Consider the following 54,482-nt stretch of genomic DNA (forward strand, 5'->3'; position numbering starts at 1 on the left):
CTGACCTCAGAGCTCGAAGGCTCCGGCGTCGAAAGTGCTCACCTACCGGCGGCTACGGAACCGAGCATTCCCCGGTTCCGTAGCTCCCATTAGGCGGCTCGGGGGTGGGCCGTCGCGGTGTGGGACCCCAGCCAGGACAGCGAGGCGCGGGCCAGGTCCGGCCAGCCGTGGTCGACGGTCAGGGAGTGGCCGCGGTCCTCGAAGCACTGGTACTCGGTGGTCGCGTGCGAGTGGCGGTACTGGTTGTAGGTCGAGCGGGTCAGCTGGTCCGGGACGGTGTGGTCGAGCCGGCCGGACAGCAGGAGCAGCGGGCCCCGGGTCTCGTTCTCCGTGTCGACCTTGGCCGGGGAGTGCGGGGTGAAATTGCCCAGCGCCAGCTGGAACAGGGGGCGGGCGGAGCTCGGGATGGTCCACTCCTCGAAGAGCTCCTCGGACTCCTCCTCGGAGACCGCGTTGGCGAAGCCGTAGCGGAACTGCTCCCGGTTCAGCGAGACGGACCGCCGGGTGTTGCCGGGGTCGCGCAGAACGGCGAACGTCGACTTGGCCTGGGCCGGAGCGATGACCTTGACGCCCTTGATCTGCCCGGGGCAGATGGCCACGGCGGCCTCGGCGAGGCCCTGGCCGAGCAGGTGCTGGGCGATGAACCCGCCCACCGAGTGCCCCACGAGGACGGGCCGGGCCGGCAGGTCGCGGATCACCTTGGCGTGTGCGTCGGAGATCTCGACGAGGCCGACCCCGGCCTGGTCGTCGGCTCTGCGGCGGGCCTCGGCGACGGTGTCGGGAACCCCGGGCCACTCCGGCATGACGGGCTCGTACCCGGCCTCGCTGAAGGTGTCGGCCCAGCCCTCCCAGCTCGTGGAATGCAGCCAGAGGCCGTGGATGAACACCACGGGCGTACGGCGCTGTGCGGTCATGGCGGGACACCTCCTGGACCCCCCTGGCGCCTCTGCCAGTCTCGCCCACACGGAGCGCCGTCGCCTGGGGAGCCCCGATTCACAGCGCATTCATATGGAATAACAAGCTCCGGGCATAGCTTCGGTGGGGAAGCTCGGGGCATGATCCAGCGCATGCTTCCCCGACCGGCCCACCGCGCCCGCACCCGGCAGGCGTCCCGGATCCTGCTCGCGCTGGCCGCGATGGCCGCCCTGGTGAGCGTGGACCTGCCCGTCGCCGCGGCCGTGCCGCCGCTCGGAGTCACCGCCGAGGCCGGGTCCGACCAGGCGGCGAACCGGGTGGGCGCCCTGTTCGCGGGCTCGCTCGACGACGGGCACTTCTGCACCGCGGCCGTGGTGCGCAGCGACGACCGCAACGTGATCGCGACCGCCGCGCACTGCCTGGACAACCCGGACACCACCGTGTTCGCGCCGGGCTACCGGGACGGCAAGGCCCCGTACGGGCTGTGGAAGCTGACCGACGTGTACGTCGCCCCGGGCTGGACGGACGGGCGGGACCCGGACGAGGACATCGCCTTCGCGACGGTCGCCCCGGCGGACGGCGGGACCAAGCGCATCCAGGACACCGTGGGCGGCTTCCCCGTGGCCACGGAGCAGCCGGACGACGTGACGGTGACGATCCTCGGCTACCCCAGCGAGGACGAGGTCCCGCTGCGCTGCGCCAACGCCACGAGCCTGTTCTCCGAGACCCAGCGCCGGATCGACTGCCCCGACCTCAGCGGCGGCACGAGCGGCAGCCCCTGGCTGGCGGACGGCGCCCTGGCCGGGGTGCTCGGCGGCTACGAGGGCGGCGGCAGCGTCCCGGAGGTCTCGTACAGCGCGGTGATGGGCGACCAGGCCCTGGAGCTCTACCGCGAGGCGGCCGTCTCCGCGGGCTGACCGCCCACCCGGCCGTCAGCCCTGTCCGGGGGCGTGCTCCTCGGTGCCGAAGCCGCGCAGGGCCGCGTCGCGCTCGGCGCGGGTCCGTTCCGGTCCGGCGCGCAGGGCGTCGAGGTCTTCGTCAGGCGTGGCGCTCCGCGCCGATCCCGGCCGCGGGCACCGGCGCGAACCAGGTCGGCTCGTCCCGTTGCGCGCGGTGGATGCGGTCCACCGCGAAGGGATCGAGCGGGGGCAGGTCGTCCACCTCGAACCAGGCCACCTCCAGCGACTCGCTGTCGTTGGCCCGGGCCTCGCCGCCGGTGGCCCGGCAGCGGAAGGTGATGTCCTGGAACTGGCATACGTCGCCGTTCGGGTACGTCATCGGTTCCAGCATCTGCACCAGCACCACCCGCTCCGGGACGCAGTGCACAGCCGTCTCCTCGTACACCTCGCGCACCGCCGTCTGCGCCGGCTGCTCCCCCGGCTCCGCGATCCCGCCGACGACGGCCCACTGACCGGTGTCGGAGCGCCGGCCGAGCAGCACCCGCCCCCGGTCGTCGAAGACGATGGCGGTCACGCCGGGCAGCAGGAGCAGCTGGTTGCCTGCGGAGGCGCGGATCGCGCGGATGAAGTCAGGTGTGGTCATCCCCCGACCCTACGAGACCGCACGCACCGGCCTGCGTCAGGATGCCCGGCGGGCCCGGATCCGGCGGACGAGGGTCCAGCCCAGGCCGCCCGCGGCGACCAGCAGCAGCGCGTACTCGGGCAGCGGGCCGAAGCGGGTCGCCGGGGTCTGCGTGGAGCGCAGCGGGATCTCGGCGACCAGCGCGTCCGCCGTGAACATCTCGGTCTGCTTGACGATCTTGCCGTCGGGGCGGATGACGGCGCTGACCCCGCTGGTGACGGGGACGAGCACGGTCCGGCTGTGCTCGACCGCGCGGACCCGGTCCATCGCGAGCTGCTGGTAGGTCATCTGCGACCGGCCGAACGTGGCGTTGTTGCTCGGTACGGCGATCACCTGCGCGCCGTCCTGGACCGTGGAGCGCACGGCGTCGTCGAAGGCGGCCTCGAAGCAGGTGACCATGCCGACCCTGCTGCCCGCCATGTCGAAGACGCCCGGCTCCTTGCCGGGGCCGAAGTCGCGGCGCACCCGGTCCACGTCCGAACTGAAGAGCCGGACGAAGGAGCGCATCGGGATGCGCTCGCCGAAGGGCTGGATCTTGCGCTTGTCGTACGTGTCGGTGGGGCCCTTGACCGGGTCCCACAGGATCATCGTGTTGCGCAGCGGGCCGGTCTCCGGGGCCAGCACGGAGCCGATCGCGACCGGGACGCCGACGGCCTTGACCGCACGGTCGATGACGTCGTAAGCGTCGGGCTGGGTGTACGGGTCGATGTCGGAGGAGTTCTCCGGCCAGACCACGAAGTCGGGCTTCGGGACCCGGCCGGCCTTGACGTCCGCGGCGAGCTGGAGCGTGCGGTTGGCGTGGTTGTCGAGGACCTGGCGGCGCTGGGCGTTGAAGTCGAACCCGGAGCGCGGGACGTTGCCCTGGACGACGGCGGCCACGGCGGTGCCGTCCTCGGGGGCGTCGGACACCAGCGGGCGGGCGGCGAACGCCGCGCCGATCGGCGCGGCGACGGTGAGGGCCGCGAGGGCCGCGGTCGTCCGGCGGGGGTGGTTGCGGGCGATGCGCAGGGCCTCGTACAGCCCGAATCCGCAGAGCGCCACGGCGAAGGAGAGCAGCGGGGTGCCGCCGAGGGCGGCGAGCGGCAGGAAGAATCCGTCGGCCTGGCCGAAGGCGAGCTTGCCCCAGGGGAAGCCGCCGAACGGGGCCCGGGCGCGCAGCGCCTCGCCCGCGGTCCAGGCGGCCGCGCCCCACAGGGGCCAGCCGGGGAGCCGGCTGACGAGGGCGACCCCGAGGCAGGTGAGGCCGATCAGGAGGGCTTCGAGGGTGACGAGGGCGATCCACGGGACCGGGCCGACGCCCTCGCTGGTCCAGACGAGCAGCGGCAGCAGGAAGCCCAGGCCGTGCAGGAAGCCGAGGCCGAAGCCGGCGCGGGCGCGGCGGCCGTGGAGGCAGCCGCCGAGCAGGGCGAGGGCGAGGGGGGCCAGCCACCACAGTGGGCGGGGCGGGAAGCTCAGGTAGAGCAGCACGCCGGAGCCGAAGGCGAGGGCGGCGCGCAGCGGCCAAGAGGCCGCCCACCTCTTCCAGGGAGATGCGGCGGCTTCGGTTCCGGCTTCCGCTTCGGCGGTGCGGCCGGGCTCTCGGGTGATGCTGCTCATTTGCCGGAGTGTACGTCCCCACCCGCAGGCAGCGGGAAAAACCTCAGCCGGCGAGGGCGCGCAGGTGGGCGCGGATGACGCGGACCGCGTTCTCGGCGTCGTCGACGGTGACCGTGAACAGTTTCCCGTCGCCGAGCCGGAGTTCCAGTCCCTCGCCCCGGCGGACGATGACCGCGGTTCCCCTGTCGGGGCGCCAGCGGTACCCCCAGCCGCCCCACTGCTGGAGGGGGATCCGGGGGAGGAACTCGGCCGAGGCCACCGCGGCGAGCGGGATCCTCCGGCGCGGCAGCCCGACGTAACCGCAGCGGACCTCCACGGCCTCGGCGTCGACGGTGACGGTGACGTGCACGAAGGCGAGGGTGCCGTAGAGGATCAGCAGTCCGACGGCGAGGCAGCCGATGACCGACATCAGCAGCGGGGTGATGCCGGCGGCCCAGGACCAGTCGACGGCGAGCTCGACACCGAGCGCCAGGCAGGCCGCACCGGCCGCGGCCAGCAGCCATTGCGCGCGGTTGGAGGCCCGGCCCGCCCACAGCGGCCCCGGGGGATGAACCGTCATGTGCAGCAGCGTACTCACGTTCCGCGTGTACGCCACCGCCTCTCGCCCGCGCGGCGCGGGTACGTCGGCCGGGCACGTCGGCGCGGGCACGTCGGCGCACGGCCGCCCGGCCGGCTTGACCTCAATAAAGCTTGAGGTTTTACGGTCGTCCGCATGACCACAGACGCAACAGAGCAGCACACCGTGCAGACCGTTCCGGAGCGCTACCGCAGAGCGGTGGTGCCGCACGTCATGGTGGCCGACGCGGCCGCCGCGCTCTCCTTCTACCGGCGGGCCTTCGGCGCCGTCGAGGACTTCCGGCTCGACCGCCCGGAGGGCGGGGTGATACACGCCGAGATCCGGATCGGCGGGGCCGTGCTGATGCTCGGGGACACCGCCGAGGGCCCCTTCTCCGCCCCGCCGGCGCTGGGCGGCACCTCGGTCGCACTGCACGTGTACGTACCGGACGTGGACGCGCTGGTAAGGACGGCGGTGGCCGAGGGCGCGGAGCTGCTCCAGCCGCCGGCCGACCAGTTCCACGGCGACCGGACCGCCATCCTCCGGGACCCGTCCGGCCATCTGTGGGTGTTCCTGACCCACCTGGAGGACGTGTCCGGCGAGGAGCTGGAGCGGCGGCTGGCGGGCGCGTAGGCCGCGGCGCGGCGCGCAGCCCGGCGCCTCAGCCCGGCAGGAGGCCGACGAGCGCGTCGCGCAGGGCGGGGCGGCAGGCCGTCACGAAGCGGTGCAGGTTCCGCGAGCCGAAGGCGACGCGCTGGGCGCTGCGGCGGCGCTCGCCGTCGTACGCGCGCAGGGCGGCGGGCAGGCCGGCCCGCCCGTGGGCCGCGACCGCACGGGCCAGGGCCTCGGCGTCGAGGAGGGCGGTGCAGGCACCCTGGCCGAGGTTCGGGGTCATGGCGTGGGCGGCGTCGCCGACCAGGGCGGTGCGGCCGCCCTCGACGAACGTCGCCGGCGCCGGGTGGAGGTGGCGCATCTTGTAGCGGATCCAGGTCGCCGGATCGGTGTCGGCGAGGACCCGCGGGATCGGGTCGTGCCAGCCGGCGAACGCGGCACGCAGCAGTTCGGCGGCGCCGGCGGTGGTGGCCGCCGCCGTGGCGGCCCCGGGAACGGCGGCGTACCAGTTGGTGCGCCCGGGTTCGACGGGGGTCATCCCGAAGAAACGGCCTGCGCCCCAGGTCTCGCCGTACACGCCGGTCTCGAATCCGGCGGTGCCGATCCAGGCGGCGGTGCCGACGGAGCGGGGGCCGCTGCCCGTGCCGAAGCGGGCGGCGCGCACGGCGCTGTTGATGCCGTCGGCGCCGACGACGAGGTCGGCACCGAGCCCGTCCGGGTCGGTGAGCCGCTGCCCGTACACGATCTCGGTGCCGCCGAGCCGGTCGAGCTCGGCGAGCAGGGCGTCGATCAGGTACGGGCGGGAGACGAGGAGTTCGGGGCGGCCCGCTCTGCGCTCGATCCGTTCGAGCGGCAGGGCGGCCAGCACCTTGCCGTCGGGTCGTCGGATCCGGGCACCGCGGTACGGGACCGCGCGCGCCCGCAGGGCCTCGCCGAGGCCGAGCCGGTCGAGCGCCGCCTGGGCGGTGGGATGGATCCCGAAGGCCGTTCCGTACCGTTCGAGCGCGGTCCGCCGCTCCAGGACGGAGACCGTCCAGCCGGCGCGGCGCAGCCCGATGGCGGTGGCGAGTCCCCCGACTCCCGCGCCGACCACGACGGCCGTACCCGGGCCGACGCCGCGATCACCGCGCTCACCGCGCTCACCACCCGTGACATCCGTGACGCCCGTGACATCCGCATCGTTGCGCATGGCGTACCTCCCCGGTCCACACGACATGCGTTCGCAAGTACCACAGTTGTGGTACTACACCTGTGGTACCACGGATGTGGTTAGGGTGGCAACGTGAATCACGACCGGAGGGACCGGCTGCGCGACGCGGCCGTCACGGTGCTGGCGGAAGCGGGCGGGCGCGGGCTGACGCACCGGGCCGTCGACACCGCCGCCGCCGTACCGCTGGGCACGGCCAAGAACTACTTCCCCACCCGCGACGCACTCCTGCGGGCCGTCGCCGAGCGCTGCCTTGAGCAGTACCGGGCGCTGGCCGCCGTCCTGGCGCAGGCCGGTCCGGGACCCGCCGACCGGGCCGGGCTGGCAGCCCTGCTCGCCGGGCTGCTGCGCGACGTGGCCGGGCCCGGCAGACCGCGCGTGCTGGCCTATCTGGAGCTCCAGACCGAGGCGACGCGGCGGCCCTGGCTGGCCGCACTCCTCGACCCGATCGGCGCCGCCGACTTCGCGGCCCACGCGCACCTGCTGCGCGCGGCCGGGCTGCCGGCCGGACCGCAGCATGCCCGCACCCTCACGCTCGCGCTGCACGGCGCGATCCCCCACCTGCTGGCCGGGGCCCCGGACACCCTGGCCGCCGCCGGCCTGGACGACCTGGAGCGCTTCGCCCGCGGTGTACTGGCCTGCGTATGCCCCGAACCGCCCGAGGAGGAACCGTGATCACTCGACTCGACCGCGCCGTGGGCGCCGTGCTGGGCTCGGCCGTCGGTGACGCGCTCGGCGCGCCCTACGAGTTCGGGCCCGCAGGGGAGTTGACAGCGCGCGGCGAGGAGATGCGCGGGGGCGGCGGCTGGGATCCGGGCGAGGCGACGGACGACACGCAGATGGCCGTCCTGGTCGGCGAGTCCCTGCTGGAGCACGGCGGTCTCGAACTCGCCGACATCTTCGGACGGTTCCAGCGCTGGGCGGCCGGCGAGCCCAAGGACATCGGGCTCCAGACGGAGGACGTGCTGACCAACGGCGAGGCCTGGGACCTGGCCGCCGCACTGCACTTCCAGATCAACGCGCGGGCGGCGGGCAACGGTTCCCTGATGCGGGCCTCCACCTCGGCGGTGTACTTCGCCGCCGACGGGCGGGAGGGAACGATGGACGCCGCACGGCGGATCGCGGCGCTGACGCACGGCGACCGGGCCGCCTGGGAGGGCACGGCCGTACTGCACGAACTCGTACGGGTGACGCTCGACGGCGGCGATCCGCTGGCCGTCCTCCCCGAGGTGCTCGACGCCGTGCACCCGGACCACCGCGAGCGGTACCGGACCGTACTCGGCCCCGACTGGCATCCGGGACTCGCCACCGAGTTCAACGGGGCGGTGTGGCCCTGCCTGGGCTCCGCGGTGTGGGCGCTGCGGACGACCGGCGGCTTCGCCGACGCCGTACGGGCCGCCGTGGACCTGGGCGGGGACACGGACACGGTGGCCGCGGTCACCGGCACCCTGGCCGGGGCGCGCTACGGCCAGTCGGCGCTCCCGCGGGAGTGGACCACCCCGCTGCACGTACCGCTGCCCGGTTTCGGGGACCGGGTGCTGGACGCGGACGGTCTGCGTGCGCTCGCTCAGTCGCTGGCGGAGCGGACGTAGCGCTCGGGGAGCAGATCCGCCACGGGCACGGCCCGCAGGGCGCCGCCGGACCCGAGGGCGAGGGCGAGGTCCTGCGGGGTCATCGCCCGACGGCCGCGCCCTCTCCCGCGAGCAGCCGCCCTTCGGCGTACCCGAGCGCGGCGGCGGGAAGCTCCCCGTCCTGTCCGCTGAGCAGCACGGTCAGGGTTCCCGTACGGGGCAGGCCCGGCTCGGGGAGGGCGCCGAGGCGGCGCAGCGCCTGCACGGCGACGGGCTCGGCGGAGCCGTGGAAGCGGAGCCCGGCGCCGCCGGTCCGCTCGGCCAGGGCGGCCCGGATGGGCGCGTCGACGAGCTCGTAGTGAGTGCAGCCCAGGACGACGTCGGTCACGTCGGGCGGAGTCAGCGCGGCAGCCGCGGCAACGGCCGCCGCGACGGCGTCGTCGTCCCCCGCCTCGACGGCGTCGGCCAGTCCCGGGCAGGGCACCTCGGTGACGGGGACCCCGGCGGCGAAGTCGCGGATCAGCCCGCGCTGGTAGGAGCTGCCGGTGGTGGCAGGGGTGGCCCAGATGGCCATGCGCCCGCCCGCGGCAGCGGCGGGCTTGATCGCCGGCACGGTCCCGATCACCGGGACCCCGGGCTCCAGCTCGGCCCGCAGGGCGGGCAGGGCGTGCACGGTGGCGGTGTTGCAGGCCACGATCAGCGCGTCCGGCCGGTGCCCGGCGGCGGCCCGGGCCACACCGAGGGCCCGCCCGGTCAGATCGGCGGGGGTACGCGGCCCCCAGGGCATGCCGACGGGGTCGGAGGAGAGGACCAGATCGACGTCGGGCCGCAGCCGCCGCATCGCGGCGGCCGCCGCGAGGAGGCCGATTCCGGAGTCCATGAGGGCGATCTTCACCCGGTCACCTTAATCGAAGCCCCGCTGGAAAGCCCCCAGCGGAGCCCGACGGGGGCGGAGCCGGCCGGCCGGAGGCGCGGCGGGAGACGGGCCGGGCGGCGAGGCGGGCGCGGCGGGAGACGGGCCGGGCGGCGAGGCGGGCGCGGCGCGAGACGGGCCGGGCGGCGAGGCGGGGCCCGGCCGACCCCAACCCCCGGCCCGGCCGTTGCGACACGGAGCACACGGAGCACACGTCCCGCGCCGCCCCGACCGACCTGCCCCGCCGCCCCCGCCCCGCCCCGCCCCGCCCGAATGCGCGACACGCCCCGCAGGGTTCGGCACACTGCCCGCATGGGCCTTCTCTGCGCCGCCTGCGCCTCCCTCGTCGTCTGGATCTGGCTCACGCTCGCCCAGGGCATGTTCTGGCGCACCGACGTCCGGCTCCCTCCGCGCAGCGCTCCCGCGCGCTGGCCGTCCGTCGCCGTCGTCGTCCCGGCCCGGGACGAGGCCGCGGTACTGCCGCGCAGCCTGCCCTCGCTCATCGCCCAGGACTATCCCGGCGAAGCCGAGGTCATCCTGGTCGACGACGGCAGCACCGACGGCACCGGCGACCTCGCCCTGCGGCTGGCCCGGGAGCATCCCGGGCTGCCCCTCACCGTCGTCTCCCCCGGCGAGCCGGAACCCGGCTGGACGGGGAAGCTGTGGGCGCTGCGCCACGGCATCGCGCTCGCCCGGGCCGCACATGCCACCGAGCCCGAGTACCTGCTCCTGACCGACGCCGACATCGCGCACGAGCCCGACAGCCTCCGCGAGCTGGTCTCGGCCGCAACGACCGCCGAGCTCGACCTCGTCTCGCAGATGGCCCGTCTCCGTGTCGTCAGCCTCTGGGAGCAGCTCGTCGTACCGGCCTTCGTGTACTTCTTCGCGCAGCTCTACCCCTTCCGCCGGATCAACCGCGCGACCGGCCGGACCGCCGCTGCGGCCGGCGGCTGCGTCCTGCTGCGGACCGAGGCCGCGGTGCGGGCGGGCGTGCCGGATTCGATCCGGCACGCCGTCATCGACGACGTCTCCCTCGCCCGCGCCGTCCGGCGCTCGGGCGGCCGGATCTGGCTGGGGCTCGCGGAGCGGGTGGACAGCGTACGCCCGTACCCCGCGCTCGGGGACCTGTGGCGGATGGTCTCGCGCAGCGCCTACGCGCAACTGCGCCACCAGCCGCTGCTGCTGGCGGGGACGGTGGCCGGGCTCGTGCTCGTCTACCTCGTCCCCCCGGCCGCCGTCCTCGCGGGGGCCGCGACCGGGCACGCGGCCACCGCGTGGGCCGGCGGTCTCGCCTGGCTGCTGATGGCCGGCACCTATCTGCCGATGCTGCGCTACTACCGCCAGCCTGCCGTGCTGGCTCTTCTGCTTCCGCTCACGGCCCTGCTGTACCTCCTGATGACCGTCGACTCGGCCGTTCAGCACTACCGGGGCCGCGGAGCGGCGTGGAAGGGCCGTACCTATGCCCGCCCCCATGATGCCTGAAACGACAAACCGCCCTCCGAGCCGATGTCATCCCAGGTCACCGTGTTGTGACGCTGCGTCAGCAGCAAGTCGGTGCAACACCCGACCGGTGGGCACGAGTAGGAGCAAGCCGGGGCGGATGTGGCGAATCGTGCACGTGAACACGAAGTGAAGCGAGTGGCGCTGACCTGCGAATATGCAGGTCAGCGCGGCGTTCGTCACACCTCGCTATGGACCCGGTGAAGTCGTGGGCTTAACTTAGGTCCCATGACCTCCCCCCGCTCCACTTATGGCGGCGGTTACTACTCCGCGCCCTCCTTCCCGGACACCCCCATCTACGACTCCCTCGTCGCCGAACGCGGCACTCCGCAGATCGCCCCGATCCGCGTTCCGGCCGCGTACGACTCCCCGAGCGCCGGCTATTCGAGCGGCGGGTACCTCCCGGCCCTCGCCTCGTCGCTGCCCGCCCTGCCTGCCGCGCTGCCCCCGGCCGCGCCGCAGCAGCAGGCCCCGGCGTACGGGTACCCGTACCAGCAGCAGGCGGCGCCCTCGCCGATGCCGCTGCAGAACGCGCCCGCTCCGTACATCCCGCAGCAGCAGCCGGCCGTGGCCCGCGCGGGATACATGCAGCAGGCCCAGCCGCAGCAGCCCCGTCCGGTGGCCACGGGCACCGGGTACGAGGCGATGCGTCCGGCCGCACCGCGTCCGATGCAGGTTCCGGCTCCGGTCCCGGCCGCCTCGTATGAGGACCCGTACGGCCGTCAGTACCAGGGGCGTGGCTACTGACGGGCCCGACGCTCGCTGGGGCGTGCGCGGGAGCTCCTGGCAGGATGCTCCCATGTCGAACTTGTATGTCCAGGCGCTCCACGTCCACCCCGTCAAGTCGGTAGCGGGGACAGCTCCCGACGAGGTGGCCGTGGAGCCCTGGGGTCTGTCCGCGGACCGGCGGTGGGCGCTGGTAGACACCGAGGGCACGGTCATCACCCAGCGCCAGCAGCCTCGGCTCGCGTTGGCCGCGGCGCGTCCGCTGGGGGGTGGTGCCGTCGCGCTTTCGGCGCCGGGCATGGCCGGGCTGGTCGTGGAGGTGCCGGAGCCGGGTCCGCTGGAGCCGGTCGTGCTGTTCGGCAAGAAGGTGGAGACCGTGGTCGCGGCGAGCGCGGCGGCCGACTGGTTCAGCGCCTACCTGGGGGTGCCGGCGCGGCTCGTGCACATGGACGACCCTGCTGTGCGGCGGCCCGTGGACCCGGAGTACGCACTGCCGGGTGAGACGGTGAGCCTCGCCGACGGCTATCCGGTGCTGCTGGCGACCCTCGCGTCGCTGGACGCGCTCAACTCGCTGATCGCGCAGGGGGACCATCCGAAGGAGGGTCCGCTGCCGATGAACCGTTTCCGCCCGAATGTGGTGGTCGCCGGCGCCGAGGCGTGGGCCGAGGACGGCTGGCGGCGGATCGCGATCGGCGACGCCGTCTTCCGGGGGGCCCGGGAGTGCGGGCGGTGCATCGTCACGACCACCGACCAGGCGACGGCGGAGCGCGGCAAGGAGCCCCTCAAGACCCTGGCCCTGCACCGGCGGATCGGCAAGTCGCTGGCCTTCGGGCGGCAGCTGGTGCCGGTGCGGGTGGGCACGGTGCGGGTGGGTGACGAGGTCCGCGTGCTGGAATGAGCCGGCGGGCCGGGCGGCGGGGCTGCCCGGCGGCGGGGCCGGGTGGGCGCCCGGGTGGCACGCCCGGCCGTGAGGGGACCCTCGGAATGACACCTTCGAGGGGCTGTGCAGGAACGTTGGAACCAACCACCGTGAGCGGGCCGTTGGAGCACTCGACGGGTATGCCTGAAAGATGCGTGAGCTCGGATTCGACCACCGGGACTTCGCGCACCGAATCGGGTGACACGGCTGCCGCGCGTCCCGGAATGCTCGTTGCGGGGCATGCGGGAGGCTTGGACCGCAGGCAGACGGAGGCTGGCACAAGTAGGGGGAGCCGGACCGTGTGGACAGCAATGGGTGTGTGGCGTTGGCGGCGCAATCCGCTACGCCGGCCGACCGATCTCTTCGAGGCGTGGGTGGCGTTCGCCGCACTGGCGTGCGTCCTGCTGGTGGCTCCGGCCGTCGGCACGGTCGCGGGCCTGAAAATAGACGGAACGCTGCAGCAGGCCGCGCGCGAACAGCGGCAGGAGCGGCATCTCGTCCCGGCGGTGGTGGTCCGTCCGGCCGCGGATCCGCCCGCGGGGACGGAGTCTGATCCGTCGGCGCAGCGGCAGAGCCCGCAGCGCACGCCGATCGTGGCGTCCTGGACGGCGCCCGACGGGAGCAGCCACCAGGGCACGGTGCCTGCGGCGGAGGAACCGCCGCAGGCGGGCGACCGGTTCCGGATATGGACCGATACGCAGGGGCGGCTCGTGGGGCGGCCCCTCGACGCGGCCTCGGCGAGCATCCACGCCGCGGTGGTGGGCCTGGCCGCCGCCATCGGCGCGGCCGCGCTGGTGGAAACGGTCCGCCGGCTCGTCGTACGAAGGCTCATGCATCGGCGGTACATACGTCTGGACCGCGCATGGGCGGCGGCGGGACCGGACTGGGGCCGGGCGGGCGCGGGCAGCTGACCTGGCATCTCACCGGCCCCGCGCGCGCTACGGTGGAGCGGCCGGAGTCGGTCGCCGCCACCGCGGCGGGCGGCGGCGGTTTCGGTCGCTTCGACAGCGCGAGTACGAGGGCGGGGGCACGACAGCACCATGGCACAGGGCACGGTCCAGGTGACGCACAGCGGGGCTTCGCGATGGCGGCGCCGCTCCGGTGAGTATCCGACGCTGGCCGCCGCGCTCGCCGTCGCGGGCGACGGGGATGTGCTGTCCATCGCGCCCGGAACCTACCGGGAGAACCTGGTGCTGAACCATGCCGTCACCCTGCGGGGGCCGGAGGGCTCGCCGGGTTCGGTGCGGATCGCGCCGCTCGACGGGGTCGCGCTGACGGTCCGCGCCTCGGCCGTGGTCCAGGACCTGCACCTGGAGGGGCAGGACCGGGCGGCGCCCGCGCTGCTCGTCGAGGAGGGCTCCCCCGAGCTCACCGATCTGCGGGTGAGCACACAGTCGGCGGCCGGCATCGAGGTGCGCGGCGGGGCCCGTCCCCTCGTGCGGCGGTGCACGGTGGAGAACCCGACGGGTGTGGGGATCGCCGTACTGGACGGTGGCGGCGGGGTGTTCGAGGAGTGCGAGGTGGTGGCCGCCGGGCAGGCCGGGGTCTCCGTCCGCGGCAGCGGGCATCCGCGCCTGGAGCGCTGCCGGATCCACCATGCGTCGGGCGCGGGCATCGCGGTCACCGGCGAGGGTTCGGGCCTGGAGGCACTGGGCTGCGAGGTGTACGAGATCAAGGGGACCGGCGTGCAGATCGCCGCGCGCGCGGCGGCCCGCCTCACCGACTGCGCGGTGCACCGCACCTCGGCGGACGGGGTCACCCTCGACACGGACGCCGTGCTCACCCTCGCCGGCTGCGACATCCACGACATCCCGGAGAACGCGGTGGACCTGCGCTCCCGTTCGGTGCTCACGCTCAGCCGCACCACCGTCCGCCGGTTCGGCCGCAACGGCCTGTCGGTGTGGGATCCGGGGACCCGGGTGGATGCCGAGTCCTGCGAGATCCACGACAGTACGGGCGACTATCCGGCGGTGTGGATCAGTGACGGGGCCACCGCCTCGCTGAACTCCTGCCGGGTGCACGATGTGCCGGACGCGGTGTTCGTCCTGGACCGGGGCTCGCGCGCCGACGTCGTCGACAGCGATCTGTCCCAGGTGCGCAACACGGCCGTCTCGGTGAGCGACGGCGCGACCGCGCAGGTCGACGACTGCCGGATCCGGGAGGCTGCGACCGGGGCCTGGTTCCGCGACCACGGCAGCGGCGGCACCCTCGCCAACTGCACCATCGACGCGGTCCAGACGGGGGTGATCGTCACCAAGGGCGCCGATCCCGCACTGGAGCGGTGCACGGTCAGCTCCCCGGCGGAAGCGGGGTTCTACGTGTCGGCCGCCGGCCGCGGGACGTTCCGGTCCTGCCGGGTGACGGGCAGTACCGGCTTCGGTTTCCACGTCATCGACGGCTGCCGCACCACGCTGACCCGCTGCCACACCGAGCGCTGCGCCCGCGGCGGCTACGAGTTCGCGGAGGACGGCCCGGTCGCCGAGGAGTGCACGAGTGACGAATCCGGGTTGAGGCTCGCCGCCCAGTCGGCCGCGGCCGGCGCCCTCGCCGGTGAGCGCGCCGGCATCCGCACGGCCGAAGCCGTCCGGACTCCTGCGGCGCAGACGGCCCCGGTGCCCGCACCGCGCCCCGGGGGCGAAGCGGGCGGGGGGCCGGCGGCACGCGGCTCCGGCGAAGTGCTGGGCCAGCTCGACGCGCTGGTGGGCCTGGACAGCGTCAAGCGCGAGGTGCGGGCGCTCACCGACATGATCGAGGTGGGCCGGCGGCGGCAGCAGGCGGGCCTCAAGGCCGCCTCGGTGCGCCGCCATCTGGTGTTCACCGGCTCTCCGGGCACCGGCAAGACGACAGTGGCCCGGCTCTACGGCGAGATCCTGGCCTCCCTCGGGGTCCTGGAGCGCGGCCACCTGGTCGAGGTCTCGCGGGTGGACCTGGTCGGCGAGCACATCGGTTCCACGGCGATCCGCACCCAGGAGGCGTTCGAACGGGCGCGCGGCGGGGTGCTGTTCATCGACGAGGCGTACGCGCTGGCGCCGGAGGACTCGGGCCGGGACTTCGGGCGCGAGGCGATCGACACGCTCGTGAAGCTGATGGAGGACCACCGGGACGCGGTCGTGGTGATCGTCGCCGGATACACGGCGGAGATGGATCGCTTCCTGACCGTCAATCCCGGTGTGGCCTCACGGTTCTCGCGGACCATCGCCTTCGGCGACTACGGGCCGCAGGAGCTGCTGCGAATCGTCGAGCAGCAGGCGGAGGAGCACGAATACCGGCTCGGGGAGGGCACCGCCGAGGCGCTTCTGACGTACTTCACGGAGCTGCCCAAGGGCCCGGCGTTCGGCAACGGCCGCACGGCCCGGCAGACCTTCGAGTCGATGGTCGAGCGGCATGCGGGCCGGGTGGCGCAGTTGCCGGACCCTGGCACGGACGAGCTCACCCTGCTGTTTCCGGAGGATCTTCCGGCGCTGCCGGTGCTGCCGGCTCCCTGCTGACCCGCGGGGCCGGTACGGCGGGCGGGGCCGGTGTGCCGCCGCGCCCGGCCGGCGGACCTCCGGGTGCGGTGGACCGGGCGCGGCGGGCCGGTCCGGCCAACCGGGCCAGGAGGGCGTCGCGTTCGGCGGCGAAGGCCGGGTCGGACTGGTAGTCGAAGTGGCCGAGGATCGGCGCGGGCAGCGGGTGGCGGGCGCTGCGCCCGTAGGCGAGCGGGTCGGCGAGCGGCCCGCGGTCCACGGAGCCGGCCGCGGCGGGCGGTTCGGCCGGGCCATGGGGATCGGCCGGGCCGAGCGGGCCGGCCGGGCCGGCGCCGTCGCGGGGGTCGGTGAGGACCGGGCCGCCGATCGGGTCGGTGGCGCGCCAGAGGTTGCGCCAGCAGTCGAGTTCCCCGTGCAGCGCGCCGAGCGGTCCCGGTCCGAAGTACGCCGGGAACCAGCGCCCGTACAGCCTCCGGAGCGGGGAGCCGTACGTGAGCAGGGCGACCCGGCTGCGGACCTGCGGCGGCAGCTGCCAGACCGCGGCGGCCGCAAGGACGCTGCCCTGGGAGTGGCCGGAGATGACGAGGCGGCCGCCGGTGCGGCCGGTCCAGCCGGTCATCCGCCAGGTCAGGTCGGGGACGGCGCGCTCGGCGTAGCAGGGCGGGGCGAACGGGTGGGCGGCGCGCGGCCAGAAGGTGCCGACGTCCCACAGCACGCCGACGGTGCGGCGGGCGGCGGGATCCCGGTAGGCGCGGCGGCCCCAGGCGACGAACGCGGCGATGCCGAGTCCGATCAGCCAGGATCCGGCGTCCTGGGCGGCGCGGGCGGCGGTCTCCAGCAGCGGGTGTGCGCCGCGGGCGGCCTCGCCCGGGACCCGGCCGCTGATCCAGGCTCCGGCGAGGGCGCCCGCGCCGAGCACCAGGGTGATCCCGGAGACGGCGGCCACGAACCAGGGCGCGGAGTCGGTGAGCGCGGCGGCGGCCCGGGCCCCGGCGATCCGGCGGCTGCGGTCCTGGTCGGGCGGCTCTCCCGGGTACTCGGCGGCCACCCCGGCGGCGAGCCGGCGCCGGGCGCGCGCCCCGCGTACCGCGAACCAGGCGGCGAGCAGGGCCAGTACGAGGAGCAGCGGGGGCAGTACGGCGGCCTGCCAGGACAGCAGCACGGGCGGCGCGGGCGGGGTCGGCACGGACAGCAGGATGCCGCCCGGTCCGGGAGCGGTCCCGCCGTCGAGCCAGTCGGCGACCCGCTGGGCGACCCCGCCGGACATCACCCCGCCGAGGGCGCAGGCGAGCATGGCGATGGCGGGCCCGCCGAGGCCGTACAGGGCGGACGCCGGATCGGGGGCCAGCCGGTACAGGTGGACGGCGACGGCGGCGAGGAGCAGGACGCAGCAGCCCTGGCCGAGCATGAGCACGCCGAAGGCGAAGTCGCCGGGAAGCCGCCCGGTGGAGGTCCACCCAGGGCGCGACCAGCCGGCGTACAGCAGGACGGCGGCGAGCAGCGCGAGGGCTGAGCCGGGCAGCAGGGTGACGGCGGCCCGGTCGAGACGGTGGTCGGGACGGGCCTCGGTGCGGCCGCGTCGGCAGACGACCCAGGCGACGGCGACGGCCCCGGCGGCGAGCAGCCCCTCCACGGTCCAGCCGAGGGCTTCCAGGACGGGGCTGCCGGCGCGGCGGTCGTAGCGGGCGGTGGGTGCGGCGACGGCGGCCGCGACGGTGAGCAGCCCGGCGGCGGTGTGCGCGGCGCGCAGCCGGGCGACGATGCGCCGCCCGTACCAGAAGCCGGGCCGGCCGAGCGCGGGCGCACCGTCACCGCCCGCTGCGGGGGCGGCCGTTCCGGTGGGCGGCGGCTGGGACTCGTACGCGCTCCAGGTGCGGTTCGACAGGAACCACAGGAGCCCGGTCAGTGCGGCCGGGACCAGCGCGCCGAGCGCGAGCCGCCGCCCGGGCTGGCCCCACCAGTGGCCGGGCGCCAGGAAGCCGAGCCGGGACCGGGGGCCGGTGCAGGTCCCGGACCCCGCGCACTGCCAGGCGAGGAGGTCGAGCGCGACCTCGCAGGCGGCCGCGATGAGGAGGAGGGTGAGGCTGAGGGCGAGGACCCGTACGAGGAGTCCGTACGTGCGCACCGCGCGCGGCTCCGGGCCGGTGGCGGGTGCGGCCGGCCGGGCCCAGTGGGCGAGGTTGACCACCATGAAGGGCAGGAGCAGCAGCCACAGGGCGCGGGCGCCGTTTCCGGAGGTGAGCCGGGACCAGCAGTAGGCCTCGATCACGGGCCGGCCGGCGTACCGCTCGGGGTGGGCCTCGGCGTCGGCGTCGCGGGCGCGGCGGAACACGGCGGCGGTGGAGTCCCCGGTGATCCGGACGGTGCGCGGATCGCCGAGGAGCTCGTCGGGGGATGCGCCGTGGACTCCGTGGACGCGGAGTTCGAGGGCTGGTGGGCGTGGGGGTGTGAGAAGTTCGAGGGCCAGGGGATGCGGGGGCTGGGGGGTGTCCGGCACGGCGGCCTCCGCTCGCGGGGCGGGATCAGCGCGGATCCAGCATCCCGCGCGGCGGACCGCATGCCTAGGCCTGTCCGGGGGATCCTCGTGAGCTGATTCCGGGTCGCCCGGGCCGGGGCCGGAGCCCGGGCCGCGGCGGACATATGACGGGACGTCAGCTAGGGTACGCGCACGCACTCGCACGCACGTTCCGCCGATTACCCCCAGGAGGGACCGCCATGGTTCGCCGACTCCGCCCGGTGGGGCTGGACTTCACCGAGGACGCCCCGATCCGCCTGGTCTTCACCGCACGGACGGCAGCGGCACCCGAGGCCGTGTACCGGGCCCTGGCCGAGGACGTCGAGGGCTGGCCGCGGTGGTTCGGGGCGGTGACCCTGGCGCGGCCGACGCACGGGGGTGCGGGCCGGGAGGTCCGGCTGGTCGGCGGGACCCGCTTCCAGGAGACGGTCATGGCGGCGGATCCGGAGCAGCGCTATGCGTACCGCGTCGACGAGACCAACCTGCCCGGGGTCCGTGCGCTGCTGGAGGAGTGGCGGCTCAGCCCCGCCGCCCCGGGCTCCGGCACCCTGGTCCGCTGGACCTTCGCCGCCGACGGCCCCGCGCTGTTCCGGTTCGCGCTCGCCGGCGCCCGTCCGGGCATGGGCCTGTCGTTCCGGTCGGCGGTCCGGGCACTGGACGCCCGCCTGTCGCAGCAGCGCCCGGCCGGCCAGTAGCGGCTCCGGCGTCGGGGCCGGCGGGTGCGGGTGCGTTCCTCGCCGGCCGTGAGGCGGAGGTCTACCGCCGCTGCCACCGCTGGTGGGCCGAGCTCCCCGAGGCCGAGGTACGGCTGCTGCCGTAGTCTCCGCGCCGGTCAGGCCGTGGGCTCGCGCCAGACGCCGGTCGCCAGGAGGGTCTCCAGCGTCTGCGTGTACGGGGCGATGTCCAGGCCCTGCGAGGCCAGCCACTCGTCCGAGTAGTACTTGTCCAGGTAGCGGTCGCCCGGGTCGCACAGCAGCGTGACCACGCTGCCCTTGCGCCCCTCGGCCACCATCTCCGAGATGATCTTCAGGGCGCTCCACACGCCCGTTCCGGTCGAGCCGCCCGCCTTGCGCCCTATGGCCTGCTCCAGCGCACGGCACGCGGCCACGCTCGCCGCGTCCGGCACCTTCATCATCCGGTCGATGGCGCCCGGCACGAAGCTCGGCTCCATCCGCGGCCGGCCGATGCCCTCTATGCGCGAGCCGCAATCACTGCTCGCGTGCGGGTCGTTGTTCGTCCAGCCGTCGAAGAAACAGGAGTTCTCCGGGTCCGGGACGCAGACGAGGGTGTCGTGCTGCATGTAGTGCACGTAGCGGGCGATGGTCGCGGACGTGCCGCCGGTGCCGGCGGTCGCCACGATCCACGCGGGCTCGGGGTAACGCTCCAGGCGCAGTTGCTGGTACATCGATTCCGCGATGTTGTTGTTGCCGCGCCAGTCCGTCGCCCGCTCCGCGTACGTGAACTGGTCCATGTAGTGCCCGCCCGTGCGGGCGGCGAGCTCCGCCGACTCCTCGTACATCTTCATCGGGTCGTCCACGAAGTGGCATTCACCGCCGTGGAATTCGATGAGGCGGCACTTCTCCGGGCTGGTCGTGCGCGGCATGACGGCGATGAACGGGACGCCGATCAGCTTGGCGAAGTACGCCTCGGAGACGGCGGTCGAACCGGACGAGGCCTCGATGACCGGCCGGCCCGGGCGGACCCAGCCGTTGCACAGCGCGTAGAGGAAGAGCGAGCGCGCGAGGCGGTGCTTGAGCGAGCCCGTCGGGTGCGTGGACTCGTCCTTGAGGTAGAGGTCGATGCCCCACTCCTCGGGCAGCGGGAAGCGCAGCAGGTGGGTGTCCGCGGAACGGTTGGCGTCGGCCTGGACCTTGCGGACGGCTTCCTTCAGCCAGGCGCGGTAGTCCGCGTCGCTACGGTCGACGTCAATGGTCGTAGCTGTCGTACCGGAGGTACGGGTGGTGCTCATGCGCCTTGCTCCTTCGTGCGTTCTTCGCCCCCTGCTTTCGCAATGTACCTCCCTCACCTGCACAAACAGTCACTTTGGGTATCCATGCGGATCGCTTTCGATCGCGTTCGGTTGCATACACGCGCACCGTGGGTGACCCTGGTGGAGCATTACTGAGGGTGCAGCACCCGTAACACTCATGTCGGGGAGTCGCAGCCGTGATCAGTCACTCACGCAGGCACTGCGTCGTCGAACTGCAGGCCGTGCCGTCCCGGATCGGACAGATCCGGAGGATCGTTTCAGCGCAATTGCGTCACTGGCAGCTCGATCCGCTCATAGACCGGGCTGCGCTCGGTGTGACGGAGCTGCTCAGCAATGTCCACCGCCATGCACAGCCAGACAAGACGTGCACGGTCGAGATCGAGCTGCGGCTGGGGCGGCTCACGGTCTCGGTGTACGACAGCGATCCGCGGCTTCCCGTCCTTCGGGAGGCGCCCGCGGACGACCTGGAGACATGCGGGCGCGGGCTCGCGCTGGTCGAGGCGGTCAGCGAGGCCTGGGGCGCACGGAACCGGGCCGACAGCCCCGGCAAGGTGGTGTGGTTCTCGCTCCGCGCCGCCCCCGCGGCAGCGGCGCAGCAGCGCCCGATGGGCAACGGTTCCAGGCCCGTACGGGAGCCCGCGCCGGCGGTGGTCGTCGCCGTGGACCCGAGCGCCGTCCCGGCCGGCATGTCGGTGGCGGCGTCGGTCGGCGCCAGGCCCGGGTAAGGGTTCCGCCGGCGCATCCCGCGACTCCGCGGTCCCGCAGCCCGCCGCTCCGGCCCTGGCCGGAGCCGGGCGGGCCCGGCAGCATCAAGGGCGTGGGGGCCCCGGGGTGGCGATGGCGGACGCGGCACCGGCGCGCTTCGCCGACTGCGCCCGGGCACGCGCGGTACCGGGGGCCGTCCACGGACGGCTCCTCCCACCGGCACGCCGCCTTCCGGATCGCCCTCGCGGACGGGACCGCCAACGGCGGACGGTCGACGACGAGGTGGCCATGGTGGACGACGTCCGAAGCCCGCCGACGGCGGCCCGTTCTAAGCCGCCGCCCCCAGGGCCCCCAGCGGGTCGTCCAGCACCGGCTGCCACGCCAGTTCCGCCGCGCCGACCAGGCTGTTGTGGTCCAGGGTGCACGGCAGGATCGGTACTCCCCCGCTACGCCCCCACAGGCTGCGGTCCGCGACCACCGCGCGCAGCCGCTCGGGGTCCGCGTACAGCAGCTCCCGGTGCAGCCCGCCGAGGATGATCCGGTCCGGGTTCAGGATGTTCACCAGCCCGGCGAGGCCCAGGCCCAGCCGGTCGATGAGCTCTTCGGCGGCCGCCCGTACCGCCGGCTGCGCGTACTCCTCGTGGAGCAGGTCGCGGGCCTGCTGGAGCAGCGACACCTCCGGGCCCGGGGTGCGGCCCGCCGCGGTCAGGAAGGCCAGCGGGTCGGCCTCCACGTCCAGGCAGCCGCGGCCGCCGCAGTGGCAGGCCCGCCCCTCCGGGTTGACGGTGAGGTGGCCGACCTCCAGGGCCAGGCCCGAACTCCCGCTGTGCAGACGGCCGTCCAGCACCAGCGCCCCGCCCACCCCGCGGTGGCCGGTGGCCACGCACAGCAGGTGCTGGGCGCTGCGGCCGGCGCCGTGCCGGTGCTCGGCGAGCGCGGCGAGGTTCACGTCGTTCCCGGTCAGGGCCGGGCCGTCGATCCCGGCCGCCCTCACGCACTCCGTGAAGATGGCCCGTACGGGCGACCCGGCCGGCCAGGCCAGGTGCAGCGGGTTGAGCGCCGTACCGTCCGGCTCCGCGACCGCCGACGGGACCGCGAGCCCCGCGCCGATGCAGCGGCGGCCGCTCTCGGCGAGCAGCGCCGCGCCCGCCTCGACGACGGCGCCGAGGACCTGTGCGGGGTCCGCGGAGACGGTGACCTTGCCGGGGGCGGTCGCCACGATCCGGCCGCCGAGGCCGACCAGCGCGGCCCGGAACCCATCGGGGTGCACCTGCGCGGCCAGTGCCACGGGGCCGTTCTCGTCGATCGAGAGCCGGTGCGAGGGGCGGCCCTGGGTGCCGCCGGCCCCGCCCGGGCGGGAGTCCACGCGGATCAGCCCGAGCGCCTCCAGCTCGGCGGCGACGGCCCCGGCGGTGGCGCGCGTGACGCCGAGCTCGGCCGTCAGGACGGCGCGGGTCGGGGCCCGGCCCGTGTGGACGAGCTCCAGCGCCGGTCCGAGGGCGCCGCGGCCCCGCTCCAGCTTGGTCCTCGAAGACGCCGAAGACGCAGCGGAGGCTGCGGACAGCTCGGACACCGTGGTCACATCCTCCACCCGCGGCGGGGCCCCGTTGCCGTTCATGACAGCGATCCTCGCATGATCGGCGGTGTGCGCGCCGCCGCCGGTCAGCCGGGGGGCGTCCCGAGGCCGCCGACGCGGAGGGTGATGTTCAGCCGCCCGGTCAGTCCGAGCCCCGGCGGGGCGGTGCCGGGCAGGACCTTCGGCACCCCGTGGTAGGCCAGCCGGGCCGGGCCGCCGAAGACGAACAGATCGCCGCTGCGCAGCAGGACGTCCTGGTACGGGCGGCCGCGGGAGGCGGTGTTGCCGAAGCGGAAGACGCACGCGTCGCCGAGGCTGACGGAGACCACCGGCGCCCCGGACTTCTCCTCGGCGTCACGGTGCATGCCCATGCGGGCGTCACCGTCGTAGAAATTGATCAGCGCGATGTCGTACGGGGCCGCGTCGTACGGCGCGGACTCGTACGCGGCGGTCACCGCCTCCCGCCCCAGCTCCGCGAGCCAGCCGGGCATCGGCTTGACCGGAGCCCCGTCGCCGTCGACGGCGGTGCGGGCGTACCCGTACGGATACCAGTGCAGTCCGAGGCACACCTGGCGGGCGGTCATCGTGCCGCCGCCGGGTGTCCGTACGGTGCGCAGGCCCGCGGGCGGCCGCGCCCAGGCGCGGCAGGCGTCGAGCAGCTCCCGCTGGCGCCCGGGCGGGAGCCAGTCGGGCACGTGTACGGCGCCGGGAGCGATCTCGGTCCGCTCGCGCGGGAAGAGTTCCCCGTCCATCACCCCATTGTCACCGGCCGGTGCGACACTGCCCGCATGAAGATCACGGAGTATGTGGAGATCCTGGCGCAGGAAGGCGAGTTGCTCGCCGACACGGCCGAGCGGGCGGGTACGGACACCCTGGTGCCCACCTGTCCGGGGTGGCGGGTGTCCGACCTGCTGCAGCACACGGGGGCGGTGCACCGGTGGGCCGCCGGGTACGTCGGGGACGCGGTCGTGGAGCCGGGGCCGTTCCCGGACGCCCCGCAGCTGGCGGGCGCCGAGCTGCTGGCCTGGTACCGGGAGGGGCACGCGGCCCTGGTCCGGACGCTGACGGAGGCCCCGGCCGATGTGCAGTGCTGGACCTTCCTTCCGACGGCCGCTCCGTCGCCGCTGGCGTTCTGGGCACGCCGGCAGGCACACGAGACGACCGTGCACCGGATGGACGCGGAGGCGGCGCTCGGCGGGGCCCATGCGCCGCTGGCGGCGGAGTTCGCCGAGGACGGGGTGGACGAGCTGCTGACCGGCTTCCACGCACGTCCGCGCAGCCGGGTGCGGACGGCGGAGCCGCGGGTGCTGCGGATCCGCGCCGCCGACACGGGCGCGGCGTGGACCGTTCACCTGTCGGCCGAACCGCCCCGTACGGTGTCGGGCGACACGGGCGACCCGGCGGACTGCGAGGTGATCGGCGAGGCGTCGTGGCTGTACGCAGCGCTGTGGAACCGGCTCCCGCTGGCCGGGCCGGGAGTGACCGGCGACCTCGGACTGGCGCGGCTGTGGTCGGAGACGGCCGGCATCTGAGCGACCACCATCGAGGGCGCACTTGTGACGCGGTGTACGGGCCTGCCCCGGCCTTCGGCGTCCCGCCCGCCACCGACTGCACCCTGGCGGTGGCGGGCGGGACCCTGGCCGTCCGTCGTGATCACGTCACGCGGCGGGGCCAGAACCCGAGATCTTCATGAAACTTCCATGCGGTGTCCGCTGCCTGTGCGCCCCGCTGCCTGGGGGCGCGCAGGCCGCGGACGCCGCGGGGTGTGCCGATACCGGTGACCAGGTCGTATCCCGGAATCGCGCAGAAGGCGCCGGCGCAGCCGATGACGATGTCGTGGAAGGCCCCGGGGCGCGCGTAGGGGTAGGTGTTGACGGCCGGGTCGGGCCGGCCGGCCAGGGCGTACATGCCGGCGACCAGCGGGGCGGAGACGCCGGTGCCGCCGGCGACCTGCCAGCCGGTGGAGTTGGTGGGCGTGGGGGTCGTTGTGTAGACGGCGAGGCCGCTGTCGGGGTCCGCGACTGCGGAGACATCGGGCGTGGCGCGGCAGAGGCAGAAGGTGAAGCCCTGTTGGAAGGCCACCGGGGGCTCGTACAGGGCGCAGCCGCCTCCGGACCCGACCCAGCCGCTTTCTGTCCAGCCCCGGGCCGTGTGCGGCGCACGGGTCAGCCTGGTACCGCCCACCGAGGCGACGTTCGGGGAGACGGAGGGCCAGAACGTTTGGCCTCCAAGGTCGCCCGAAGCAGCCGTGTAGGCGACGCCGGGAGTCGTGAAATGGAAATCCTCCGATGCCTTGCCGGGTTGGTCGCTGATGGCCCAGCTGTTGTTCACGGCCGTCACGCCGGTCAGGTTGCTCGCCACGTCGACGGCCGGCAGGAGGGAGCTGAGGACAAGGGCATTTTGGGAGCCTCGACGAGGCTGATCGCGCAGTCCGGGCCGGAGGCGCTGACGGCCTGGATGTCAATCGCGGCCTCAAGGGCCCAGGCGGGGTCGACGCTGGCGGGCTTGACGCCGGTGGAGTAGACCGTCTGGAGGCACCCGTTGGCCGTCGCGCAGGGCGGGAGGTGGAAGGTGCGGCGGCAGACCGCCAGGTCTTCCTCGGCGGTGGGGTAGTCGTTGGCGACGACGATGGCGACCCTTCGTCCGTGCCCGCCGCGCCGGGGCAGCTCGTACGCGCTCCGGATGTCCTGCGGCGAGAGGCCGAGCGGCTGCTGGCCCGGTGGGAGGGACCGGGTCGCCGGCACATCGGTCCGGATCATCGCCAGACCGCCCCAGGTGAGGTGGCGGCTCGATTCCCCGCAGCCAGGCCGACTCGGTCCCGTCGTAACTCCGCGCCCGTATCTCCGTCACCCGACCGCCGGCCCCTGGCCGGGGTCGGCGCCGGCGTCACCGCCTCGGCCCAGCACCGCCCAAACGGTCTTCCCCGGCACCCGGGCCGCCACCCCCCACTCCCGGGCCAACGCCTGCACCACCAACAGCCCCCGCCCGCCCTCCGCCGACCACGGATCAGCGGGCGCGAGCCCCTCCGGCGGCGTCTTCTCGCCGCGCGCGTCACTGACCTCGACCAGGACCCGCCGACCGTCGTAGCGGAGCACGACCTCGAAATCCCGCCCGGGCACGAGCCCGTGCACGACGGCATTCGCGGCCAGCTCCCCGACGACGAGCTCGATGTCCTGGGACAGGGCGCAGCCGTACGGAATCCCCCAGGCGGCCAACTGCGCCCCGACGAGCCGCCGGGCGAGCCGGGCCCCGCGCGGGGTGGCCCTGAGGAGCAGCCGGCACTCGTCGGCTTCGTGTGCAATGTCACTGATTTCGGTCGTCACCTCACCGAGCGTGTCCGGTCCGCCGTACGCTTTCCAGAGACGGCGGTACTACGGCGAAGTCCCGTAGGACCGACGCCTGATGCGTGTACGGCCCGTACGGACGAGGGCGGTTCAACCGATGAACGACCTGTCAGACCGCGACGAACAGCCGGAGCGACCAGTGGAGGTCGACGGCACCGCGTACCTCTTCAAGGCGCTCGGAAAAATCATCAAGGTGCTACGAGAACGGGCGGGCCTCCAGCAGAAGGAACTGGCCGCACTGGTGCACGTTGGCGAGGACCTGGTGTCCTCCATCGAGCGGGGCGTCCGGACCCCGCAGCCGGACTTCCTGGAGAACGTCGACAGGGCCCTGGGGGCGGGGGGCGTGCTGCTTGCGGCGATCCCGGACGTGCGGGAGGCACTCAAGCGGGCGCGGACGCGGCATCCGGATTGGTTCCGGGATTACGCGAAGGCGGAGGCGGAAGCCAATGCCATCCACGACTACAGCTACCAGGGCGTGATGGGCCTCCTCCAGACGGAGGGCCACGCGCGGGCCGTCTTCGCCAAACGCCGTCCGCTGCTGGACGAGGCGACGATCGAGAAGCGCGTGGCCGACCGCATGGCCCGCCAGCAGATCTTCGAACGCTGGCCCTCGCCCACCTTCAGCTTCGTCCTCGACCACAGCCTGCTCATGCGCCCCGTGGGCGGGCCGGCGGTCCACGAGGAGCAGCTGCACCGGTTCATCGAGATCGGCAGGCTACGAACGGTGGAACTACAGGTGATGCCGTTCAGTCGAGGCGAACACGCGGCAATGGATGGGTCGTTCAGCCTCCTCAACCCCAAGGGACGCCAACAGGTCGCCTACGCCGAGGTCTACGCCCGTCCCAGCCTCATCACCGATCCAGAACAGGTACGGATCTACGCCGAGCGCTATGGGATCATCCGGGCACAGGCGCTCACGCCGGACGAGTCCCTGACCTTGATCGAGAAGACGCTGGGAGAGCGATGAACACCACCGACCTGGCTTGGTTCAAGAGCAGTTACAGCAGCGGCGAGGGCGGCCAGTGCATCGAAGTCGCCTACGCCTGGCGGAAGTCGAGCTACAGCGACGGCGAAGGCGGCCAGTGCATCGAGGTGGCCACCTGCGCCCATACCGTCCACATCCGGGACACGAAGCTGACGGCGAGCCCGGAACTGGCGGTGGCACCCACCGCCTGGACCGCGTTCCTGGACGGCGTAAGGGTTTAGCGGAATCCGAGCCGCGCGGCGTCGGAGGGGTGTAGCGCTCCCGCCGCGCGGCACGGAACCGGGCCACGCCAGGCCTGCCCGGCGCCGGGACGCGGTCACGGACGGGACCGGACGGGGTCCTGTCACCCGGACGAAGGGCTCCGGCTGTCGGCCTCCACAGGTCGTGGTCGGTGGTCCGGGGCGTTCGGATTCCCGGACGTCGTGGGGGCCGAGCAACCGGAGGTTGCCACCATCTACCTCGCCGCCATCTTCATCTGGTCGGCGAGATGATCCGAAAGGAACCACTTAGTCGCCGGTAGGCTCGTCGATCGGCCAGGCGATCTCCAAACGGTTGCCCGGGTCGTCCGGTGTCCCGGTCCACCGGCGGTAGACCATCCGGGCCGGGCCCGCGAAGGCGAAGCCGTGCTCGGTGATCCAGTTGGCGACGGCGTCGTACGCGCCGAGGATCTGCGGGAACGCGGCGGCCGCTCCCTCGACCTCCGTGCAGGCGAGGGTGCTCTCGGGCAGCTCGCGAACGATCATGCCTTCGGGCAGGTCCGTGGGCTGCGCGCCGTCCGCCCAGAACGGCAGGCACGCCTCGACGAGCGTCTCGTTCTCGTCGTCGCACACCCCGTGGAAGCGGACGAAGGCGGGCCCGGTGATGGTGAGCGGGCCGCGGCCGGCAACCTCGTACATCTCCTGGTAGGCACCGCGAAGGAAGGCGTCAAGCCCGGAGTTGTCCAGGGTCGCCCCGCGGACGAGGATCCGTTCGGCGGCGCCCTGGCGGACGGTGACGTGGTGGGTCATCTCTGCTCCTTCGGTCAGTCGGCTCAACAGGCTGTGGACCAAGGAACGCTGTACCTCCAGCCGCCGTTCGGCCGCCCGCAGATGCGCCTGCAGAGCGGCGACCAGCTCCTCCTCGCCGCCGAGCAGCCGGCGCACCTCCTCGACCGGGATGTCCAACTGCCGCAGCGCCCTGATCGACTGCGCCGTACGCACCTGGTCACGCCGGAAGTACCGGTAGCCACTCACCGGATCAACGAAAGCCGGCACCAGCACGCCACTGGCGTCGTAGTGCCGAAGCGCGGTGACCGAGAGGCCGCTGGCCTGCGAAAACTGCCCGATCGGCAGCAGGTTTGTCCTGTCCACGGCATTGACTGTGCCGTCTCGCGTAACCCGAGAGTCAAGCCCGTCCTCGAATTGATGGCTTCGCCGCCGTCGTCGAACGGGGCCAGGCCGGCCCAGCCGCGGGCGAGGAGTACGCGGCGGCCGTGTGCGGCTCGCTCCAGTGACCACCCGGGCGATGCTGGACGACTCCTACCCGAACCCGGCGGGCAACCCCCTCGACCAGCCGGACCGGCAGGCCCGGCTGAACCAGAGCAGGCTTGGCGGGACGGCCCCGGCCGCGCCGGTGTACCCGTACCACGCACTCGCCGGAGGCCGGGAACTGGCCGACCGCTTCGCGGGCCGCGCGACGCACCCCGACTGCTTCTAGGCAGTGGGAAGGCCGACCCCGTGAGCCAGTTGGTCCGCGGCGTGCGTGAAGAAGGTGTCACGGTCCTCGACGACCCGGTTGAACTGGCCGAACAGCTCGAAGGATACGAGGCCGACCAGCTGGGCCCAGGCCGCCACGAGGGCGGCGGTGACTTCCGGGGGCAGCCCTTCGGCGAAGTCCGCGGTCATCCGGACCGCTTCGGGGCGCAGCGCGGCGGGCAGCGGTGGGAGTGCGAGCCCGCGGCCCGCGTGGGCGGCGCGGATGATGCCGATGAGGGTGTTGCCGACGCGCGAGGCAGGGCCGACGGTGTCGACGGGGGCGCTGTAGCCGGGGACCGGGGAGCCGTAGATGAGGGAGTACTCGTGCGGGTGGTCCAGCGCCCAGGTGCGGACCGCCTCGCAGACGGCGATCCAGCGCGCGCGGGGCGGCGCGCCGTCGGCGGCGAGTGCGTGGGCATCGGCCTGCTCGGCGGCGGCGCCGACGCTGTCGTAGGCGTCGACGATGAGCGCGGTGAGGAGCTCGTCGCGGCTGGGGAAGTAGCGGTAGAGGGCCGAGGAGACCATGCCCAGCTCGCGGGCCACGGCGCGCAGCGAAAGCTTCGCAGCGCCCTCGGCCGCGAGCATGCGGCGCGCCTCGTCCTTGATGGCGGCGGTGACCTCGATACGGGCCCGCTCCCGGGCCCCGCGCACGGTACTCATACGAGCAGTGTGCCATGAGGGCAGAGCAGTGCCCAAAAATGGGATCGTCGATCCATTTAGAGAGCACTGCTCTTGCTTTGGTGCAGCGATCCGTGCACACTGGTCTCAAGCGAGAGCACCGCTCTCCCAAGGAGCCCCGGAGGCAGTCATGAGCGCGCCCACCCCGTACTACGTCCAGGCCGGCCCGCTCGAAACCCGCTTCAACTCCCTCTTCGGGAAGCTGGCCCGGCTCGGCATCAGCCTGGCCGGCTCCGCCGAGCTGTCGGTACGGGGCCGGAAGTCCGGCCAGATGCAGCGGATCCCGGTCAACCCGCACACGTACGAGGGCGAGCAGTACCTGGTGTCGGCGCGCGGCCACTCCCAGTGGGTCCGCAACATGCGGGTGGCGGGCGGCGGCGAGCTGCGCGTGGGCCGCAAGGTGCGCACCTTCACGGTCACCGAGCTCACCGACCCGGTGCAGAAGGCCGCCGTGCTGCGCGCCTATCTGCAGAAGTGGGGTTGGGAGGTCAACCGGTTCTTCCAGGGCATCACCGCGGACTCCACCGATACGGAGATCCAGGCGGCTGCCGGGGACCACCCCGTCTTCCGGATCACGATGTCGAGCTGACGGGCACGGCGCATCCCGCGCCGCACACCACCGAGGCCCGCCCCGCCCCGCCCTCCCACCACCCGCCCCCGCGCCGAAACAGCGACGGCGGCCCTGCCCGCACTCCCGGACAAGACCGCCGCCGCCGCTGTTCGTATGGCCTGCCCCGGAAGGGCCCCGATCGGCCCCGGCTTCCGGACCCGCCCAACCCCGAACCCTTCCGGCCCCGGCTTCCGGACCCGGGCCCGCGTCTACGCCGTTTCCGTCTCCTGCCCCTGATCCTGGCCCTGGCCCTGAACCCCGGCCCGGCCCTGTTCCGGCCCTTGCGCCCGGTTCCGCGCCTGCCGGCCGTCCAGGACGTGCAGCGCCTTGCGGGCCATCGGGTACGTCCGCACCAGGTCGGGCAGCGTCGTCGCGCCCCGCGTGATCCGGGCGAAGGCCCGCCACGCCGGGCGGAATCCGGTGATCGCCGCGTGCATCAGCCCCGGCCGGGCCTCGAAGGCGGTCAGCATCCGCTTGCCGACGCTCATCTCGACGCCCAGTCCGGCCTTGACCGCGAACGCGTAGTTGAGGGCCTGGCGGCGCGCGTCCACCGCGTCCTGCGACTCGGAGATCTTCACGGCCCACTCCCCGGCGAGCCGGCCCGAGCGCAGCGCGAAGGAGATGCCCTCCCGGGTCCACGGCTCCAGCAGTCCGGCCGCGTCGCCCGCGACCAGGACCCGGCCCCGCGAAAGCGGCGAATCGGGCTTGCGGCAGCGGGTCAGGTGTCCGGAGGAGACGGCGGGCTCGAAGCCGGCGAGTCCGAGACGGGCGATGAAGTCCTCCAGGTACCGCTTGGTCGCGGCGCCGTCGCCCTTCGCCGAGATGACCCCGACGGTGAGGGTGTCGCCCTTGGGGAAGACCCAGCCGTAACTGCCAGGCAGCGGGCCCCAGTCGAGGAGCACCCGCCCCTTCCAGTCCTCGGCGACCGTCTCCGGGACCGGGATCTCCGCCTCCAGGCCGAGGTCCACCTGGTCCATCTCGACCCCGACGTGCGCGCCGATCCGGCTCGCGCTGCCGTCCGCGCCGACCACCGCGCGCGCCAGGACGGTCTCCCCGTCGGCGAGCACCACGGCGACGGTGCGCCGGTCGGGCACTGCCGGCCCGTGCTGCTCGACGCGCGTCACGGCCGTACCCGTACGGACGGTCGCGCCGGCCTTCTCGGCCTCGGCGACCAGGGCGGCGTCGAACTCCGGCCGGTTGATGAGCCCGAACAGCATCTGCCGCGAACGGCGGGTCCGGGTCAGCTTCCCGTTCAGCGAGAAGGTGACCGCGTGGATGCGGTCCTTGAACGGCAGCACGAAACCGGGCGGGAGGGCATCGCGCGAAGGGCCGATGATCCCGCCGCCGCAGGTCTTGTACCGGGGCAGTTCGGCCTTCTCCAGCAGCAGTACGCGCCGTCCGGCCGTCGCCGCCGCGAACGCGGCCGAGGCGCCGGCCGGTCCGGCCCCGACCACGACCACGTCCCACACCTCACCAGTGCCCCCGGCCACCCCGTCCCCCGCCCCCTGAGCGGTCTGCCCTGCTGCTGAGTCGGGTCCCCCGACGGTGCTGTCGTCGCTGCTCACGATGTGCTGCTGCTCCTGATCATGCGGTTGCTCCGATGCAGGGAAATCCTACGGCGCGAGACCGGCTAGTCCTGCTGTGCGAGGATCGGGACTGTCTTTCGCCGTACCCGGCATAAGCCCACCAGGCGGATGCCGGCGGCGTACGCGTACACAACGTCGCACCCAAGAGGAGCGTGCCCATGTCCCAGAATCCGATCGCCGAGACCATCGCCTCGCTGATGCCCCGCGCCAAGCAGGAGCTGAGCGAGCTGGTGGCCTTCCAGTCGGTGGCGGACTGGGCGCAGTTCCCCAAGAGCGAGAGCGAGGGCGCGGCCAACTGGGTGGCCGACGCGTTGCGCGCCGAGGGCTTCCAGGACGTGGCGCTCCTCGACACCCCCGACGGCACCCAGTCGGTGTACGGCTTCCTGCCCGGCCCGGAGGGTGCACCGACCGTCCTCCTCTACGCGCACTACGACGTGCAGCCGCCGCTGGACGACGCGGCGTGGATCTCCCCCGCTTTCGAGCTGACCGAGCGCGACGGCCGCTGGTACGGGCGCGGCGCCGCGGACTGCAAGGGCGGGTTCGTCATGCACCTGCTGGCGCTGCGCGCGCTGAAGGCCAACGGCGGTGTGCCGGTGGGCGTGAAGGTGATCGTCGAGGGCTCGGAGGAGCAGGGCACGGGCGGTCTCCAGCAGTACGCCGAGGCGCACCCGGAGCTGCTGGCCGCCGACACGATCGTCATCGGCGACGCGGGCAACTTCCGGCCCGGCCTGCCGACGGTCACGGCCACCCTGCGCGGAATGACCCTGATCAAGGTCAAGATCGACACCCTCGGCGGCAACCTGCACTCGGGCATGTTCGGCGGCGTCGCCCCCGACGCACTGGCCGCGCTGATCCGGCTGCTGGACTCGCTGCGCGCGGCGGACGGTTCCACGACGGTGGACGGTCTGGCCTCGGACGCCGTCTGGGAGGGCCTGCAGTACCCGGAGGCGGACTTCCGCTCCGACGCGAAGGTGCTGGACGGGGTGGAGCTGATCGGCCAGGGAACGATCGCGGACCGGCTGTGGGCCCGCCCGGCCGTCACCGTGCTCGGCATCGACTGCCCGCCGGTGCTCGGCGCCACCCCGTCGGTGCACGCGAGCGCCGGCGCGCTGATCAGCCTGCGCGTGCCGCCGGGCGTGGACACTGCCGAGGCCATCAAGCTGCTGCAGGCGCACCTGGTGGCGCACACTCCTTGGCAGGCGCACCTCGAACTGGAGGTCGTGGGCCAGGGCCAGCCGTTCCAGGCGGACACGAGCAGCCCGGCGTACGCGTCGATGGCGGCGGCCCTGCAGGAGGCGTACCCGGGCCAGGAGATGCAGGTCGCCGGCATGGGCGGGTCGATTCCGCTGTGCAACACGCTGACCTCGCTGTACCCGGAGGCGGAGATGCTGCTGATCGGGCTGAGCGAGCCCGAGGCGCAGATCCACGCGGTGAACGAGAGCGTCTCCCCGGAGGAACTGGAGCGCCTCTCGGTCGCGGAGGCCCTGTTCCTCGTCAACTACGCGGCGTCCAAGAGCATCTGACCTGCGCTACGGGCGAACTCCGCTCCCGGTGAAAGGTGGGCCGGGAGCGGGGTCGGTGGGCGTACGTTCGACGCATGGATCTTGTCGAAGTGCTCCCCGAGCGGCTCCACATGCTGCGCTTCCCGATCGGCCAGGCATACCTGTGGCGCGACGGCGAAGCGCTGACCCTGATCGACTCCGGCCACGCCGGCTCCGCAACAGCGATCGAGGACGCGATCCGCTCCCTCGGGCTGAGCCCCGAGCGGCTGGAGCGGATCGTGCTGACCCACTGCCACCGCGACCACATCGGCGCCGCGGACGAACTCGCCGGGCGCTGGGGTGCGCAGGTACTGGCGCACCGCCTGGAGGCCCCGGTGGTCCGGGGCGAGGTCCCGGTCCCGGAGCCGGTCCTGCTGGACTGGGAAATCCCGCTGTACGAGCACGGCCTGACGGTTCCCGAAGCGCCGCCGACCCGGGTCGACCGCGAGGTCGAGGACGGTGAGGTGCTCCCGTTCGGCGACGGTGCGGTGGTGGTCCACGCCCCGGGCCACACCCCGGGGAGCATCGGCATCCATCTGCCGCACCACGGGGTGCTGTTCGCGGGCGACTGCATTGCGGGGGTGGGCCAGGTGATGCTGGGCGTGTTCAACGTGGACCGCGCGCAGGCCCGGGCCTCCTTCCGCCGTCTGGCGGCGCTGTCCCCGTCGGTGGCCTGCTTCGGCCACGGCGACCCGCTGACCACGGACGCGGCGGCCACTCTGCACACGGCCGCGGAGTCGGAGCCGTCCGTCCCGTGACCGCCGGGCAGTGCTGCTGCCCGCTGCTCGGGTCCTGCTCCCCGCCCCGCCCCCTCCGCTTCCCGAGCTCTGCCCGGCCCGCGCGCCCCGATCGGCGGCGGGGCGGGGCACGACCCCGGCGCATGCGGCCCGCCCCGTCCGCGGACGACGCGCCGGAGGCCCTCGGAGGAAATCCGTTGAGGATCCTCGGCGGTGGCTGCGCCGGAAGGGCCGGGGCAGAGGCCCCTGCCGCTGCGCCGCGGCCTCGGGCCGTGCCGCCCGGCCCGCCCCGGAGGGTTACGGCGTGGGCCGGCCCCCCTCCAGGTACAGCGGGCACCCCCGCTCCCGCGCCCGCAGCGCCCACCGCAGCCGCTCGTAGCGCACCGCCGGGAGCAACCCGGCCGCCTCCTGCTCCGTCACGAACCGCCACGCCCGCAGCTCCGGTCCCGGCAACCGGAGCCCGGCCGCGGCGGCGGCCGGGAGGCGGCCCCCGTCGAACAGCAGCCGCAGCCCCCCGTACGCCGGGGGTGCCGGCGGCTCCCAGTCCACGACCAGCAGCCCCGGCACCGCGTCCAGCGCCAGACCCAGTTCCTCCGCGACCTCCCGCACCCCGGCGCACCCCGGCGCCTCGCCCGCCTCCACGACGCCGCCCGGGAACTCCCACCCCGGCTTGTACGTCGGATCGACCAGCAGCACCCGGTCCTCGTCGTCGAAGAGCAGGACCCCCGCCGCCACCGTCTCCCGCGTCGGCTCCGGCGTCTGCACGATGTCGCAGACGCGGGCCGCATCCGTACGCACGGCTTCGGCGATCCGCTCCGCCGTCTCCCGTACGCTCAGGCGGCCGTTGTCGATGACGTGCGCATCCGCAGCGAGCCAGCCGCTCAGCGCCTGCCGGTACGCGCGGAGGTGGTCGTACTCCCACTGCCGCACCCGCACGTCCGCCTCCTGTGGGGCCCCCGGCTCTCCCCGTGTCGCGATCCGCTCCCGCAGGATCGTTTCCTCGGGGGCGAGCAGCACATGCCGCACCGGGATCCGCCGCGCCGCGAGCCCGCCGAAGATCTCGTCCCGGTACTCCTGCCTCAGCAGTGTCATCGGCACCACCAGCACCCCGCCGAGCTCCGCGAGCATCGCGGCAGCCGTGTCCACCACCAGGCGCCGCCAGCTCGGCAGGTCCTGGTGGTCGCGGACCTCCGCGAGGCGTTTGCGCGGCAGCAGTTGGCGTAGCGAGTCGCCGACGAGCTCCGGGTCGTACAGGGTGCTGTCGGGCAGGATCCCGGTCAGTTCGCGGGCCGTGCTGGTCTTCCCGGCGCCGAATGTGCCGTTGATCCAGACAATCACGTCTACCCCTCTCCCCATGGCTCGTCCGGAGCCCCCAGTGGCTTGCCCGCATCACCCTGCCACGGAAACCCGCCCCTGATCCCAGTGCTTATGCTCAGGACCAGAGCCCCGCCCCGCCATCTCCGGAGGTTTCCGTCCCGTGCCGCAGACCCGCCGCCCGTCCGACGTCCGCTACGGCAACCGGCCGACCATGAAGGACGTGGCGGCCCGTGCCGGTGTGGGTCTCAAGACGGTGTCGCGGGTGGTCAACGGCGAGGCGGGGGTCACCCCGGACACGGTCCGGCGGGTCCGGGAGGCCATCGAGGCGCTCGGCTTCCGCCGCAACGACAGCGCACGCGTGCTGCGCAAGGGCCGTACCGCCACCGTGGGACTGGTCCTGGAAGACCTCGCGGACCCCTTCTACGGGCCGCTGAACCGGGCCGTGGAGGAAGTGGCCCGGGCCCACGGGGCGCTCCTCATCAACGGGTCCAGCGCCGAGGACCCCGACCGGGAGCGGGAGTTGGCCCTGGCACTGTGTGCGCGCCGGGTGGACGGGCTGATCGTGATCCCGGCCGGGGACGACCACCGCTATCTGGAGCCGGAGATCCGGGCGGGCATGGCGACGGTGTTCGTGGACCGGCCGGCGGGCCGGATCGACGCGGACGTGGTGCTGTCGGACAGCTTCGGCGGTGCCCGTGCGGGGGTGGCGCACCTGATCGGGGGCGGCCACCGCCGGATCGGTTTCATCGGGGACCACCCGCACATCCACACGGCGGCGGAACGCCTGCGCGGCTACCGCGAGGCGATGGCGGACGCGGGCCTGCCCGTGGCGGAGTCCTGGGTCTCCCTCGGCTCCACGTCCCCGGAGCGCGTCGGGGAGGCGGCCCGGGCGATGCTGGCGGGCCCCGGCCCCGTCACGGCGGTCTTCGCGGGGAACAACCGGGTGACGGTGACGGCGGTACGGGTCCTTGCCGGGCACCCGCTGCCGGTGGCCCTGGTCGGCTTCGACGACTTCGAACTGGCCGACCTGCTGCGCCCCGGGGTGACCGTGGTCGCCCAGGACGCGGCGGCCCTGGGCCGGGTGGCCACGGACCGCCTGTTCCAACGCCTCGCGGGCGCGGCCCCGCCCCCGGCCCGCATCGAACTCCCGACCCGCCTGATCCCCCGCGGCTCGGGCGAACTCCCCCCGGCCGCCTGACGCCTGGGGCCGCCTCCCGGCGGCAGCCGGGGGGAGGATCAGGCGGGCCCGGACGGGCCGGCCAGCCGGTCACCGAGGGGGCTGCGCCGGTACAGGACCAGCCGACCGTCGCGGGCCCGGGTCAGCAGGCCCGCGGCGTGGAGCGCGCGCAGGTGCTGGGACACGGCGCTCGGGGTGACCCGGAAGCGGCGGGCGATCTCCACCGTGGGCAGCGGCTCGTCGAGGACGCGGAGCAGCCGTGCCCTGGGCGCGCCGAGCAGCGACACCAGCGCCGAGTCGTCGGCGGCGGGTGCCGGGGTCCACAGCGTGGCCACTCCGCGGCTGGGGTACACCAGCAGGGGCGGTTCCTCGGGGCTCACCGGAGGCGCCGGCTTGTGGACGAAGACGGACGGTACGAGGAGCAGGCCCCGGCCGCGTGCCTCGACGTGGTGGCTGCTGATCATCTGGTCGATGTGCAGTACGCCGCCGTGCCAGCGGAGGTTCGGGTGCATGCCTGCGAACAGCCGGCGGGCGCCGCCCATGGCCAGTTGCCGCGCGCGGTAGGTCATGTCGGCTTCCAGGAGCAGCCGCATTTGCGGCCACATCGGCTTGACGGCCACCTCCCAGTAGGACCTGATGACCTCGCAGACGGCGTCGCGGACGGCAAGCACCTTCGCGTCGTCGGCGGTGGCGGCGTCCCTGAGGGCTTCGGGAAGGGGGTCGGGGGCGTGCGCGGCCAGCAGATCGCGCCGGACCAGGCCGGGCGGGGTGTCGCGGACCGCCGCCAGCTCCTCATCGAAGGACGGGTCGAAGCTCGCGGGCCGCGGGGTCAGGAAGTCCGGGAGGGTGCGCCGTTGCGCGACCACGGACAGCAGCAGGCGGGTGTCGAGCGTGCCGAGGCGGCCGAGGACGGACCTGCGCCACGGGAGGTGCAGCGCGGAGAGCCCCGGCTCGCGCAGCACCCGCAGGCTGAAGACCGTCTCGCTCAGAGGCGAGACGGCGAATCGCGTGTCGGCGAGGTCCTCGACGCCGAGCCCGAAGCTGATCATTAAGCCGTACGCTACATCGATTGGCCGTGGGACGCGGGTGCCGTGGACTCGGCGCATGACACACACAGCGGGCCGGCGGGCCGAGTTGAGCCGCGGGACGGTCCTGATCCTGGCTTCGACCTGTGCCGTGGCCGTGGGGAACATCTACTTCCCGCAGGCGATCAGCCCTCTGATCGCGGCGGGACTGGGCGTCTCCCCCGACACGGCGTCGCTGGTGGTGACGGCAACTCAGATCGGCTACACGGCAGGGATGTTCCTGCTGGTTCCGCTCGGCGACCGGCTCCCGCACCGCCCGTTCCTCGTGGTCCTGCTCGCCCTCTCCGGCGTGGCCCTGCTCGCCGCGGGCTGCGCGCCCGCCCTGCCGTTCCTCGTCGCCGCGGGCGCGTTCGCCGGGGTCACCACGGTGGCCGCGCAGGTCGTCGCCCCGATGGCGGCCGGGCTGGTGGCCCCCGACCGGCGGGGAGCGGTGATGGGAACCCTGCTCAGCGGGTCCATCGGCGGCATGCTGCTGGCCCGTACCTTCAGCTCGACGCTCGGCGAATGGCTGGGGTGGCGGGCTCCGTACCTGGCGGCCTCGGTCCTCGTCCTGCTCCTGGCCGGTGTTCTGGCGCGCACGCTCCCGGCCACGACCCCGCCCTCGCGCAGTCCGTACGGGGCGCTGCTGGCCGACTCGCTGCGCCTGTTGCGCACCGAACCCCGGCTGCGCCGCTCCTGCCTCTACCAGGCGTCGGTCTTCGGCGGTTTCTCGGCCGTCTGGACCTGCCTGGCGCTTCTCGTCACCGGTCCGGCGTACGGCATGGGCACCCAGGCCGTGGGGATGCTGGCTCTGGTCGGCGGGGTCACCATGCTGTGCACCCCGCTCGCCGGGCGCCTGGTGGACCGGGGCGGGCCCGACCGGATGAACTTCGTCTGCCTGACCGGGGTCCTCCTCGCGGCCGCGGTCCTGGCCGCGGGGGCCTCGGGCGGTACGCCGGGGCTGGCCGCACTGACCGTCGGCACGCTCCTGCTCGACATCGCGCTGCAGTGCGGCACGGTCGCCAATCAGGCCCGGGTCTTCTCCGTGCGCCCCGACGCCCGGGGCAGGCTCAACACCGCCTACATGACCTGCGCGTATCTGGGCGGGAGTGCCGGGTCCTGGCTGGGCGTGCGGACCTACGGGCTCGCCGGGTGGCGGGGCGTGTGCGCGCTCGTGGCCGTGCTCGCCGCGCTGGCCCTGGCCCGCCACCTCGCGCCGCCCTCCGCGGCGCCGGAGCCGCCCGGAAACGGCGAGGCCCGCCCGGGAGGTTCCCGGACGGGCCTGTCGCTCGGGCCCCGGCCGCTCAGGCGGTCGCCGTCAGCGTCGCCGAGCGGCGCGGGATCGCGAAGGCGTCCAGTTCGGCGCGGGTCAGGCCGGTCAGGGCGGTGACCTCGCCCGTGCCCACCGCACCGCAGTCCAGGCCGCGGACCAGGTAGCCGGCCAGGGCCTTGGCCGTGGCGGGCTCGTCCATCACGTCGCCCTCGATCTTCGCGACGTACGCCTTCAGCCGCGCGGCAGCCGCCTCAAGGCCCTCGCGGTAGAAGGTGAACACCGCCGCGTAGCGGGTCGGGAGGTGGCCCGGGTGCATGTCCCAGCCCTGGTAGTAGGCGCGGGCCAGGGCCCGGCGGGTGAGGCCGTAGTGCAGCTTCCAGGCCTCGTGGACGTGCTCGGTGCTGCCGATCGGCAGGACGTTCGTCGAACCGTCGGAGACGCGTACGCCGGTGCCGGCGGCCGCGACCTGCATGATCGCCTTGGCGTGGTCGGCGGCGGGGTGGTCGCTCGACTGGTACGCGGCGGAGACGCCGACGCAGGCGCTGTAGTCGAAGGTGCCGTAGTGCAGGCCGGTGGCGCGGCCCTTGGACGCCTCGATCATCCGGGCCACGGTGGCGGTGCCGTCGGAGGCGAGGATCGACTGGCTGGTCTCGACCTGGATCTCGAAGCCGATCCGGCCCGGACGCAGGCCGCGCGTGCTCTCGAAGGCCTCCAGCAGCTTGACGAAGGCGCTGACCTGCTCGGCGTACGTGACCTTGGGGAGGGTGAGGACCAGGCCGTCGGGGAGGCCCCCGTGCTCCAGCAGACCGGACAGGAAGACGTCCGTGGTGCGGATGCCGCGGTCGCGGACGTTGGACTCCATGCACTTCATGCGGATGCCCATGTACGGGGCGTTCGTGCCGTTGGAGAAGGCCTCCGAGACGAGGCGGGCGGCGCGGGCCGCGGCCTGGTCCTCCTCCTCGTCGGAGCGGACGCCGAACCCGTCCTCGAAGTCGACGCGGAGGTCCTCGACGGGCTCGCGCTGCAGCTTGGCGCGGACGCGGTCGTAGACCGGGACGGCCAGTTCGCCGGAGATGCCGAGGACCTTGGCGAAGGTGGCCGCGTCGGGGGCGTGCTCGTCGAGGGCCGCGAGGGCCTGGTCGCCCCAGGAGCGGATGGTGTCGGCCGCGAAGACGTCACCGGGGACGTAGACCGTGTGGATGGGCTGGCGGGTGCCGGGGTCACCCGGGTAGTGGCGCGCGAGCTCCGCGTCCACCGGCGCGAGGGAGGCGCTGATGCCCTCGCTGACCGCGCCTGCGAGGCTCGTCGCCACCTTCTCCTGCTGACCCATCGTCCACTCTCCTCGTTTTTCCGCTTCACGGAAGCTTAGATCCGCATGGCAGAATTTAGTTATGGGTCATTGTCTAGTCAATGGTTGCAGGAAACACCTCGGGGCCGCGTGGTGAGTGTCACCACGCGGCCCCGAGTCACAGCATCGACGCAGGTCAGCCCTTGCGGGCCTTGATCTCCTCGGTCAGCTGCGGGACGACGGCGAAGAGGTCGCCGACCACGCCGTAGTCGACCAGGTCGAAGATCGGGGCCTCGGCGTCCTTGTTGATGGCCACGATGGTCTTCGAGGTCTGCATGCCGGCCCGGTGCTGGATCGCGCCCGAGATGCCGGAGGCGATGTAGAGCTGCGGGGAGACCGACTTGCCGGTCTGGCCGACCTGGTTGGTGTGCGGGTACCAGCCGGCGTCGACGGCGGCGCGCGAGGCGCCGACGGCGGCACCGAGGGAGTCCGCGAGCTCCTCGATGATGTGGAAGTTCTCGGCGCCGTTGACGCCGCGGCCGCCGGAGACCACGATCGCGGCCTCGGTCAGCTCGGGGCGGCCGGTCGACTCGCGCGGGGTGCGGGAGACGACCTTGGTGCCGGTGGCCAGGGCGCCGAAGGTGACGGCGAGCGCCTCGACGGCGCCGGCGGCCGGGGCGGCCTCGACCGGAGCCGAGTTCGGCTTGACGGTGATGACCGGGGTGCCCTTGGAGACGCGGGACTTGGTGGTGAAGGACGCGGCGAACGCGGACTGCGTCGCGACCGGACCCTCGTCACCCGCCTCCAGGTCGACGGCGTCGGTGATGATGCCGGAGCCGATGCGGACCGCCAGGCGGGCGGCGATCTCCTTGCCCTCGGCGGAGGACGGGACGAGCACGGCGGCGAGGGAGCCGGCGGCGGACACCGAGTCGTACGCGGCCTGGAGCGCGTCCACCTTCGGTACGACGAGGTACTCGGCGAACTCGGGGGCGTCGGCGGTCAGGACCTTGACCGCACCGTGCTCGGCGAGCACGGCGGCGGTGTTCTCGGCACCGGCGCCGAGGGCGACGGCGACGGGCTCGCCGATGCGGCGGGCCAGGGTCAGCAGCTCAAGGGTGGGCTTGCGGACGGCGCCGTCCGCGTGGTCGACGTAGACGAGGACTTCAGCCATGGGAATGCTCCTGCGAATGCGAAGTAGTCAGGGGGCGATCGAGAGGATGTCGGCCGAAGCTCTTAGATGAACTTCTGGCCGGCCAGGAACTCGGCCAGCTGCTTGCCGCCCTCGCCCTCGTCCTTGACGATCGTGCCGGCGGTACGGGCCGGACGCTGCGCCGCGGAGTCGACCGCGGTCCAGGAGCCCTCAAGGCCGACCTCGTCCGACTCGATCTCCAGCTCCTCCAGGTCCCAGGACTCCACCGGCTTCTTCTTGGCAGCCATGATGCCCTTGAAGGAGGGGTAGCGGGCCTCGCCCGACTGGTCCGTCACGGAGACGAGCGCCGGGAGGGAGGCCTCCAGCTGCTCGCTCGCGGAGTCGCCGTCGCGGCGGCCCGTCACGGTGCCGTCCTCGACCTTGACCTCGGAGAGCAGGGTGACCTGCGGGACGCCCAGGCGCTCGGCCAGGATCGCCGGGAGCACGCCCATGGTGCCGTCGGTCGAGGCCATGCCGGTGATGACCAGGTCGTAGCCGGCCTTCTCGATCGCCTTGGCGAGCACCAGCGAGGTGCCCATGACGTCGGTGCCGTGCAGGTCGTCGTCCTCGACGTGGATGGCCTTGTCGGCACCCATGGACAGCGCCTTGCGCAGCGCGTCCTTGGCGTCCTCGGGGCCCACCGTCAGAACGGTGATCTCGGCGTCGTCGGCCTCTTCGGCGATCTGCAGCGCCTGCTCGACGGCGTACTCGTCGAGCTCCGACAGCAGACCGTCGACGTCGTCGCGGTCGACCGTCAGGTCATCGGCGAAGTGCCGGTCGCCGGTGGCGTCGGGCACGTACTTCACACAGACAACGATCCTCAGGCTCACGCCGGCTCTCCTACCGCATCGTCTTTTTTCTGATACCGCCTTGTGCAGGCAGCATAGGCGCCTTGTTGGGCGGATCCCGGTCGGGGCGGCCCGCGCTCCGAAGGGAATGTTACTCGTCAGTACACCGCGGGTCCTCCACGGTTGCAAGGCCGGTGAACTGTGATCTGTCCAACGCCACCCGAACCCGCCCCAGCAGGGACGATTCAGTCGCGCAACGCGTTGAAGCGACCCTGGTGGTACAGCAGCGGCCGGCCCTCCCCCACCGGGTCCCCGACCACGGCCTCCGCGATGATCACCCGGTGCGCCCCGGCCGGCACCCGCGCCACGACCCGGCACACCAGCCACGCCAGTACGTCGTCCAGCACCGGAACGTCATGCGGACCCGGGGCCCAGCCCGTGCCCGGCCCGAACCGGTCGGCTCCGCTCCGGGCGAACAGCCCCGCCAGATCGCTCTGGTGCTCGCCGAGTATGTGGACGCCGAGGTGCTCGGAGTCGCGTATCGCGGGCCAGCTGGAGGCGCCGGTGGCGATGGTGAAGGACAACAGCGGCGGATCGGCGGAGACGGAGTTCAGCGAGGTCGCGGTGAACCCGACCGGCCGGCCGCCGTCCTCGGCGGTGATCACGGCGACTCCCGCGGCGTGCTGGCGGAAGACGGAGCGCAGCAGGTCGGGCGAGCCTGGCTGACCGGTGGTGAATCGTGCGGACTGTGCGGTCGGGGCCATAGGGGCCGTCATGGTGATGCTTCCTTCTGCCGCGGAGGCGGCGGGCACGGGCGCGGTCGGATCGGGTCGGAGGCCGGGGTCGTTCAGTGGCCCCGACAACGCGCGCTCGCGTAGCGGACGAGGTCCACATGGACCCGCCCGTAAAGCAGGAGTTCGTACCGCATGCCGCCAGCCTGGCGATCTCCCGTGTACACAGTCAAGCCGCAACGGGCAGATGCGAGGCGCGTCACGCTGTGTGCGGGCGCGCGTACCGGCGCGCCCGTCATACCGCGGCACCCAGGGCCGCGATCACATCCGCCTTGCGCGGCATTCCCGCCGCGCGCCGGACGATCCGGCCCTCGGAGTCCAGTACGAGCACGGTCGGCGTCTTCTCGATCCCCAGGGCGCGCACCAGCTCAAGGCGCGCCTCGGCGTCGATCTCGATGTGCGCGACACCCTCGACCAGGTCCGCCACCTCGGCAAGGATCCGCCGGGTGGCCCGGCACGGCTGGCAGAACGCGCTGGAGAACTGCACCAGGCTCGCCCGCTCCCCCGGCTCCGCGCCCAGTTCCGCCGCGCCCAGCCGCGCCCCGCCCGGCCGCCCGGCGTCCGGCCGTGCTCCGCCCGCGCCGCGCCGCTCCTCGTCCCCGCGCACCCCTGCTCCCGTCGCCACTGCACGTCCGCCCCGTCCGGGCGGTCGTCCGCCGTCGCCGCGGACCCCGTTCGCGCATCGTTGAAGTACGTTCGTACGGTGATCCGAGCGCCCCGTGCACGCGCTGCATTCCCGGCGTGACAAGAATCTCCTCGGGCACGGTCGTCTGGACTGGCCTGCAGCCCGCGTATGGGGCACGATCCCCAAGGGCCGCGTACCTACGCAGCCGTAACTTCCAGCCGGGAGCACCTCCCCAGGCAGAAAGCGGGGTCTCCCCCTCATGGCTGAGCTTGTCTACCCTCCGGTGATCGGCGCCGCCCACACCCTTTTCCGGGCGCTGGACATCCGCATCGACATGAAGGGCACGGAGAACATCCCGCGCAAGGGCGGGGCGGTTCTCGTGTCGAACCACATCGGCTACCTCGACTTCATCTTCGCCGGCCTGACGGCGCGGCCGCAGAAGCGCCTGGTCCGCTTCATGGCGAAGGAGTCGGTGTTCCGCCACAGGGTGTCCGGCCCGCTGATGCGCGCGATGAAGCACATCCCGGTGGACCGCAAGCAGGGTGAGACGGCCTACCAGCACGCCCTCGACTCGCTGCGCGCCGGCGAGATCATCGGCGTGTTCCCGGAGGCGACGATCTCCCAGTCGTTCACCCTCAAGAGCTTCAAGTCGGGTGCCGCGCGCATGGCCCAGGAGGCCGGCGTCCCGCTCATCCCGGTGGCGCTGTGGGGCACCCAGCGTCTGTGGACCAAGGGCCGCCCGAAGAACCTCAAGCGCAGCCACATCCCGGTGACGATGCGGGTCGGCGAGCCCATCGAGGCGCCGACCGACCAGTACGCCGGGGCGATCACCCGCCGCCTGCGCGAGCGGGTGCAGGAGCTGCTGGAGGCGGCGCAGCGCGCGTACCCGGCCGCCCCCAAGGGCCCCGAGGACTCGTGGTGGCTGCCCGCCCACCTGGGCGGCACCGCGCCGACGGCGGCCCAGGTCAAGGAAGCGGGCTGATTCGGCACCACCGGGTCGGGTGATCGTGCGGCCCCGCTGTTCACGGCGGGGCCGCACGTTACCGGCCCTCCGTCACCTCCGCCCGCTTGCGCCTCCGGTGCGCGGCGACCCGCGCACGCGTGGCGCAGGTGGCCGAGCAGTACCGGCGGGCGCTGCCGGGCCCGGCCCCCAGGAAGAACCGCCCGCAGCCCCCGGCCGCGCAGGCGCCCCACGCGATCCGCCCGTACTCCGTCAGCAGCCGGGACAGCGCCAGGGCCCCGGATGCCAGGAACCACTCGCCCCACCCGGCCTGCTCCCCCCGGTCCACGTGCAGGTGCCAGGGGTGGCCGCCGTGCCGTGTCAGCCGGGGCGGGGCGGCGTAGTGGGCGAACAGCTCGTTGAGGGCCTCGGCGGCCCGGTCCTCGTCGGTCTCGGCGAGGACCGCCCCGATCCGCCGGGCGGCGGCCCGCAGTTCGGCCGCGTCCGCGTCGGTGAAGGCCTCCTCCGTGAGGTCGGCGGGGTGCTCCCCGTGCCGCGCAAGGAGCGCCGCGAGCTCGGCGCGCGGAAGTCCGGGGTCCACGCGGACCGCCTCGGCGAGGTCGATCAGCCGCCGGTCCGCCGAGAACCCCTGCGCCGAATCGTCCATCCCAGGATCCTTTCGCTCTACACCTGTATGACGTAACGTCTTGTGCCGCTATCACGTTACACAGCGAGGGAGCCGGGGATGCACGGGTTCGGGCGGTACCTGGCGGCTGCGCTGGCGGCGCGGTTCGCCTCCGAGGGCATGAGCCTCGCGGTCGTCCTGCTCGCCCTGGAGCGCACCGGGAGCGCCGCGCACGGGGCCTTCGTACTGACCGCCTGGCTTGCGCCACACGTACTGGCGGCCCCGCTCGCCGGAGCGGCCGCCGCCCGGACCCGGCGGCCGAGGCTGTTCCACGTGGGCGTGCTGGCCGGGTTCACCTGCGCCGTGGCGGCATTGTCCGTGCTGCTGGGCCGGGCCCCGGCGCCGCTGGTGCTCGCAGTGGCACTCCTGGGCGGCAGCTGCGGGCCGATGGTGACGGGCGGGATGTCCAGCCTGGTCGCCGGGCTGGTCCCGGCGGGGGCCGGGCGGGACCGGGCGTACGCGTGGGACGCGTCGACCTACAACGCCGCCGCGGTGACCGCCCCGGCGGTGGTGGGCCTGGCCGCCGCGCTGGGCTCGGCCGCGCCCGCGATGGCGGCGCTCGCACTGGCCGGTGCGCTCGCGGCGGCGCTGGCCGCGACGCTGCCGTACGGAACCCCGCCGCCGGGTCCGGGGTCGAAGCCGGGGGCCGGCACCGGAGCGAACCCCGGGTCTGCCCCTGCGGCCGGCCTGGGCGCCGGGCTGGCGGCCCTGTGGCGGATCCGGGAGCTGCGGGCGATCACCTCGGCCACGACGCTTGCCTTCGTCGGCATCGGCACGCTCACCACCACCTCGGTGCTGCTGGCCTCCCGGCTCGGCAGCCCGGGCGCCGGGGGCGTGCTGATGACGGCGTTCGCCGTGGGCGCGCTCGCGGGCTCCGTGACGCTGAGCCGGATCACGGCAATGGAACCGGGGCGCCTCGCGCGCCGGGCCATGGCGGGGACCGGGGTCGCTCTGGCGGCGGCCGCGTTCAGCCCGTCCGTCACCGTCGGGGCGGTGCTGTTCGCCGCCGCCGGAGTGTGCGACGGGCCGCTGCTCACGGCCACCCTCCGGATCCGCTCGGAGTACGCCCCCGACGCCGTACGGACCCAGGTGTTCACCCTCGGGGCAGGACTCAAGCTGACCGCCGCGTCGGTCGGCGCCGCCCTCGTGGGGTTCGCCGCCGCCGCGCCGCCGCAGGCGCTGCTGGCCGGGATCTCCGTACTGATCCTCGCGGCGGCCCTGCTGCACGCGTCGGTGGCGCGTCAGGCTCCGGCACCGGTCGGTGCGGCGGCGGCTACAGGGCCGTCGGAAGAATCCGCCACAGCTCCGACCGGTCGGCGGACTCCCGGAGGGCCTTGAGCACGCCTGAGTGCGGGACGGCGTACAGCTCGGGGTAGTCGGCCTCGCCGAGCTCGGGGCGTACGGGGAAGGCGAGCCGCTCGGCCTCCAGGGTGAACTGGGCGTCCACACCGGGCTTGTTGCCGCGGGGGTCCTGGCGGGCCCAGTCGGCGGCGCCGGGCAGCCGGAGGGCGATCAGCCCGTGGACCGCGGGGTTCGAGCCGTCGTCGTCGGCGAGCCGCTGGTAGCAGAGGCCGGCCGGGACGCCCCGGGCGCGCAGGAGGGCGACCAGCGCATGGGACTTGGCGTAGCAGACGCCGTTGCGCGTGCCGAGCACGTCCGAGGCGCGCCAGGAGACGCGCGAGTCTCCGGAGTCGGCGGAGTGCGGAATGGTGTCGCGAACGAACTCGAAGGCCACCTTGGCGTATGAGTATGCGTCGCCAGTCGCGGTCCAGAGGGCATCGGCGGTCTCCCGTACGAGCGGGTGGTCGTGATCGATCACCTCATCTGCGACCAAATAGGCATGAATGTCCGAGCTCTGCGGGATCAGCTGCATGATCCAGAGCATAGGCCCGCCCTCGACCGCAGATCAATGAATTTACATACTCACGCATACATATACCAACCGTCACCCGGGCGCTCCCCTGTCGACCACCCCAGGATCGTCCGTCCGCCGGGCCACGTGCGGGCCCAGACCCCCTTCGGCGGGTCGCCGACACGCGAGTCGCACGAATACCCACAATGCCCATATGCGAACAAATATGACCGATTCTGAAACATCGACCGCAAATACCGCGAAAGGTATTCTCCTCACCCTGGCTGCGGGACAGTTCCTGATGACGCTCGACACGTCTGTGATGAACGTGTCGATCGCGACCGTGGCCGAGGACCTGGGCACTACGGTGACCGGGATCCAGGGGGCAATCACCGCCTACACGCTGGTGATGGCGATGTTGATGATCCCCGGCGGCAAGGTCGGTGCGATCATCGGCCGCAAACGCGCCTTCATGATCGGATGCCTCATCTACGGCGCGGGTTCGTTCACCACGGCGATCTCCCCGAACCTCTCCGTGCTCCTGCTCGGCTGGTCGTTCCTTGAAGGAGTCGGTGCAGCGCTGATCCTGCCGGCGATCGTGGGGCTGGTCGCCGGCAACTTCTCCGTGGAGCGGCGCCCGGCCGCCTACGGCATCGTTGCGGCCTCAGGAGCGATCGCGATCGCCGTCGGGCCGCTCGTCGGGGGCTTCGCAACGACCTACTTTTCCTGGCGCTGGGTGTTCGCCGGCGAGGTGGTCATGGTGCTCGGGATTCTGGCCTTCGCCCGTCGGGTTGCCGATGCGCCGCCTGCCCAGCGCCCGCGTATCGATGTCATCGGCGCCGTCCTCGCGGCGGCCGGGCTCGGACTGTTCGTGTACGGCATCCTCCAAGCGGATGAATGGGGCTGGTCCAAGCCCAAGCCGGACGCGCCCTCATGGTTCGGGCTCTCGCCGGTCGTATGGCTGATGCTGGCGGGCGTGCTGCTGATGTGGGCCTTCCTCCGATGGGAGGCCCACCTCGTCCGTCAGAGCAAGGAACCGCTCGTGGGCCCCGGCCTGCTCAAGATCCGGCAGTTCACCGGCGGCCTGACGATGTTCTTCTTCCAGTACTTCATCCAGATGGGCGTGTTCTTCGTCGTTCCGCTCTACCTGTCCGTCGCACTCGGCCTGTCTGCGCTGGAGACGGGCGCGCGCATCCTGCCGCTTTCCGTGACCTTGCTGGCAGCAGCCCTCGGGATCCCCCGGCTGCTCCCCAAGGCGTCGCCACGCCGGGTAGTGCGGATCGGGGTCCTGTTGATGCTCCTGGGTGCAGTCGTCCTGATGGCGGCCCTCGACGTGGACTCGGGCGGGGAGGTCGTCACCGTTCCCCTTCTGCTGCTCGGTCTGGGCATGGGCGCTCTCGCCTCCCAGCTGGGAGCGGTCACGGTGTCCGCCGTGCCGACCGAACAGAGCGACGAGGTCGGGGGCCTCCAGAACACGGTCACCAACCTCGGAGCATCCGTCGGCACGGCCCTTGCCGGGTCGATCATGATCGGCGTGCTGGCGGCGTCCTTCACGACCAACATCCAGCAGAGCGATGCGATCCCGTCCCAGGTCAAGAGCCAGGCGAGTGTGGAACTCGCGAGCGGTGTGCCCTTCGTGTCGGACGCCCAGCTGAAGGCCGGCCTCAATGAAGCAGGCGCGAGTTCCCAGGGGACCCAAGCCGCACTCGACGCGAACGCAGACGCGAGGATCGATGGCCTGAAGGCCGCACTCGCCGTCCTGACGCTGGTCGGGCTCCTCTCCCTGTTCTTCGTTCCGCGCATCCCCGCGACGCAACCCCGCGGGGTGCCGAACGGATGAGCCGCGGCCGAACCTGTCCGTGCCCGGCAGCACGCCGGCCGGGACCCCTTCACCAGGGGCCCCGGCCGGGGAGACACATTTCAGCAGGTCATGGCCAAAGGAGACGGTCTAGCGGGCCAGCTCTTCCTTCAGCGCCTGGAGGAAGCCGTCCACGTCCTCCTCCTGAGTGTCGAAGCCGCACATCCAGCGCACGTGGCCGGCGACCTCGTCCCAGAAATAGAAGCGGTAACGCTTCTGCAGCCGCCGCGACACCTCGTGCGGCAGCTTGGCGAACACGGCGTTGGCCTGCACCGGGTAGAGGATCTCGACCCCGTCGGTCTCGCGCACGCCCGCCGCGAGCCGCTGCGCCATCGCATTGGCGTGCTGGGCGTTGCGCAGCCACAGGTCCTTCGCGAGCAGCGCCTCCAGCTGCACCGACACGAACCGCATCTTGGACGCGAGCTGCATCGACATCTTGCGGATGTGCTTCATCTGCCGGACCGCGTCCGGGTTGACGACCACCACGGCCTCGCCGAACATCATGCCGTTCTTGGTGCCGCCGTACGACAGCACGTCCACGCCCACCGTGTTGGTGAACGTGCGCATCGGCACGTCGAGCGAGGCCGCGGCGTTGGCTATCCGGGCCCCGTCGAGGTGGACCTTCATGCCGTGGCCGTGGGCGTGCTCGCAGATCGCCCGGATCTCGTCAGGCGTGTACACCGTGCCCAGCTCGGTGTTCTGGGTGATCGAGACGACCTGCGGCATCGCCCGGTGCTCGTCCTCCCAGCCCCATGCCTGCCGGTCGATGAGCTCGGGGGTGAGCTTGCCGTCCGGGGTCGGGACGGTGAGCAGCTTGAGCCCGGCCATCCGCTCCGGGGCGCCGCCCTCGTCGACGTTGATGTGGGCCGTCTCGGCGCAGATCACCGCACCCCAGCGGTCCGTCAGGGCCTGGAGGGCCGTGACGTTCGCGCCGGTGCCGTTGAAGACCGGGAAGGCCTCCGCGTACGGACCGAAGTGGCTGCGGATGATCTTCTGCAGGTTTTCGGTGTACTCGTCCTCGCCGTAGGCGACCTGGTGGCCGCCGTTGGCGAGGGCGAGGGCCTCCAGGATCTCCGGATGGACCCCCGCGTAGTTGTCGCTCGCGAAACCGCGCACCGCCGGATCGTGGTGGCGGCGGGCATCGGTCTTCACGGTTGCGGAGTGAGCCACAGACGCTGTCCGTTCACATCGATGGCGGGCCGCTCCCATACGCCGGCGATGGCCTCGGCCAGCTCCTTGACGTCGGTGAAGCCCGCGAACTTCGCATTGGGACGCTCGGCGCGCATGGCGTCGTGCACCAGTGCCTTGATCACCAGGATCGCAGCCGCCGCGCCGGGTCCCTCCTCGCCCCCCGCCTTACGGAAGGAGTCGGCGAGCGCGAGCGTCCAGGCTTCGGCGGCCGCCTTGCCCGCGTTGTACGCGGCGTTGTTGGCGACCGGCTTGTGCGCGCCGGACTGGCTGACGAGGACGTAGCGGCCGCGGTCACTGCGCAGCAGTGCATCGTGGAAGGCGAGCGACGTGTGCTGGACGGTGCGGATCAGGAGCTTCTCCAGGAAGTCCCAGTCCGCGAGGTCCGTGTCGGTGAAGGTGGTGCTGCCGCGCCAGCCGCCCACGAGGTGGACGAGCCCGTCCACGCGGCCGAACTCCTTCTCGGTCCGCTCGGCCCAGGCCTTGGTGGCCTCCAGGTCGAGCAGGTCAACTGTGTCACCGGTGACGGTGGCGCCGCCGTGGGCGTAGCGGGCCGCGTCCACGGACTCCGCGAGGCGCGTCGGGTCGGCGTCGGCCGCCACGACGACGGCACCGGCCTCGGCGAGGCGGAGCAGGGCGGCGTGGCCGGCGGGGCCGCCGGCCCCGGCCACCGCGACGACGGCCCCGTGGAGCATGCCGTTTCCGGACTTCGCAGCGCTGTTCATCTGTGCAGCCTCCTGTGGGCGAGCGCTCACGCGGCGACCCGCTCGGACGAATCGGCGTTCACTGCAGTGATGCCCTTCGTGGAGGCGATCACGCCCTTGAGCTTCTTGGCGAGGGCCTCATAGAACATGCTCAGCGGAAACTCGTCGGGAAGCACGTCGTCCACGAGCTTGCGCGGCGGCTGCGTGAGGTCGAGCGCGTCGGGACCCTTGGCCCACGCGGAGCCCGGGTGCGGGGCGAGGTAGGTGGAGACGAGCTCGTACGCCTTGAACCAGTGGACGAGCTTCGGGCGGTCGATGCCGGCCCGGTAGAGGTCCTCGATCTCGGCGCACAGCTGGTTGGTGACCTGCGGGGCCCGCATCCAGTCGATCTTCAGCTTGTTGTCCGTCCAGCGCACGACGTCGTGCTTGTGGAGGTAAGCGAAGAGCAGCTGGCCGCCGAGGCCGTCGTAGTTGCGGTTGCGGTCGCCCGACACAGGGAAGCGGAACATCCGGTCGAAGAGGACGGCGTACTGGACGTCACGGCCGTGCTCGTTGCCCTCGGACTCCAGCTTCACGGCCTCCTTGAAGGCGGTGAGGTCGCAGCGCAGCTCCTCCAGGCCGTACATCCAGAACGGCTGGCGCTGCTTGATCATGAAGGGGTCGAACGGCAGGTCGCCGTGGCTGTGGGTGCGGTCGTGGACCATGTCCCACAGGACGAAGGCCTTCTCGCAGCGCTCCTGGTCCTCGACCATGCGGGCGATGTCCTCGGGCAGCTCGATGCCCAGGATGTCCACGGCGGCCTCGGTGACCTTGCGGTAGCGGGCGGCCTCGCGGTCGCAGAAGATACCGCCCCAGGTGAAGCGCTCGGGGGCCTCGCGGACGGCGATGGTCTCCGGGAAGAGCACGGCGGAGTGCGTGTCGTAGCCCGGGGTGAAGTCCTCGAAGGTGATGCCGAGGAAGAGCGGGTTGTCGTACCGGGTCCGCTCAAGCTCGGAGAGCCACTCGGGCCACATCACCTTGAGGACGACGGCCTCGAAGTTGCGGTCCAGGTTGCCGTTCTGCGTGTACATGGGGAAGACGACCAGGTGCTGTAGCCCGTCGGCGCGCTCGGCGGCCGGGTGGAAGGCCAGCAGGGAGTCCAGGAAGTCCGGCACCTTGAAGCCGTCCGCGACCCACTTGCGCAGGTCGGAGACGAGCGCACGGTGGTACGCGGCGCCGTGCGGCAGCAGCGGCGACAGCGCCTCGATGGCGGCGACCACCCGCTCGACGGCGGACTCCACGACGGCCGGGGCCGGGGCGCCCGCGGCCTCGAAGTCGATGGAGCCGTCCTTGGCCTGCCAGGGGCGGATCTCCTCCACGGCGGCCTTGAGCTCGGGCCACGCCGGGTGGTCGACCACCCGCGCACCGGCGGTTATCACCGCACCGCCAGAACCCGGCACAAGAATTTCCGTCATGTCACTTCCTCCACAGGAGAACCTCGCGTCATCACAGCGTATGCATGTGAGCCTCTCCCGCTCAAGAGGTTGCTCCGGAAATTATCCGGCCTGACCCCCATCAGAACCGTAATTCTTCCCGCCGCCCATCGTCTGAACGACGGCTTCGCCCCTTTCGCGGAGATCCCGACCGGCATCGGGAGCCCCGGCACGCATCCCCAAGACCGGCTCGGCATGGCCTGTTTGCGTCTGTGGCCCCCACGCGCGGAGCGGACCGCGGCTCCCGCGGGCGGGCGGGGACACGGCGGCCCGGCGGGGCCGTCGCCCACCGGCGGAACGCGCGGGTGACGTCCGTCACCGCCGGCCGGGCACGGGACCGCGGCCGTCGCAGCCGGAGATCGTCAAGGCGACGGGGACGCGCCCACGCCCGGGTGACGCGGCAGGGCCGGCGCACGGCGTGAGGCGGGGTACGACCCTGGCGGGAACCGGCCGACGGCCCCGTTCCGGGCCCTGCACGGGCGGTCTCATCGCATCCGCGGCGCACTAGCATGCGTCCTCACCGCGCGCGGCCGGTAGGGACACCGTGACCGCGCGGCGAGCCGCCGTCGACGGAAGCGAGAGAACCTTGACTTTCCTCACCATCGGTCACCGCGGGGTCATGGGTGTCGAACCGGAGAACACCCTGCGGTCGTTCGTCCGCGCGGAACGTTGCGGGATGGACGTCATCGCGCTGGATCTCCAGCTGAGCAAGGACGGCGTGCTCGTCGTCCTGCACGACCCCGAGGTGGACCGGACCACCGACGGCTCCGGGGCCGTCGCCGATCTGACCCTCTCCGCGCTGCGCGAGCTCGATGCCGGCCAGGGCGAGCGCGTGCCGGTCTTCGAGGAGGTCCTGGAAGCGGTCCGGACCCCGCTCCAGGCATCTGTACCGGACCGGGCCACCGCGGCGGTGCTGGCGGATCTGGTCCTGCGCAGCGACCTGAGCGCACGGGTGGAGGTGGCCTCCTTCCACGACGAGGTGCTCGCCGAGACGGCCCGGCTGGTGCCGGGGGTCCGGAGCACCCTGTACGCGGACGCGCACACGGGTCACCGCAGGAGCATCGTGGACCGGGCGCTGGCCGCGGGTGCGGCGACGGTCGCCCTGAACATCCGCGAGCTGACGCTGGAGACGGTGGAGTCGGTCCACGCGGCCGGACTGCGGGTGACCGGCCGGATGGTCGACACCCTGGAACTGCTGCGGCTGGCGCGGGCGCTCGAACTGGACGGCGTGGCCACCGGTTTCCCCGAGATCCGCAGCACGGGCAGGTTCACGGCCTGACGCCGACGGGCGCTCCGGCTCCGGCCCCGGCTCGCGCTACAGCGATTTGACCAGCAGCTCGAAGGCCAGGTCGTCGCGGAGCGGGACGCCGAAACGCTCGTCACCGTAGGGGAAGGGGCTCAGTTCGCCGGTGCGCCGGTACCCGCGGCGCACGTAGTAGGCGATGAGCTCCTCCCGTATGCTCACCACCCTCATCCGCATCTCCGTGGCGTTCCAGGTCTCGCGGGCTCGGCGCTCCGCCTCGGCGAGGATCTCCTTGCCGAGGCCGCCGCCCTGCAGGCCCGGGCGGACCGCGAACATGCCGAAGTAGACGTGGTCACCGCGGTGTTCGAGCTGGCAGCAGGCGACGAGCTCGCCCGCGCGCTCGACGACGAGCAGGACGCCGTCGGCGGAGTCGATGATCGCGCGGACCCCGCCGGGGTCGGTGCGCTGCCCGTCCAGGTAGTCCGCCTCGGTGGTCCAGCCGGCGCGGCTGGCGTCTCCGCGGTATGCCGACTCGACGAGGACCACCAGTTCCGGCACGTCCCCCTCTACGGCACTGCGGAAGCTCAGGGCGGCGGGGTGCGCGGTCGACATCGGGTGCTCCGTTCTGCTCGGCGGCATATGACATGCCCGGTGCGGCACGGAGAGCCTATCCCGCGTCGGCGTGCGGGGGTCCGGCCCGGGGCATCTCTTCCCGTGACGCCGACGAACCGGGGGGTTCCGCCGTGCACGGTTCCGCGATGCCCTTCCCCGCCTCCCTCTCCGCATGGCTGCTCGTGCTGCTGTGCGCCGTGAGCGGTGCGTACTGTCTGCGGCGGGTCCGCGGATCGGACCGGGAGGCGCGCGGCGGGGCGGCGGGCGAGGCGCTGATGGGGTTCGGGATGGCGGTGATGGCCCTGCCGTCGGGCACCGGGTCCTGGGGGCCCGGGATCCTGGTGGCCGTCTTCTGCGGGGGCGCGCTGCACGCGCTGTGGCTGCTGAGGGGCGGGGTGCACCACGCGCACCACCTGGTCGGCTCGCTGACCATGGCGTACATGGCGCTGACGATGGCCGCCGGCCGCGGGCACGGCGGGGGCCTGCCGCTCGTCACCGGGGCGCTGCTCCTCTATTTCGCGGGGTACGTGCTGCTCGGCGGGGCGCGGCTGGTGACGGCGGGCGGGGGCGCGCAAGCGGTTCCACCCGTCCCGGGCGGGCAGCCGGCGATGCCCGCGGAGCTGGAGCGGGCCTGCCGACTGGCCACGGGCATGGGGATGTTGGCGATGCTGCTCGGGCTCTGACCGGGAGGCAAACGTGTCCTGCGTCACCAATCCCGAAAGCCCGTACCAGCAGGTAGCCCTGCGCTCATAGGCTGGCGGCCATGATGGTCCCCGCCGCACTCCTGTTGCTCGGCGCCCTGACCGCGGTGCTCGCCCCCCGTCTGCTGGCGCGGGCCGAATGGCCCGAGCGG

Annotated in this window: 56 protein-coding genes (1 of these 56 running past the window's edge); 26 read left to right on the plus strand and 30 right to left on the minus strand. The window is 73.1% G+C overall.

Translation table 11 applies throughout. The features are described from left to right. Positions 1-89: 89 nt before the first annotated feature. Complete coding sequence (locus tag ABTY04_RS04845; protein WP_352211886.1) at positions 90-914, minus strand: alpha/beta hydrolase; 825 nt, start codon at positions 912-914, stop codon at positions 90-92. 153 nt (positions 915-1,067) lie between these two features. On the opposite strand from ABTY04_RS04845, the gene ABTY04_RS04850 reads away from it, so the two are divergent. Continuing rightward, positions 1,068-1,832, plus strand: a complete 765-nt coding sequence (locus ABTY04_RS04850) for a trypsin-like serine peptidase (RefSeq protein ID WP_352211887.1) — start codon at positions 1,068-1,070, stop codon at positions 1,830-1,832. A gap of 121 nt (positions 1,833-1,953) precedes the next feature. Here ABTY04_RS04850 and ABTY04_RS04855 read toward each other — a convergent pair whose 3' ends face one another. The 3 genes from ABTY04_RS04855 to ABTY04_RS04865 are packed head-to-tail and all read right to left on the minus strand — an operon-like array spanning position 1,954 to position 4,651. Further along, on the minus strand, positions 1,954-2,457 hold the full coding sequence (locus ABTY04_RS04855; protein ID WP_352211888.1) for an NUDIX hydrolase: 504 nt from the start codon (positions 2,455-2,457) through the stop codon (positions 1,954-1,956). A gap of 36 nt (positions 2,458-2,493) precedes the next feature. Further along, the gene (lnt, locus tag ABTY04_RS04860) at positions 2,494-4,092 is read right to left on the minus strand and encodes an apolipoprotein N-acyltransferase (protein ID WP_352211889.1); all 1,599 of its coding nucleotides are present in this window, start codon (positions 4,090-4,092) and stop codon (positions 2,494-2,496) included. 43 nt (positions 4,093-4,135) lie between these two features. Beyond that, positions 4,136-4,651: a hypothetical protein gene (locus ABTY04_RS04865; protein WP_352211890.1), complete on the minus strand. Its 516-nt coding sequence runs from the start codon at positions 4,649-4,651 to the stop codon at positions 4,136-4,138. Positions 4,652-4,804: 153 nt separating this feature from the next. On the opposite strand from ABTY04_RS04865, the gene ABTY04_RS04870 reads away from it, so the two are divergent. Further along, positions 4,805-5,281 carry a VOC family protein gene (locus ABTY04_RS04870; protein WP_352211891.1) on the plus strand — a complete coding sequence of 159 codons (477 nt, stop codon included), beginning with the start codon at positions 4,805-4,807 and terminating at the stop codon, positions 5,279-5,281. A gap of 28 nt (positions 5,282-5,309) precedes the next feature. On the opposite strand, the gene ABTY04_RS04875 is transcribed toward ABTY04_RS04870, so the two are convergent. Further along, positions 5,310-6,353, minus strand: coding sequence for an FAD-dependent oxidoreductase (locus tag ABTY04_RS04875; protein ID WP_352212142.1), 1,044 nt, complete (start codon positions 6,351-6,353; stop codon positions 5,310-5,312). A gap of 189 nt (positions 6,354-6,542) precedes the next feature. Here ABTY04_RS04875 and ABTY04_RS04880 point away from each other — a divergent pair, with 189 nt between their 5' ends. Then, entirely contained in the window at positions 6,543-7,142 is a 600-nt protein-coding gene (locus ABTY04_RS04880; protein ID WP_352211892.1) for a TetR/AcrR family transcriptional regulator, read from the plus strand. Further along, the gene (locus ABTY04_RS04885) at positions 7,142-8,059 is read left to right on the plus strand and encodes an ADP-ribosylglycohydrolase family protein (protein WP_352212143.1); all 918 of its coding nucleotides are present in this window, start codon (positions 7,142-7,144) and stop codon (positions 8,057-8,059) included. Before ABTY04_RS04880 ends, ABTY04_RS04885 begins: the two co-directional genes overlap by 1 nt. 79 nt (positions 8,060-8,138) lie before the next feature. Here ABTY04_RS04885 and ABTY04_RS04890 read toward each other — a convergent pair whose 3' ends face one another. Further along, positions 8,139-8,933: a glutamate racemase gene (locus ABTY04_RS04890; protein WP_352211893.1), complete on the minus strand. Its 795-nt coding sequence runs from the start codon at positions 8,931-8,933 to the stop codon at positions 8,139-8,141. Positions 8,934-9,263: 330 nt separating this feature from the next. On the opposite strand from ABTY04_RS04890, the gene ABTY04_RS04895 reads away from it, so the two are divergent. From ABTY04_RS04895 to ABTY04_RS04915, 5 genes are all read left to right on the plus strand, one after another. Beyond that, positions 9,264-10,433 (plus strand): glycosyltransferase, encoded by a 1,170-nt coding sequence (locus tag ABTY04_RS04895; RefSeq protein ID WP_352211894.1) that lies wholly within the window; start codon positions 9,264-9,266, stop codon positions 10,431-10,433. A 246-nt stretch (positions 10,434-10,679) separates the two neighbouring features. Continuing rightward, on the plus strand, positions 10,680-11,198 hold the full coding sequence (locus ABTY04_RS04900; protein ID WP_352211895.1) for a DUF6643 family protein: 519 nt from the start codon (positions 10,680-10,682) through the stop codon (positions 11,196-11,198). Positions 11,199-11,250: 52 nt separating this feature from the next. Next, the gene (locus ABTY04_RS04905; RefSeq protein WP_352211896.1) at positions 11,251-12,075 is read left to right on the plus strand and encodes an MOSC domain-containing protein; all 825 of its coding nucleotides are present in this window, start codon (positions 11,251-11,253) and stop codon (positions 12,073-12,075) included. A gap of 320 nt (positions 12,076-12,395) precedes the next feature. Continuing rightward, a complete protein-coding gene (locus ABTY04_RS04910) occupies positions 12,396-13,007 on the plus strand; it encodes an Rv1733c family protein (RefSeq protein ID WP_352211897.1) in 612 nt (203 codons plus the stop codon). 129 nt (positions 13,008-13,136) lie between these two features. Further along, complete coding sequence (locus ABTY04_RS04915) at positions 13,137-15,584, plus strand: right-handed parallel beta-helix repeat-containing protein (protein WP_352211898.1); 2,448 nt, start codon at positions 13,137-13,139, stop codon at positions 15,582-15,584. On the opposite strand, the gene ABTY04_RS04920 is transcribed toward ABTY04_RS04915, so the two are convergent. Further along, complete coding sequence (locus tag ABTY04_RS04920) at positions 15,526-18,060, minus strand: hypothetical protein (protein WP_502996559.1); 2,535 nt, start codon at positions 18,058-18,060, stop codon at positions 15,526-15,528. The genes ABTY04_RS04915 and ABTY04_RS04920 overlap by 59 nt on opposite strands. Positions 18,061-18,278: 218 nt before the next feature. Between ABTY04_RS04920 and ABTY04_RS04925 the strand changes: the two genes are divergently transcribed. Further along, entirely contained in the window at positions 18,279-18,773 is a 495-nt protein-coding gene (locus ABTY04_RS04925; protein WP_352211899.1) for an SRPBCC family protein, read from the plus strand. A gap of 137 nt (positions 18,774-18,910) precedes the next feature. Here the strand turns inward: ABTY04_RS04925 and ABTY04_RS04930 are convergent, their stop codons facing one another. After that, a complete protein-coding gene (locus tag ABTY04_RS04930) occupies positions 18,911-20,047 on the minus strand; it encodes a PLP-dependent cysteine synthase family protein (RefSeq protein ID WP_352211900.1) in 1,137 nt (378 codons plus the stop codon). Positions 20,048-20,244: 197 nt separating this feature from the next. Here ABTY04_RS04930 and ABTY04_RS04935 point away from each other — a divergent pair, with 197 nt between their 5' ends. Then, on the plus strand, positions 20,245-20,793 hold the full coding sequence (locus tag ABTY04_RS04935; protein ID WP_352211901.1) for an ATP-binding protein: 549 nt from the start codon (positions 20,245-20,247) through the stop codon (positions 20,791-20,793). Between the two features lie 308 nt (positions 20,794-21,101). Here ABTY04_RS04935 and ABTY04_RS04940 read toward each other — a convergent pair whose 3' ends face one another. Both ABTY04_RS04940 and ABTY04_RS04945 read right to left on the minus strand, forming a co-directional pair. After that, positions 21,102-22,391 carry an ROK family protein gene (locus ABTY04_RS04940; RefSeq protein ID WP_352211902.1) on the minus strand — a complete coding sequence of 430 codons (1,290 nt, stop codon included), beginning with the start codon at positions 22,389-22,391 and terminating at the stop codon, positions 21,102-21,104. Between the two features lie 44 nt (positions 22,392-22,435). Then, entirely contained in the window at positions 22,436-23,101 is a 666-nt protein-coding gene (locus tag ABTY04_RS04945; RefSeq protein ID WP_352211903.1) for an alpha-ketoglutarate-dependent dioxygenase AlkB family protein, read from the minus strand. 36 nt (positions 23,102-23,137) lie between these two features. Here ABTY04_RS04945 and ABTY04_RS04950 point away from each other — a divergent pair, with 36 nt between their 5' ends. Next, a complete protein-coding gene (locus tag ABTY04_RS04950; RefSeq protein WP_352211904.1) occupies positions 23,138-23,881 on the plus strand; it encodes a maleylpyruvate isomerase family mycothiol-dependent enzyme in 744 nt (247 codons plus the stop codon). A gap of 121 nt (positions 23,882-24,002) precedes the next feature. On the opposite strand, the gene ABTY04_RS04955 is transcribed toward ABTY04_RS04950, so the two are convergent. The 3 genes from ABTY04_RS04955 to ABTY04_RS04965 form a co-directional block, all read right to left on the minus strand. Further along, positions 24,003-24,710 carry a S8/S53 family peptidase gene (locus tag ABTY04_RS04955; protein WP_352211905.1) on the minus strand — a complete coding sequence of 236 codons (708 nt, stop codon included), beginning with the start codon at positions 24,708-24,710 and terminating at the stop codon, positions 24,003-24,005. After that, positions 24,695-25,108 carry a S8/S53 family peptidase gene (locus ABTY04_RS04960; RefSeq protein ID WP_352211906.1) on the minus strand — a complete coding sequence of 138 codons (414 nt, stop codon included), beginning with the start codon at positions 25,106-25,108 and terminating at the stop codon, positions 24,695-24,697. The genes ABTY04_RS04955 and ABTY04_RS04960 overlap by 16 nt, the downstream gene beginning before the upstream one ends. 87 nt (positions 25,109-25,195) lie before the next feature. After that, a complete protein-coding gene (locus tag ABTY04_RS04965) occupies positions 25,196-25,672 on the minus strand; it encodes an ATP-binding protein (protein ID WP_352211907.1) in 477 nt (158 codons plus the stop codon). 118 nt (positions 25,673-25,790) lie between these two features. On the opposite strand from ABTY04_RS04965, the gene ABTY04_RS04970 reads away from it, so the two are divergent. Next, the gene (locus tag ABTY04_RS04970) at positions 25,791-26,660 is read left to right on the plus strand and encodes a helix-turn-helix domain-containing protein (RefSeq protein WP_352211908.1); all 870 of its coding nucleotides are present in this window, start codon (positions 25,791-25,793) and stop codon (positions 26,658-26,660) included. Beyond that, positions 26,657-26,899 (plus strand): DUF397 domain-containing protein, encoded by a 243-nt coding sequence (locus ABTY04_RS04975; protein WP_352211909.1) that lies wholly within the window; start codon positions 26,657-26,659, stop codon positions 26,897-26,899. Before ABTY04_RS04970 ends, ABTY04_RS04975 begins: the two co-directional genes overlap by 4 nt. Before the next feature lie 285 nt (positions 26,900-27,184). On the opposite strand, the gene ABTY04_RS04980 is transcribed toward ABTY04_RS04975, so the two are convergent. Then, positions 27,185-28,027, minus strand: a complete 843-nt coding sequence (locus ABTY04_RS04980) for a MerR family transcriptional regulator (RefSeq protein ID WP_352211910.1) — start codon at positions 28,025-28,027, stop codon at positions 27,185-27,187. 124 nt (positions 28,028-28,151) lie between these two features. On the opposite strand from ABTY04_RS04980, the gene ABTY04_RS04985 reads away from it, so the two are divergent. Then, positions 28,152-28,373 (plus strand): hypothetical protein, encoded by a 222-nt coding sequence (locus ABTY04_RS04985; RefSeq protein ID WP_352211911.1) that lies wholly within the window; start codon positions 28,152-28,154, stop codon positions 28,371-28,373. Here ABTY04_RS04985 and ABTY04_RS04990 read toward each other — a convergent pair. Next, positions 28,370-29,071 carry a TetR/AcrR family transcriptional regulator gene (locus ABTY04_RS04990; protein ID WP_352211912.1) on the minus strand — a complete coding sequence of 234 codons (702 nt, stop codon included), beginning with the start codon at positions 29,069-29,071 and terminating at the stop codon, positions 28,370-28,372. The genes ABTY04_RS04985 and ABTY04_RS04990 overlap by 4 nt on opposite strands. A 148-nt stretch (positions 29,072-29,219) precedes the next feature. Between ABTY04_RS04990 and ABTY04_RS04995 the strand changes: the two genes are divergently transcribed. Next, positions 29,220-29,678 (plus strand): nitroreductase/quinone reductase family protein, encoded by a 459-nt coding sequence (locus ABTY04_RS04995; protein ID WP_352211913.1) that lies wholly within the window; start codon positions 29,220-29,222, stop codon positions 29,676-29,678. 230 nt (positions 29,679-29,908) lie between these two features. Here the strand turns inward: ABTY04_RS04995 and ABTY04_RS05000 are convergent, their stop codons facing one another. Continuing rightward, complete coding sequence (locus ABTY04_RS05000; RefSeq protein ID WP_352212145.1) at positions 29,909-31,168, minus strand: geranylgeranyl reductase family protein; 1,260 nt, start codon at positions 31,166-31,168, stop codon at positions 29,909-29,911. A gap of 275 nt (positions 31,169-31,443) precedes the next feature. Between ABTY04_RS05000 and ABTY04_RS05005 the strand changes: the two genes are divergently transcribed. Both ABTY04_RS05005 and ABTY04_RS05010 read left to right on the plus strand, forming a co-directional pair. Beyond that, the gene (locus ABTY04_RS05005) at positions 31,444-32,808 is read left to right on the plus strand and encodes a dipeptidase (protein ID WP_352211914.1); all 1,365 of its coding nucleotides are present in this window, start codon (positions 31,444-31,446) and stop codon (positions 32,806-32,808) included. A 74-nt stretch (positions 32,809-32,882) separates the two neighbouring features. Continuing rightward, on the plus strand, positions 32,883-33,584 hold the full coding sequence (locus ABTY04_RS05010) for an MBL fold metallo-hydrolase (RefSeq protein WP_352211915.1): 702 nt from the start codon (positions 32,883-32,885) through the stop codon (positions 33,582-33,584). Positions 33,585-33,860: 276 nt separating this feature from the next. Here ABTY04_RS05010 and ABTY04_RS05015 read toward each other — a convergent pair whose 3' ends face one another. Further along, on the minus strand, positions 33,861-34,901 hold the full coding sequence (locus tag ABTY04_RS05015; protein WP_352211916.1) for an NUDIX hydrolase: 1,041 nt from the start codon (positions 34,899-34,901) through the stop codon (positions 33,861-33,863). A gap of 190 nt (positions 34,902-35,091) precedes the next feature. Between ABTY04_RS05015 and ABTY04_RS05020 the strand changes: the two genes are divergently transcribed. Continuing rightward, positions 35,092-36,078 carry a LacI family DNA-binding transcriptional regulator gene (locus ABTY04_RS05020; protein ID WP_352212146.1) on the plus strand — a complete coding sequence of 329 codons (987 nt, stop codon included), beginning with the start codon at positions 35,092-35,094 and terminating at the stop codon, positions 36,076-36,078. Between the two features lie 38 nt (positions 36,079-36,116). Here ABTY04_RS05020 and ABTY04_RS05025 read toward each other — a convergent pair whose 3' ends face one another. Next, on the minus strand, positions 36,117-37,106 hold the full coding sequence (locus ABTY04_RS05025) for an ArsR/SmtB family transcription factor (protein WP_352211917.1): 990 nt from the start codon (positions 37,104-37,106) through the stop codon (positions 36,117-36,119). Between the two features lie 55 nt (positions 37,107-37,161). On the opposite strand from ABTY04_RS05025, the gene ABTY04_RS05030 reads away from it, so the two are divergent. Then, positions 37,162-38,511 (plus strand): MFS transporter, encoded by a 1,350-nt coding sequence (locus tag ABTY04_RS05030; protein WP_352211919.1) that lies wholly within the window; start codon positions 37,162-37,164, stop codon positions 38,509-38,511. Here ABTY04_RS05030 and ABTY04_RS05035 read toward each other — a convergent pair. From ABTY04_RS05035 to ABTY04_RS05060, 6 genes are all read right to left on the minus strand, one after another. Then, positions 38,426-39,724 carry a DUF6986 family protein gene (locus tag ABTY04_RS05035; protein ID WP_352211920.1) on the minus strand — a complete coding sequence of 433 codons (1,299 nt, stop codon included), beginning with the start codon at positions 39,722-39,724 and terminating at the stop codon, positions 38,426-38,428. The genes ABTY04_RS05030 and ABTY04_RS05035 overlap by 86 nt on opposite strands. A 154-nt stretch (positions 39,725-39,878) precedes the next feature. Beyond that, entirely contained in the window at positions 39,879-40,853 is a 975-nt protein-coding gene (locus ABTY04_RS05040) for an electron transfer flavoprotein subunit alpha/FixB family protein (protein WP_352211921.1), read from the minus strand. A gap of 62 nt (positions 40,854-40,915) precedes the next feature. After that, a complete protein-coding gene (locus ABTY04_RS05045; protein ID WP_352211922.1) occupies positions 40,916-41,701 on the minus strand; it encodes an electron transfer flavoprotein subunit beta/FixA family protein in 786 nt (261 codons plus the stop codon). A 203-nt stretch (positions 41,702-41,904) separates the two neighbouring features. Next, entirely contained in the window at positions 41,905-42,435 is a 531-nt protein-coding gene (locus ABTY04_RS05050) for a flavin reductase family protein (RefSeq protein WP_352211923.1), read from the minus strand. 71 nt (positions 42,436-42,506) lie between these two features. Then, entirely contained in the window at positions 42,507-42,689 is a 183-nt protein-coding gene (locus tag ABTY04_RS05055) for a putative leader peptide (protein WP_352211924.1), read from the minus strand. After that, complete coding sequence (locus ABTY04_RS05060; RefSeq protein ID WP_502996564.1) at positions 42,686-43,057, minus strand: thioredoxin family protein; 372 nt, start codon at positions 43,055-43,057, stop codon at positions 42,686-42,688. The genes ABTY04_RS05055 and ABTY04_RS05060 overlap by 4 nt, the downstream gene beginning before the upstream one ends. A 277-nt stretch (positions 43,058-43,334) precedes the next feature. On the opposite strand from ABTY04_RS05060, the gene ABTY04_RS05065 reads away from it, so the two are divergent. Next, entirely contained in the window at positions 43,335-44,057 is a 723-nt protein-coding gene (locus ABTY04_RS05065) for a lysophospholipid acyltransferase family protein (RefSeq protein WP_352211926.1), read from the plus strand. Positions 44,058-44,115: 58 nt separating this feature from the next. Here the strand turns inward: ABTY04_RS05065 and ABTY04_RS05070 are convergent, their stop codons facing one another. Then, the gene (locus ABTY04_RS05070) at positions 44,116-44,682 is read right to left on the minus strand and encodes a CGNR zinc finger domain-containing protein (RefSeq protein ID WP_352211927.1); all 567 of its coding nucleotides are present in this window, start codon (positions 44,680-44,682) and stop codon (positions 44,116-44,118) included. Between the two features lie 78 nt (positions 44,683-44,760). On the opposite strand from ABTY04_RS05070, the gene ABTY04_RS05075 reads away from it, so the two are divergent. Continuing rightward, positions 44,761-46,038 carry an MFS transporter gene (locus tag ABTY04_RS05075; RefSeq protein WP_352211928.1) on the plus strand — a complete coding sequence of 426 codons (1,278 nt, stop codon included), beginning with the start codon at positions 44,761-44,763 and terminating at the stop codon, positions 46,036-46,038. On the opposite strand, the gene ABTY04_RS05080 is transcribed toward ABTY04_RS05075, so the two are convergent. Beyond that, positions 45,974-46,573: a transglutaminase-like domain-containing protein gene (locus tag ABTY04_RS05080; protein ID WP_352211929.1), complete on the minus strand. Its 600-nt coding sequence runs from the start codon at positions 46,571-46,573 to the stop codon at positions 45,974-45,976. The two genes, ABTY04_RS05075 and ABTY04_RS05080, sit on opposite strands and share 65 nt — an antisense overlap. A gap of 205 nt (positions 46,574-46,778) precedes the next feature. Here ABTY04_RS05080 and ABTY04_RS05085 point away from each other — a divergent pair, with 205 nt between their 5' ends. After that, positions 46,779-48,392, plus strand: a complete 1,614-nt coding sequence (locus ABTY04_RS05085) for an MFS transporter (RefSeq protein WP_352211930.1) — start codon at positions 46,779-46,781, stop codon at positions 48,390-48,392. A 108-nt stretch (positions 48,393-48,500) separates the two neighbouring features. Here the strand turns inward: ABTY04_RS05085 and ABTY04_RS05090 are convergent, their stop codons facing one another. Genes ABTY04_RS05090 through ABTY04_RS05100 form a run of 3 tightly spaced genes read right to left on the minus strand, consistent with a single transcriptional unit; the run spans position 48,501 to position 51,756 of the window. Continuing rightward, a complete protein-coding gene (locus ABTY04_RS05090) occupies positions 48,501-49,562 on the minus strand; it encodes a threonine aldolase family protein (RefSeq protein ID WP_266631753.1) in 1,062 nt (353 codons plus the stop codon). Next, positions 49,559-50,323, minus strand: a complete 765-nt coding sequence (locus ABTY04_RS05095) for an SDR family NAD(P)-dependent oxidoreductase (RefSeq protein WP_352211931.1) — start codon at positions 50,321-50,323, stop codon at positions 49,559-49,561. Before ABTY04_RS05095 ends, ABTY04_RS05090 begins: the two co-directional genes overlap by 4 nt. A gap of 26 nt (positions 50,324-50,349) precedes the next feature. Continuing rightward, complete coding sequence (locus tag ABTY04_RS05100; RefSeq protein WP_352211932.1) at positions 50,350-51,756, minus strand: DUF6421 family protein; 1,407 nt, start codon at positions 51,754-51,756, stop codon at positions 50,350-50,352. Between the two features lie 604 nt (positions 51,757-52,360). On the opposite strand from ABTY04_RS05100, the gene ABTY04_RS05105 reads away from it, so the two are divergent. Next, positions 52,361-53,053 carry a glycerophosphodiester phosphodiesterase gene (locus ABTY04_RS05105; protein WP_352211933.1) on the plus strand — a complete coding sequence of 231 codons (693 nt, stop codon included), beginning with the start codon at positions 52,361-52,363 and terminating at the stop codon, positions 53,051-53,053. A 36-nt stretch (positions 53,054-53,089) separates the two neighbouring features. On the opposite strand, the gene ABTY04_RS05110 is transcribed toward ABTY04_RS05105, so the two are convergent. Then, complete coding sequence (locus ABTY04_RS05110; RefSeq protein WP_352211934.1) at positions 53,090-53,629, minus strand: GNAT family N-acetyltransferase; 540 nt, start codon at positions 53,627-53,629, stop codon at positions 53,090-53,092. A gap of 146 nt (positions 53,630-53,775) precedes the next feature. Here ABTY04_RS05110 and ABTY04_RS05115 point away from each other — a divergent pair, with 146 nt between their 5' ends. Together ABTY04_RS05115 and ABTY04_RS05120 are read left to right on the plus strand one after the other, a co-directional pair. Next, entirely contained in the window at positions 53,776-54,312 is a 537-nt protein-coding gene (locus ABTY04_RS05115; protein WP_352211935.1) for a DUF5134 domain-containing protein, read from the plus strand. 80 nt (positions 54,313-54,392) lie between these two features. Next, positions 54,393-54,482: the 5' end (the start) of a M56 family metallopeptidase gene (locus ABTY04_RS05120; RefSeq protein WP_352211936.1), read on the plus strand. Its footprint extends 849 nt past the window's final position; the window shows 90 of its 939 coding nt (coding positions 1-90); the start codon lies at positions 54,393-54,395; its stop codon lies beyond the right edge, outside the window.

This window comes from Streptomyces sp. NPDC097981, assembly GCF_040302565.1.
In the GTDB taxonomy this organism is placed as follows: Bacteria; Actinomycetota; Actinomycetes; order Streptomycetales; family Streptomycetaceae; genus Streptomyces.

Excerpts from the sequence above, each read along its gene's own strand:
- ABTY04_RS04845 (WP_352211886.1), bottom strand. The coding sequence starts at position 914 with ATGACCGCACAGCGCCGTACGCCCGTGGTGTTCATCCACGGCCTCTGG.
- ABTY04_RS04850 (WP_352211887.1), top strand. The coding sequence starts at position 1,068 with ATGCTTCCCCGACCGGCCCACCGCGCCCGCACCCGGCAGGCGTCCCGG.
- ABTY04_RS04855 (WP_352211888.1), bottom strand. The coding sequence starts at position 2,457 with ATGACCACACCTGACTTCATCCGCGCGATCCGCGCCTCCGCAGGCAAC.
- lnt (WP_352211889.1), bottom strand. The coding sequence starts at position 4,092 with ATGAGCAGCATCACCCGAGAGCCCGGCCGCACCGCCGAAGCGGAAGCC.
- ABTY04_RS04865 (WP_352211890.1), bottom strand. The coding sequence starts at position 4,651 with ATGACGGTTCATCCCCCGGGGCCGCTGTGGGCGGGCCGGGCCTCCAAC.
- ABTY04_RS04870 (WP_352211891.1), top strand. The coding sequence starts at position 4,805 with ATGACCACAGACGCAACAGAGCAGCACACCGTGCAGACCGTTCCGGAG.
- ABTY04_RS04895 (WP_352211894.1), top strand. The coding sequence starts at position 9,264 with ATGGGCCTTCTCTGCGCCGCCTGCGCCTCCCTCGTCGTCTGGATCTGG.
- ABTY04_RS04900 (WP_352211895.1), top strand. The coding sequence starts at position 10,680 with ATGACCTCCCCCCGCTCCACTTATGGCGGCGGTTACTACTCCGCGCCC.
- ABTY04_RS04905 (WP_352211896.1), top strand. The coding sequence starts at position 11,251 with ATGTCGAACTTGTATGTCCAGGCGCTCCACGTCCACCCCGTCAAGTCG.
- ABTY04_RS04915 (WP_352211898.1), top strand. The coding sequence starts at position 13,137 with ATGGCACAGGGCACGGTCCAGGTGACGCACAGCGGGGCTTCGCGATGG.
- ABTY04_RS04925 (WP_352211899.1), top strand. The coding sequence starts at position 18,279 with ATGGTTCGCCGACTCCGCCCGGTGGGGCTGGACTTCACCGAGGACGCC.
- ABTY04_RS04930 (WP_352211900.1), bottom strand. The coding sequence starts at position 20,047 with ATGAGCACCACCCGTACCTCCGGTACGACAGCTACGACCATTGACGTC.
- ABTY04_RS04940 (WP_352211902.1), bottom strand. The coding sequence starts at position 22,391 with ATGAACGGCAACGGGGCCCCGCCGCGGGTGGAGGATGTGACCACGGTG.
- ABTY04_RS04945 (WP_352211903.1), bottom strand. The coding sequence starts at position 23,101 with ATGGACGGGGAACTCTTCCCGCGCGAGCGGACCGAGATCGCTCCCGGC.
- ABTY04_RS04950 (WP_352211904.1), top strand. The coding sequence starts at position 23,138 with ATGAAGATCACGGAGTATGTGGAGATCCTGGCGCAGGAAGGCGAGTTG.
- ABTY04_RS04960 (WP_352211906.1), bottom strand. The coding sequence starts at position 25,108 with ATGATCCGGACCGATGTGCCGGCGACCCGGTCCCTCCCACCGGGCCAG.
- ABTY04_RS04970 (WP_352211908.1), top strand. The coding sequence starts at position 25,791 with ATGAACGACCTGTCAGACCGCGACGAACAGCCGGAGCGACCAGTGGAG.
- ABTY04_RS04975 (WP_352211909.1), top strand. The coding sequence starts at position 26,657 with ATGAACACCACCGACCTGGCTTGGTTCAAGAGCAGTTACAGCAGCGGC.
- ABTY04_RS04990 (WP_352211912.1), bottom strand. The coding sequence starts at position 29,071 with ATGAGTACCGTGCGCGGGGCCCGGGAGCGGGCCCGTATCGAGGTCACC.
- ABTY04_RS04995 (WP_352211913.1), top strand. The coding sequence starts at position 29,220 with ATGAGCGCGCCCACCCCGTACTACGTCCAGGCCGGCCCGCTCGAAACC.
- ABTY04_RS05005 (WP_352211914.1), top strand. The coding sequence starts at position 31,444 with ATGTCCCAGAATCCGATCGCCGAGACCATCGCCTCGCTGATGCCCCGC.
- ABTY04_RS05010 (WP_352211915.1), top strand. The coding sequence starts at position 32,883 with ATGGATCTTGTCGAAGTGCTCCCCGAGCGGCTCCACATGCTGCGCTTC.
- ABTY04_RS05020 (WP_352212146.1), top strand. The coding sequence starts at position 35,092 with ATGAAGGACGTGGCGGCCCGTGCCGGTGTGGGTCTCAAGACGGTGTCG.
- ABTY04_RS05025 (WP_352211917.1), bottom strand. The coding sequence starts at position 37,106 with ATGATCAGCTTCGGGCTCGGCGTCGAGGACCTCGCCGACACGCGATTC.
- ABTY04_RS05030 (WP_352211919.1), top strand. The coding sequence starts at position 37,162 with ATGACACACACAGCGGGCCGGCGGGCCGAGTTGAGCCGCGGGACGGTC.
- ABTY04_RS05035 (WP_352211920.1), bottom strand. The coding sequence starts at position 39,724 with ATGGGTCAGCAGGAGAAGGTGGCGACGAGCCTCGCAGGCGCGGTCAGC.
- ABTY04_RS05040 (WP_352211921.1), bottom strand. The coding sequence starts at position 40,853 with ATGGCTGAAGTCCTCGTCTACGTCGACCACGCGGACGGCGCCGTCCGC.
- ABTY04_RS05050 (WP_352211923.1), bottom strand. The coding sequence starts at position 42,435 with ATGACGGCCCCTATGGCCCCGACCGCACAGTCCGCACGATTCACCACC.
- ABTY04_RS05055 (WP_352211924.1), bottom strand. The coding sequence starts at position 42,689 with ATGACGGGCGCGCCGGTACGCGCGCCCGCACACAGCGTGACGCGCCTC.
- ABTY04_RS05065 (WP_352211926.1), top strand. The coding sequence starts at position 43,335 with ATGGCTGAGCTTGTCTACCCTCCGGTGATCGGCGCCGCCCACACCCTT.
- ABTY04_RS05070 (WP_352211927.1), bottom strand. The coding sequence starts at position 44,682 with ATGGACGATTCGGCGCAGGGGTTCTCGGCGGACCGGCGGCTGATCGAC.
- ABTY04_RS05075 (WP_352211928.1), top strand. The coding sequence starts at position 44,761 with ATGCACGGGTTCGGGCGGTACCTGGCGGCTGCGCTGGCGGCGCGGTTC.
- ABTY04_RS05080 (WP_352211929.1), bottom strand. The coding sequence starts at position 46,573 with ATGCAGCTGATCCCGCAGAGCTCGGACATTCATGCCTATTTGGTCGCA.
- ABTY04_RS05085 (WP_352211930.1), top strand. The coding sequence starts at position 46,779 with ATGACCGATTCTGAAACATCGACCGCAAATACCGCGAAAGGTATTCTC.
- ABTY04_RS05095 (WP_352211931.1), bottom strand. The coding sequence starts at position 50,323 with ATGAACAGCGCTGCGAAGTCCGGAAACGGCATGCTCCACGGGGCCGTC.
- ABTY04_RS05100 (WP_352211932.1), bottom strand. The coding sequence starts at position 51,756 with ATGACGGAAATTCTTGTGCCGGGTTCTGGCGGTGCGGTGATAACCGCC.
- ABTY04_RS05110 (WP_352211934.1), bottom strand. The coding sequence starts at position 53,629 with ATGTCGACCGCGCACCCCGCCGCCCTGAGCTTCCGCAGTGCCGTAGAG.
- ABTY04_RS05115 (WP_352211935.1), top strand. The coding sequence starts at position 53,776 with ATGCCCTTCCCCGCCTCCCTCTCCGCATGGCTGCTCGTGCTGCTGTGC.